Consider the following 43,025-nt stretch of genomic DNA (forward strand, 5'->3'; position numbering starts at 1 on the left):
AGGCACTGCTGGCCCTCGCCCGCCGACGCCTCAACGTTCTGTGGGCGATGATCCGTGACGGCCAGTGCTACCAAGGTTCACCTCCCGTCACGACTGCGGCTTGACATCACGATTGGGAAGTCCCTTGGGGTCGGGCTGGTTTTCCGACTTATTTCGCGGCGTGATTTAACTCGTGAACTGATGAGGCGTCAAGGGATGTGGCCTTCTTCAAGAACTGAAGACCTGAGGGCGTGCCCGGGACGCGGAACTCGGGGAGGACTGGTGGGCGCCTCACCGTGCGGGCGGGCGATGTCGTCGCTGTGGCCCGTCTCGGCCCAGGAGTTGCACGCACTCCTGGAGGCCGCAGGGCGAGGGGTCGGGCTGACCACCGTCTATCGCGCGCTGCGGGCGTTGGCGGCGACCGTTCGTGTCGACGTCGTGCGCGACGACGCGGGCGAGCGGCTCTACCGGCGGCGCGTCGCGGAGGGTCATCGCCATTGATGTGCCGCTGCTGTGGGCGTAGTCAGCCGGTGGCCGCCGAGGTGGTGGAGGAGTGGGCCGAACAGGTCGGGAAGCACGCGGGGTTCGCCGCGGTCCAGTACACGGTCGAGCTCACCGGGATCTGCGCCCTCTGCGTGCCCAACGCCGACGAAGGAGAACCACCTGGGACAACCGTCCGGGCGGGAAAGCCGAATCGTGCCGAGAGTGCGTCGGCATATCCAGAAGCAGTCGCGCAGCCGCAGGTCCGGGATAAGTAAATGTGGGCGGCAAGGGAATGTTGGACCAACAGCCTGGTGGCCGTTTGATGGCCGGTTGTGGTCGCCGTCCTCCGCTGAAATCGTTAACACCACTGTCACGAAGAATCAACATGCGCGGGATGGGGAACCGCGCGTGTCATGGCTGTGTGCGCGGGGTGGCGCCCATGCGTAATCGTGTGGAATCCGCCCGACTCTGGCCTTGTGCCGCCCTGTCCGCTCAGTATCATCCGCCGCTCGTTCGGGCGTACTTGATTCCCGCTCGCGGGCTAGGGTCTCCGGCTTCTGGTGTGGGTTGCGTAGGTTGACTCCTCGCATTGATGTCGCTACCTTCGGCACTTGCCTCAATTCGAACGCCCATCCGGGGTCTGGATCCCGTATGGCCATTCGCGCATGTCCTAGTTGCTTCCTTTGCGCCGCTAATCCCCCCAATGCGTCATCAAATCCCCCTCCGGAGAGCACATGACGTCCGCTGCGCGCTTAGCCGACATTGTCATAGGCATCAGTCCCTTTGGTGAACCGGACGCCAGACTCACCTCGGCGGTCAGCCGCGCCGGTGGACTCGGAGTGCTCGATCTCGGTACGGGACGCCGCCGGGCGCGTGAGGCGCTCGCTGACACCAAGCGCTGGGCGGCCGGTGCCCGGTTCGGTGTCCGGGTGGCCACCGCCTGCCAACTCGCGCCCGAAGACCTGAGCGCTGACGAGGGGGCAGGACCGGACACCGTGGTGCTCGGGGTGGACGCGCCCTGGCAGACAAGTGAAGTCGCGGACCGCTACCGGGTGTTGGCTGAGGTGACCGACCTTGACCAGGCCCTGGACGCTGTCCGCTCCGGGGCACACGGCCTGATCGCCCGGGGCAGCGAGAGCGGTGGCCGGGTCGGCGAGCTCAGCACGTTCGTGCTGCTTCAACTCCTGCTCGCCGAACCGGCGGTGGCCATCCCCGTGTGGGCCTGCGGCGGGATCGGGCCGCGCACCGCGGCCGGGGCGGTACTCGGTGGGGCGGCCGGGGTCGTGCTGGACACCCAACTGGCGCTGCTCGCCGAATCCGGCCTGCCGCAGGAGGCGACGGCCGCGATCCGCTCCATGGACGGTTCGGAGACCGTTGTCATCGACGGTCACCGGGTGCTGCGCCACCGCCCCGGCACCGTGGGCGGTACCGGGGCGGCCACCCGCGTCGCCTCGCGGCTCGGCGTACACGACCTGCGTACCCAACTGCTCCCCGTGGGACAGGACGGCTTCCTCGCGAGCCGGTTCGCCGAGCGTTGGCACGACACCGCCACGGCCGTTCGAGCCGTGACGGAGGCCATCCGGGAGGCCGTGCGGGATGGGACGGCAGCGGCGGTGCTGCGCCTCGGGGCACCGATGAGCGGCACACTCGGTACCCGACTGCCGTTGGCGCAGGGACCGATGACCAGGGTCAGCGACCAGGCGGGATTCGCCCGCGCCGTCGCCGACAAGGGCGCTCTGCCCTTCATCGCGCTCGCCCTCGCGGGGCGGGACCGGGCGCGCGAGGTGCTGGCAGAGGCCAAGTCCGCACTGGCGGGACGGCCATGGGGCGTCGGCCTCCTCGGGTTCGCGCCGCCCGAGCTCCGGCGTGAACAGCTGGAAGCCGTACGCGAACAGCGCCCGAGCCATGTGATCATCGCGGGTGGGCGGCCTGCCCAGGCCGAGGCGTTGGAGCGGGCCGGGATCACCGCCTTTCTGCACGTCCCCTCCCCGGGGCTGCTCCGCCAGTTCCTTGCGGCCGGTGCCCGCCGGTTCGTCCTCGAAGGGTCCGAATGCGGCGGCCATGTCGGGCCACTTGGCAGCTTTCCGCTCTGGGAGGCCCAACTGGCGGTCATCGAGGACTACTTGGACGGCGCCGACGGGACGGCGGACCGGGTCGAGGTTCTCTTCGCTGGTGGAATCCACGACGAACGTTCGGCCGCCATGGTGGCGGGGCTCAGCGCCCCGCTCGTCCGACGCGGCGGGGCCGTCGGCCTGCTGATGGGTACCGCGTACCTCTTCACCGAGGAGGCAGTGGGGCGAGGCGCCGTCCAGCCGCTCTTCCAACGCCAGGTGGTGGCCGCGCGGCGCACCGTGCTGCTGGAGACCGCTCCGGGCCACGCCACCCGATGCGTGGCCAGCCCGTTCGCCGATGGCTACCGTGCCATCAAGGATCGGCTGAGGGCGCGGGGTGTCCCCGACCGGCAGATGTGGGAGGAGTTGGAGCGGCTCAACGTCGGCCGACTGCGGATCGCCAGCAAGGGGCTCGAACGGGACACGGGCGGTGAACTGCTGCCGGTCACCGAGGAACGCCAGCTCCGTGAGGGCATGTTCATGGCCGGGCAGGTCGCGGTCCTGCGCTCGGCCACCACCACGATCGGCGCGCTGCACCACTCGGTCTCCCACGGCGCCGCCGAGTTTCTGACCGAACGTACGGCCTTGCTCCAACAGCGCCTTGGCGTCGGGCAGGGTGAGCGGTGCGCCGAACCGGAGGCGCCCGCGCCGTTGGACGTGGCGGTGATCGGCATGGCCTGCATGTTCCCGCAGGCGCCCGATCTGACCACGTTCTGGGCGAACGTGGTGGGCGGCGTCGACGCCGTCACCGAGGTGCCGGGCGAGCGGTGGGACCCCTCGATCCACTACGCGCCGACCGAGGGCGGCGACATCGGGGGCAGCGGCGTCACCGCCTCCAAGTGGGGCGGATTCCTGCCGGAGATCCCGTTCGACCCCCTGCGATACGGCATTCCGCCGACCTCGCTCGGCAGTATCGAACCGGTACAGATGCTCGCCCTTGAGGCCGCCCGCCGTGCCCTGGACGACGCCGGATACGGCGAGCGGGGCCGGGCGTTCGACCGGTCCCGTACCGCCGTCGTCTTCGGCGCCGAGGCCGGCAGCGATCTGTCCAACGCCCACACGCTGCGCGCCGTACTGCCGTCCTACCTCGGCGCGGTACCGGAAGGACTGGCGGAGCAACTGCCCGAACTCACCGAGGACTCCTTCCCCGGCATGCTCGCCAACGTGATCTCGGGGCGGATCGCCAACCGGCTCGACCTCGGCGGCGCCAACTACACGGTGGACGCGGCCTGTGCGTCGTCGCTGGCCGCCGTGGACGTCGCCTGCAAGGAACTGGTCGGCGGCACCAGCGACATCGTGCTGTGCGGGGGCGCCGACCTGCACAACGGCATCAACGACTATGTGCTGTTCTCCTCGGTGCACGCGCTCTCGCCAACCGGGCGCTCGCGCGCCTTCGACAGCTCGGCCGACGGCATAGCGCTCGGCGAGGGCGTTGCCTGCGTCGTGCTGAAGCGGCTGGCCGACGCCCAGCGGGACGGCGACCGGGTCTACGGCGTGATCAAGGGGGTGGGCAGCTCCAGCGACGGGCGGTCGCTCGGGCTGACCGCACCGCGCCCCGAAGGCCAACGGGCCGCGCTGGAACGCGCCTACCGCAACGCCCGGATCTCGCCCGCCGATGTCGGTCTGATCGAGGCGCACGGAACCGGAACGGTCGTCGGCGACCGCACCGAACTGGCCATCCTCAGCGAGGTGTTCCTCAGCGCCGGTGCCACCCCGGGACGCTGTGCGCTCGGCTCCGTCAAGTCGCAGATCGGGCACACCAAATGCGCCGCCGGACTGGCCGGGCTCATCAAGACCGTCCTGGCGCTGCACACCGGGGTCAAGCCGCCGACCCTGCACATCACGCGGCCGAACGACGCATGGCAGCCGGAGCGCAGCCCCTTCGCCTTCCACACCCAGGCACGGCCCTGGGCGGCGCCGGCCGCCGAACGGCTCGCGGGACTCAGCGCGTTCGGGTTCGGCGGCACCAACTTCCATGTGGTGCTGGCGGCTCACGGCAACGGGGCACCACCGGCTCACGGGCTCGACGCCTGGCCCGCCGAACTGTTCGTCTTTCGGGGTGCGGACCGCGCCGCCGCGCTGCGCGAGGTCGAGGAGGCGCTGGCACTGGCCGCGAGCAATGACAGCTTCGGACGGCCATGGCGGCTGCGCGATCTCGCGCTGGCGGTCGCGCGGCGCTCCGACACCAGCCACGAACCGGTTCGGGTGGCCGTGGTGGCCGAGGACCTGGACAATCTGGCCGAACAGCTGCGACGAGTGCTCGCGGGCGAACGCGACCCCGCGTCCCGGATCCACGTCGCTGGCAAAGCGTCAGAAATCGCGGCGTTCTCTCCGACACCGAACCCAGGAAAGGTCGCCTTTCTCTTCCCGGGCCAGGGCAGCCAACGGCCCGGCATGTTCGCGGACATATTCGTCGCCTTTCCGGAACTGCACCGCTATCTCGAACTCGGCCGGGCCCACACGGACGTTCTCCACCCGCCGACCGCCTTCGACGAGGCCCAGCGGGCGCAACAGCGGCGGCGGATCGCGGACACCCGGGTGGCACAGCCGGTTCTCGGCATAGCGGGCCTGTCGGCGCACTCCCTGCTGACGGTCGCCGGCATCCGACCGGACATGCTCGCCGGGCACAGCTACGGGGAACTCGTCGCCCTCTGCGCGGCGGGCGCCCTTGATCCGCGCACCCTGCTGGAGTTGAGCGCCGAGCGCGCGACCGCGATCCTCGACGCGGCCGGCGACCAGCCGGGCGCCATGGCCGCGGTAGCGGTGGGTCCCGACGAAGCCGAGCGGATCCTGAGCCAAGGGGGGCTGGCCGGAAAGGCCGTCGTCGCCAACCACAACGCACCGCGCCAGACGGTGCTCTCCGGACGCGCGGACGTGGTGGACGAGGTGATGCGGCTGTTCCGGGAGGCCGGGCACGGAGTCCGGCGGCTTCCGGTGGCCTGCGCCTTTCACAGTCCGCTGCTCGCCGGTGCGGGGGAGCGGTTCGCCCGGGCGCTGGCGAGGCGCCGGGTGCGGGCACCCGAGCTGCCCGTCTGGTCCAACCGCACCGCCGCCGTACATGCCGCGGACCCGGAGGCGGTGCGGTCGGAACTGGCTGCCCAGATCGAAGCGCCGGTCCGGTTCGCGGCGCAGATCGACGCCATGTACGAAGCGGGCGCCAGGGTGTTCGTCGAGGCGGGTCCCGGCTCGGTGCTCACCCGGCTGGTCGGCTCCATCCTGGGGGACCGACCGCACCACGCGATCGCCTTCGAGGGCAGCGGCGCCGGTGGCACCAACGGCCTGCGCGCCTTCCTCGACACGCTCGCCCAACTCGCCGTAGTCGGGCTGCCGGTGCGCACCGGCTGGATGTTCCGGGGCCGCGACGCCATGGCGGCCGACCGCAACGCGCCACCGAAACGGCCCGGATGGACGGTGGACGGCCACCTGGTGCGTACGGCGGACGGTGAACTGCTGCCCGGTGCGCTGGCGCCCGCCAGACGGACCCGGGAGGTGGTGATCAGCGGCACCGGCAGGTCGGAGGGCGAGCGGGCGGAACGCGACGCGCTGGTCCGTGAGTTCCTGCGCGGCAGCCGGGAGATGGTGGCGGCCCAGCGCGATGTGCTGCTGGCCCATCTCGGCACCGAACCCGGCGTACGTCGGACTGCCCCGGCCGCCCCCGCCGTCGTCGAGCCGCCGCCGACCGCGTCGGCGGTCGCCCCCGCCGATGCACCACACCCCGAAGCAGCACCGACTCCCGCCGCGCTCACCGCCGCCGACGTCTCGCGGGTGGTGTCGCAGATCATCAGCGAGCGCACCGGCTACCCCCTCGACATGATCGAGCCCGACCTCGACCTGGAAGCAGACCTGAGCATCGACTCGATCAAGCGCGCCGAGATCGCGGGCGAACTCGCCAGGCGTTTGGGGATGCGCGGTGATGGCGCGGCGGCGCTCGGCGACGAGGAACTGGAAGAACTCGCCAAGGCCCGCACCACCGCGGCCGTCACCGCCTGGCTTTCCGGGCGGCTGACACCCGACGATGGCAACGCCACCCCGACTTCCCCCGAATACCAACTGCCGCCCACGGCAGAGTGGTTGGACGACGAGGTGCTGCGGCGGACCGCGTCCGTGGTCGGCGAAGCGCCCAAGCGGCTTGTGCTGCGCGCCGTGCCGCTCGGCGAGCCGGACAACGCCACCGACCCCACCGTCCTGCTGACCGGCAAACGCTTCGTGCTGCTGGGCGACGGTCGTGGCGCCGCCGAGAGCGTCTCGGCCCGGCTCATGACACACGGCGCCGAAGCCATCACCGTTGACGCCGACCACCTGCTCACCGCTCAGGACGGTGAGGTGGACGGGGTGATCCTGCTGCAGCCCCTCGCCGACTCCGCCAGGCCAGTGCTGCCGGGGGCGTTCCCGGTGCTCCAGGCCGCCCTGCGGCGCTCACCGCGCTGGATGCTCGCGGTGCGCAGCGGCGATCCGCTCGACCTGCGCGCTGCCGGGCTGCAGGGCTTCTTCCGCACGGTGGCGAAGGAGTACCCGGGGATCGTGGCACGCGTCATCGCCGTGCCCGGCGCGTCAGCTCCCGGAACCGGTGGGGACGCGCCGGTGTCCGTAGCCGACGCTTTGCTCGGCGAGTTGCTCGCCCCGGACCTGGCGCCGGTGGTGCTACGGACCGCCGCTGGCAGGCACGCGCTGGAGCTGGTGGAGACCCCGCTCGGCAGCCTGGCCACCTCGGGCGCGGGGCCCGCCGGTGCCGGGGCGGCGGAGGCCGCCGCCATCGGCCTCGACCGCGACAGCGTGGTCGTACTGGTCGGTGGGGCGCGGGGCATCACCGCACGGTTCGCCGCCACGCTCGCGTCCGCCGCGCGGTGCCGGATCGAACTGCTCGGCCGGACGCCCGAGCCCGGCGGGCCCGAGGCCCCGGCCACCGCCGATGCCCGCGACCCGGTGTCCCTGCGCGCGGCGCTCGCCGCCGAGGGCCACCGGACACCGGCCGAGATCCAGCGGGAAACCTCCCGGATCCTGGCCCAACGCGAAGTCGCCAGCACCCTGGCCGAGTTGAGGAGCCTCGGCAGCCAGGTGCGGTACCGTTCCGTGGACTTCCGGGAGACCGACGCCGTACTCCAGGCCGTCAAGGAGATCCACGCCGAGCACGGTCGACTGGACGCTGCCGTGTACGGCGCCGGCGTCATCGAGGACCGGCTGATCGAGCAGAAGACCGACGATTCCTTCAAACGGGTCTTCGGTACGAAGGTCGACGGGGCGAGCGCCCTGCTGGACGCGCTGGAGGAACTCCCGGCCGGCCCCGCCCTCGTGGTGCTGTTCGGCAGCATCTCCGCGGTACTCGGCAATCCCGGGCAGGCGGACTACGCCGCGGCCAACGACGCGCTGGAGACGCTCGGCCTGCGCTGGGCGGCTCGCACGGGCCGCCGGGCGCTGACCGTGCACTGGGGGCCCTGGGCGCCGACCGGGACACACACGGGCATGGTGAGCCTCGAACTCGCGCGCGACTACGCGCGGCGCGGCGTCTCACTCATCGACCCGGAGGAAGGCACGCTCGCGTTGCTGCGCGAACTCGCCTGGCAGGGCGAGCCGACCGGTTCCGTCGTCGTCACCGCCTCGGAATGGTGACCGTGGTCCACGACGACGGCGCCCACCGCGCGCAGGTCGGCGGGACGCACCCGGTCGCGATCGTGGGGATGGCCGTGTTGCTGCCGGGCGCGCCGGACCTGGACACCTACTGGCGCAATCTGGTGCACGGCGCCGACGCGATCACCGACGTGCCACCTGGCCGCTGGGACACCGACTTCTACCACCCGGACGGCGCGGGCGGCCCGACCGCGCCGGACCGTGTGTACTGCCGACGGGGCGGATTCGTCGACGAGTTCGCCGAGGTGGAGGTCACCCGGTTCGGGATCATGCCCGCGTCGGTGCCGGGCGCCGAGCCCGACCAACTGCTGGCCCTGAAGGTGGCGGCCGCGGCCATCGCGGACGCGGGCGGCGAGGACCGGCTGCCGGACCGGCAGCGGGTGGGCGTGGTGCTGGGCCGTGGCGGGTACCTCACCCCCGGTCTCGTCCGGCTCGACCAGCGGGTACGCACCGCCCGCCAACTCGTCCGCACCCTCGGCGAGTTGTTGCCCGGCCTCGGCATGGACCAGTTGGAGCGGGTCCACGCGGCCTTCATCGAGCGCCTCGGGCCCGACCGCCCCGAGGCCGCCATCGGACTGGTGCCCAACCTCGCCGCCTCACGCGTGGCGCACCGACTCGACCTGCGCGGGCCCGCCTACACCGTTGACGCGGCGTGTGCGTCATCGCTGGTGGCGGTCGACCAGGCAGTCGGGGAACTGGCCTCGGGCCGCTGCGACGTGATGCTCGCCGGTGGTGTGCACCACTGCCACGACATCACGTTGTGGAGCGTCTTCTCCCAACTCGGTGCGCTCTCCCCGAGTCAGCGCATCCGGCCCTTCCACCGAGCGGCCGACGGCATTCTGATCGGGGAGGGCACCGGAGTCGTGGTACTCAAACGCGTGGCCGACGCGCAGCGGGCGGGGGACCGTGTCTACGCGGTCATCCGGGGCACCGGGGTCGCCAGCGACGGACGCGCCGCGGGCCCGGTCAACCCGGACCCGGCGGGCCAGGCGCGCGCCGTACGGCAGGCGTGGCGAACGGCTGGCCTGGACCCCAGGGAACCGCACGCGATCGGGCTGTTGGAGGCACACGGCACCGCCACACCCGCCGGAGACGCGGCCGAACTCGCCACGCTGGCCGACGTGTTCGGCCCCCACGGTCCTGGCGGAGCCGACACCCGCGCCGTCATCGGTTCGGTGAAGTCGATGATCGGCCATACCATGCCCACCGCCGGCGTGGCCGCCCTGATCAAGGCGGCCCTCGCGGTCCACCACGGTGTGTTGCTGCCCACGCTGCACTGCGAGGACCCGCACCCCGCTCTCGCGACCACCCGGTTCCGTACCCTGGACACGCCGCGGCCCTGGGAAACCGCCGCGGATCAGCCACTACGCCGTGCGGCGGTGAACGCGTTCGGCTTCGGCGGCATCAACGCCCACGTGGTGCTGGAACAGGCCCCAACGCCCGTCTCACCGGTGGCGGTGCCCGCTTCACGGGCCGTCGTGGCCGAGCCGGAGCGTGTCCTGGCGCTGGCCGCGGCCACCCCGGAGCGACTCGCCGAACTCCTCGCGACAGACGACCGCGCCGTACTCGCCGCGGGATCGGAACGACCCGCGGGGCCGGGCCGCAGCAGGCTCGGCATCGTCGACCCGACCGCCAGGCGGCTGGCGTTGGCCAGGCGCATCGTCGCCAAAGGCCGCTCCTGGCGCGGTCGCCACGACATCTGGTTCGCCGCCAACCCCCTGCTCGGCAGCGGCGCCGACGGGGTGCCGGGGAAGCTGGCGTTCGTCTTCCCCGGTCTTGAGGGCGAGTTCGAGCCGCGGCTGGCCGGTGTGGCCGAGCACTTCGGGCTGGCAGCCGTACACGGCAGTGGACCGGCACCGGCCGGTGACGTCGGCCGACGTGGGGCGGACGTCTTCGGCGTGGGCCGCCTGCTGGACGCGGCGTTGCGGCACATGGGGATCGTGCCGGACGCGGTGGCCGGACACAGCGTCGGCGAATGGACCGCGATGGCGGCGGGAGGCATGTACGCGGCCAACGCGGTGGACGCCTTCCTGGACTCCTTCGACCCGGACGCGCTCCGCGTGCCCGCGATGGCCTTCGCCGTCCTCGGGGCCTGCGCGGAGCGGGTCGTGGCCGCGTTGGAGGAGTGGTCGGACGACAGGATCGTGCTCTCCCACGACAACGCGGCGCACCAGTCGATCGTGTGCGGTCCTCCGGCCCCCGTCGCGGAGTTCGTCCGATCGCTGCGAGCCGAGGGGGTGATAGCGCAGGTCCTGCCGTTCCAGTCCGGCTTCCACACTCCGATGCTCGCCCCCTACCTGGGGCCGATCGCAGCAGCCGCGCACCGCTTCGAGCTGTTTCCGCCGACCGTCCCCGTCTGGTCGGCCACGACCGCCGCGCCCTATCCGCGGGACGAAACCGCCGTGCGCGAGCTGTTCGTACGGCATCTGCTGGAGCCCGTACGCTTCCGGCCGCTGATCGAAGCGTTGTACGCGGCGGGCCACCGCGCTTTCGTACAGGTCGGTACAGGCCAGCTGGCCTCGCTCGTCAGCGACACCCTGCACGACAGGGAACACCTCGTGGTCGCCGCCAACTCGCCGCACCGCGACGGCCTCGCCCAACTCAGGCGCGTAGCAGCCGCGTTGTGGGCCGACGGCGCCGAGGCGGACCCCGACCTTCCGCGCGGGGTGGCCGCGCACGGGGGGACGGGGCACGACCCGGCACCGGTTCCGCGACAGCCGGTTCGGCTCGACCTGGGCGGCCCCCTGGTCCGACTGGACGCGGACGTACTAGCGGAGCTGCGCCGTGAGTTGGCACCCGCTGCCGACTCCGCCAGCCAACCGGCCAGCGCCACGGCCGCACTTGACGTCGCGGCCACCCGCTTCCCGCTCGCCGCCGAACTCGGCGCGCTGCTGCGGGAGACGGCCGAGACCGCCGCCGAACTCATCGCGGCGGGAGACCGGACGGCACCAGCACGTCAGTCGCCCGCGACCATCGCGACCGCAACGCGCGCCCTGGAGACGAGCACCGTGCTACGGGTCTCCACCGACGCGATGCCGTATCTGCGCGACCACTGCTTCTTCCCCCAGCGGCCCGGCTGGCCCGACGAGGCGGACCGGTGGCCGGTGGTACCGGCCACCACGATCGTGCGGCACCTCATGGACGCGGCGGAACGGGCCGCGCCCGGACAGCGCGCCATCGCGGTGCACGGCGCCCGATTCGACCAGTGGGTGACCGCCGCACCCCCGGCCGACGTGCCCATCACGACGGCGCCGTCACCCGACGACCCCAGCGGGATCCGCGTCGCCTTCGGCCGCAGCGCGCACGCCACCGTGGAAGTCGCCCCGCACTACCCGGCGGACCGCCCCGAACCGTGGCGTACCGACCCCGCCGCCGAGCGCACCCCCCGCCACACGGCCGCCCAACTCTACGCAGAACGCTGGATGTTCCACGGCCCGATGTTCCAGGGCCTCACCGAGATCACCGCCATCGGCGAGGCACACGTACGCGGCACGATCACCACGCCTGCCGCGCCCGGCGGCCTGCTGGACAACATCGGCCAGCTGCTGGGCTACTGGATCATGGCCACCCGTACCGAGCGGACCGTCGTCTTCCCGGTCGGCATTCGGCATCTGTGCTTCTTCGGGCCGCATCCGCGCTCAGGAACCGAGGTGGAGTGCCTGGTCAGGATCGCCTCGCTGACCGACGCCGCACTCGAAGCCGACGTACAACTCGTCGCGGACGGCCAGGTGTGGGCGGAAGTGACCGGCTGGCAGGACCGCAGGTTCGACAACCACCCGCAGACCAAGGCGGTCGAGCGCTTCCCGCAGCGCAACACGCTCTCCAGGGCGCAGCCCGGCGGCTGGGTCCTCCTCCACCAACGGTGGCCGGACCTCGCCTCCCAGGACCTGATCATGCGCAACCACCTGGGCGGCGCCGAGCGCGCCGAGTACGAGCGCCGCCCACCGCACGGGCGAAGACAGTGGCTGCTCGGCCGGATCGCGGCCAAGGACGCCGTACGGCGGTGGCTTTGGGACCACGGCGAAGGCCCTGTCTTCCCCGCGGAGATACGGATCCGCAACGACGAACGCGGTCGCCCGTACGCCACCGGGGTGCACGGCCGTACCCTCCCGGATCTGGACCTCTCCGTGGCGCACCGCGCCGAGACCGGGGTGGCGCTCGTGGTACCGCGACGGCCGCGGCGCCGCGTCGACGGCCCAGGGCCCGGCATCGACATCGAGGAACTGGCCGACCTGGCCGAGCAGACCCTCGCGGTCGCCTTCGGCACGTCGGAGCGCGAGCTGATCGCCGCGTTGCGCTCCGAGACCGGCGAGGCCGAGGCGCGGTGGACCACGACGCTCTGGGCGGCGAAGGAGGCCGTCGCCAAGGCGGAGGGCACCGGGTTCCGCGGCAGGCCCCGGGACTTCGCCGTGGTCGAGGCGGACGTCACGGCCGCGCCGGTACGACTCGTGGTCCAGGCGGCCACGTCAACCGGTGTGCCGCGCCGCTACCGGGTGCACAGCACGGGGGTGGCCAATCCGCCGGGGTTGCCGTGCAGGGACTACATCGTGGCCTGGACGAACGGGCCGGCGGACGACAACGAGGAGATCGATCAGTGACCATCAGTGGGCAGACCCCCGCGGTCTCCGTGGTCGACGCGCGCACCGTCCTCGCGGACATCGCCCGGATGCTGCGGGCCGTACTCGACGAGTACGGTCTCGACGACATCGAGATCACCATGGAGACCCGCTTCACCGAGGACCTGGAGCTGGAGAGCATCGACCTGGTCACCCTGGCGGGCAGCCTGGAGGCACACTACGGGCGTCAGGTCAACTTCGCCGCGTTCGTGGCCGACTTGGAGCTTGACGAGATCATCGGCCTCACCGTCGGACGTCTAGTCGAACACGTCGTGCGGTGCCTCAACGCCGAGAGGAACTGATCCATGGCGATGATCCGGACAACCGACGGACCGGACGGCATCAGGCTCCACGTACAGCGGCTCGCCCCACCGGACGGGCGCCCGCCCACCACCACCGCCGTGCTGCTGCACGGCCTGCTCACCGACAGCCTGGCCAGCTACTACTTCACGGTGGCCCCCGCGCTCGCTGCTGCCGGGACCGACGTGGTGATGTACGACCACCGCGGCCACGGTCGCAGTGAACGCCCCTACGGTAGCTACGCGTTGGCCGACTTCGTCACCGACCTGGAGCGGCTGCTCGACCGCCTGGAGATCACCAGTCCCGTCCACCTGGTAGGCAACTGCTTTGGTGGAACAGTGGCCTTCGAGTACGCCGTCCGCCACCCGGAGCGGGTCGCGGGAGTCTGCCTGATCGAGTCGAATCCCGCCACGGAGTCCTGGGCCAAGGACATAGCCGATATCTTTCGGCGCCTCGTCAGGGAACTGGTCGAGCACGAGGCCGAGGCGCTGGCCTGGGTGAGCGCCCACGAGGGCGACCACACCGCCAGGTTGGCGAGGTCAGCGGCCCGGCTGGTGCGCACCACCAGCATCGCGCGGGACATCCCGGCGAGCCGGGTGCTCAGCGAGGAGCAGGTCCGCTCGGTGCGTTGCCCGGTGCTGGCCGTCTACGGTAGTGAATCCGAACTCGCCGGTCAGGCATGGCGGTTGGCGTCGCTGCTGCCGGGTACGCGGTCGGTCTTCCTGCCCGGACAGGGGCACTCCGTGCTGGCGGAGGCACCCGGGCTCGTCCTCGGACTGCTGCTGTCCTCGATCGGCGAGCCTGGCGGCACGCCGCCGGTGCCCGTCGCGGCGGAGGGCGACGCGCGATGAGCCGCTTCCTGTTCGTCGTCCCGCCGCTGGTCGGCCACATCAACCCCACAGTGGGAGTCGGGGCCGAGCTGGCCGCCCGCGGACACCAGGTGGCCTGGGCCGGGATGCCCGACGCAGTCCGGCCGCTCGTCGGTGACGGCGGCACCGTCTTCGCCTGCGGCGGACCAAGGCTCGGCGAGGGCGGTGCCCTCCGCCCACCGGACGTACGCGGCCCGGGCGCGCTGAAGTTCCTCTGGGAGCGGTTCCTGGGGCCGCTCGCCGAGGAGATGACTTCCGGCGTGCGGGCGGCCGTGGCGGAATTCCGTCCCGATGTGCTCGTCGCCGACCAGCAGACGGTCGCCGGAGGCCTGACAGCCGAGCTGCTCGGCGTGCGGTGGGCCACTTCGGCGACCACCTCGGCCGAGTTCGCCGGCGCCCTCGACGGCATGCCCAAGGTCGACGCCTGGCTCGAAGGGCTGCTGGACGACCTGCGCCACCGTATGGGCGACCCGGCCGGGACGGCCGATCCCCGGTTCTCCCCACACCTGGTGCTTGCCTTCACCACCGAGGAACTCGCCGGACGCCCGGTCCGGGCGCACGACCGGATCCGCTTCGTCGGCCCGTCGATCGCCCACCGCCCGGCCACATGCGACTTCCCCTGGGACTGGCTGGACCCCGCGCGACCCTCGGTCCTGGTTACCTTGGGCACCGCCAACGCCGAAGCGGGCACACGCTTCCTCGCCGAATGCCGCGCGGCCGTTCGCGGCCGAACCGACCGCCTCCAGGCGGTGATCACCGATCCCGCGGGCTCGCTCGGTCCGCCCACTGCCGATGACAAGGACGTGCTGGTGCTGCCATACGTTCCGCAACTCCCGCTTCTGGAAAGGGCCGACGCCGTCGTCTGCCACGCCGGGCACAACACCGTCTGTGAATCCCTGTGGCACGGCGTCCCGCTGGTCGTGGCACCGATCCGCGACGACCAGCCCGTGGTGGCCGCCCAGGTGGTGGACGCCGGAGCGGCCGTCCGCGTCCGGTTCGGCCGGGTCACGGCGTCCAAGCTCGGCGACGCACTCGACGCGGTGCTCTGGGAACCCGGCTACCGTGCCGCGGCCGAGCGGGTCGGGGCGTCCTTCCGCGCGGCGGGCGGAGCCGCCGCGGCCGCCATCCATCTGGAACGGCTGGCGGCGGGCGCGGACGAGGCCCCGCCCACCCCCGAGGTGACGAAATGAGCGGCGAACAGCACACACCCGGGACGTCGGCGAAGCGCAGCCGCACCGCGACCGTGGCTGAGCTTCGTCCGCGCTACCAGGCCGATCTGGCCCAGGGCACCGAGCGGTTCTTCGACAGACGCCGCACCGACTGCCCGTGGTGCGGCTCGACCCGACTGCGGGAACGACTGCGCACGCCCGACCTCTTCCAGCACAAGCCCGGCCGCTTCTTCCTCGACGAGTGCCAGCAGTGCGGCCATGTCTTCCAGAACCCCAGGCTGAACGGTGCGGGTCTGGAGTTCTACTACCGGGACTTCTACGACGGACTGGGGGAGAAGGACCTCGACGGCGTCTTCACCGGACCCGGCCGGGAGAAGATGTACCGACGCCGGGCCGAATCCCTGAAACCCTTCGACCGCACGCCGAAGAACTGGCTCGACGTCGGCACGGGCCACGGGCATTTCTGCGCCACCGCCCGAACCGTCTTCCCCGGAACCGCGTTCGACGGGCTGGACTTCAGCGCGGGCATCGAACTGGCCGAGCGGGCGGGCCGGATCGACCGCGGCTTTCGGGGCGGCTTCACCGAGTTGGCGCGCCAGGAACTCCTCGGCCGGTACGACGCGGTCAGCATGTACCACTACCTGGAACACAGCACCGACCCGCGCGGCGAACTACGGGCGGCCTGGCAGGCGATCCACCCGGGTGGGCATCTACTGATCGAGGTACCCGATCCGCAGAGCCGCCTCGCCAGGGTGCTCGGCCGCTGGTGGCTTCCCTGGCTGCAGCCACAGCATCTGAACTTCCTGCCCGTGGCCAACCTCCGCCAAGAGCTGACCGCCCTCGGCTTCACCGTGGTCGCCGAGGAACACGCCGAGCCGCATGACACGGTAGACCTGCTCGGCGCGGTATGGCTGTCGCTGAACGCCGTCGCACCACCCGAGGACGCTCCCTGGCTCACCACACCGACGGACCGCATCCACCGCCTGCTGCGCGCCGCGCTCCTGCTGGCCGGTGTACCGGCTCTGCTCCTCGCCACCACGCTTGACCGGCTGCTGGTCAAGCCGATCGCTCACCGGCTGGGCCTGAGCAACGCCTACCGGGTCATCGCCAGGCGGCCTGAGACACCGCCGGGGTAACGGCGGCGCTCTCTTCGGGGAAGCGGCCACGCACGACGTACGGAGTGCCGGTGCGGCGGGGTGCCCGTTCACGACGGACAGTCGCAGCACTTCGCCCCGCCGACCAAGCGATCGGCGGGGCGAAGTAGTCAGGCCCCGAATTGACGGCCAGCGCCAAGAGGTTCCGGGGCCCGTTGTCGCGTCAGAGACCGGCTATGCCCGAAACGCTGGCCTGGCCCGAGACGGGGCCGACGACCTGGATGCCGGCGCCGCCGCTGATCACGCCGCTGGGCAGCCCGGGCAGAACGGGGAGCGCGGAGGTGGCTTCCTGGACCAGGCCGCCGACAAGGCCGCCGGAAACGGCGTCCAGGTCGGCGTCGGAAATCTCCTGGGTCTCGACGGGGGTGAAGTCGTTGCGCATGACTGGCCTTTCCACTCGTGGCTTGGGGGCGAGAGCAAACCATGCCGACCGGCCGCACTGCGACCCCGGCCCATCGGTTATTTCTGCCAGGGTTCCCAATATCCCCACATGCCGCCCCGTGGAATCGTCCACGGAATGTCGGCAACTCCTTCACATGCTTTTCGGAATCCGGCGCCCGTGGCCGGTTTGCGACGCCGTCACCCTCGGAAACCCATGGGACATGTCGGCATTCGAGACCGCGCGGCCCCCGGCGGACCCGGGTGGTACGAGGGGGCTGTGACCTTCCTGTACGCATCGCGGAGGTCCGGAAAAACGACCGCATCCGGCTCCGAATTCATGGACGGTGGCGTTGGAGACGACGATGCCCAGCCTGGTCGGCTCGCCCTGTACGCGCCGTGTCCTCACAACGGAGCCTCAGCCCTGGACGAGCAAGTCCCAACTGGTCAGTGGTCGAACGCGATCAGAGGTTGGCGTGCTGCGCATTGACTTGTTGATCCGAAAGCAGTCCGGCGCCGGTTCGGATGGTGTCCGGCAGGCGTTCCCGTCGGCCGTGATGCCGATTGAGGCATCCCCGGTTCTTGAGGGGGCGATGCCGGATGCGATCGGGACGCGTTGTGATGGCCGAATGGGTGTGTTCCCCAGACGGCGGGGCAGGCGTCGTACTACCCGGATGTGCGCGCCGGCCCGTGGCCGCACCCTGTGCCCACCGGCCGGTGCCCCGGGCGCTTTCCAAGCGCCTGGCGCTCAAACGCCAGCTGACTCCACATCGCCGGCGTGCCTGAGCGCCGGGCGGGTTTGGGTACGCCCGGGCCGCCGAGCGTCGCCCTTCGAGTGAAACTTGCGCGCAGCTCTATCGCGAAGGCCCGGGCTGCGCTGTCCTCATATTGCCCGGCTCGGGGCGTTTCGCGTAGAGGGGTGGAACCTTGAACACGTCGTTCACAGGAACAGAGTTCTACCAGGCGCTCGTCGCCGACTCCGTACCCACACCCGTGGTTCTGACCGGCATGGTCAAGACCGCCGAGAAGACGGACGCCATCCAGTTCGCCCCTGGCACCACGTGCCAGAACTGGACCACGCTTCCCGTCTCCCTCATCGAGCGGGTCGAGCCGCTGGGCCAGATGCCCTGTGACGATCACACGCACCCTGTGGTGCGCATCCAACTGACGCAGCCCGGCACGGCCGAAGCGGCCGCGCTGGCCATGCTGTTGCACGCGGTGCAGCAGCAGCGTCCCGGCTGTGGCGGATCGCCCGGCAAGCAGCCAGGGCAGCCGCCGAACCGTGCCGCGGCCCGTCCCCCGGCACCGTCGAGGCCCGGCGCTCTCCACTTCACCATTCCCCCCGGAAGCGCTGCCGCGCCACAGGCCCAGTGCGTCGACGGCGACTCCTGGTGCGACCAGGTGAACAACTGGTGTTACGGGTGCTGCAATGGGACGTGGGTGCCGTTCAGCTTCGGCGGCTGCCAGTACGGGATGTCGTACTCCTGCAACGGCAACCTCTACAACGCGTACAACTGCTGGCCCATCGCCTGACGCCACACCAGTGCGACGTCCGGTGGCGACGCGGTGTGGTGGACGTTGCAGTTGGTGTCGCCTCCGGCGGCATCAGCGGACCACCGCCCGGGAGCGCCTGGCTGTCCCGCCGCGCAGCCCGGACCGCGCCGCCCGCAGTCGGCGCTCGGCCGCCCCTGCCGATGAGTTCGGGCCTTGCCGCGGAAATCCGTTCGCCACCGGGTGCGTCTCATGGCACGGTAGGCGTGGATTCGGAGGGGGCCGAATGGGGCGGATCGTCGTTTGCGGTGGCGGTGTCGTGGGGTTGTCCGCGGCGCTGATGCTGGCACGTGACGGGCATACGGTCACGGTGCTGGAAGCCGATCCCGTCGGACCGCCGCCCGAACCGGCGCAGGCCTGGGACAGGTGGCGGCGCACCGGCGTGCCGCACTTCCGCCAGCCGCACAATCTGCTGCCGCGGTTCCGGCAGGTGCTCGCCGAAGAACTGCCAGACATGACGGGCCGTCTGCTGGCCGCCGGATGTGTGTTGATGGACACGCTCACGCCCATGCCGCCAGGGATCGAGGACCAGTCGCCGCGCCCCGACGACGACCGCTTCCGCTTCGTCAGCGGGCGGCGCCCCGTTGTGGAGTCGGTCTTCGCCGCCGCCGCCGAGGAGCAGCCCGACGTCACCGTGCGGCGCGGTGTACGGGTCGCGGACCTGCTCGGCGGGCCTCCGCGGTGCAAGGGCATACCCCACGTTGCCGGGGTTCGCCTGAGCGACGGGGAGGAGATCCGCGCCGACCTGGTCGTGGATGCCACGGGGCGGCGCACAGCCGCGCCGCGCTGGCTGGCTCACCTCGGTGCCGAGCAGCCCGCTACCGAGAAGGAGCAAGGCGGATTCGCCTACTACACCCGCTACTTCACCGGCCCGCAGCAGCCGCTGCGCAGGGGAGCGCCACTGACCCCGCTGGGCACCGTGTCCCTGCTGACCATCCCCGGTGACAACGACACCTGGTCGATCACGGTCGTCGGCTCCGCCAAGGACGCGCCCCTGAGGGCGATACGCGACCCCGAGTGCTTCACGCGGCTGGTGCGCGCCTGCCCCGCCCAGGCCCACTGGCTGGCCGGCGCGCCGATCAGCGACGTGCTCGTGACTGCGGGGATCCTCAACCGACGACGCCGGTTCGTCGTCGATGGGCGCCCGGTCGCCACGGGGTTCGCCGCGGTCAGCGACGCGTGGGCGTGCACCAACCCAACGGCCGCTCGTGGGCTCAGCGTCGGAGTGCTCCACGTCCAGCGACTGCGCCGTACCGTGCGTGAGCACGTTGCCGACCCGGAGGTGTTCGCCTCGGCGTGGGACAAGGCAACCGAGCAGTACGTCGCCCCCTACTACCAGGATCAGATCGCTGCGGACCGTGTGCGGATCGCCGAGATGGACGCGCTGCGAGAAGGGGGCGAACCTCCCCTCCCGGACCCGGTGGCCTCCCGGTTTGCCGCGGCGGCCCTCCGGGACGCCGAGGTCTTCCGAGCGCTGCTGGAGGCCGCGGTGTGCCTCACACCGCGTGCCGAAGTGCTCGCCCGGCCGGACCTGATGGCCAGGATCGACAAGCGGCCTCCGCAGCCGCTGGCTTCCCGCGGGGAGGCCGGGCGGCCCGTTCTCGACCGCGCGCACCTGTTGCGCCTGCTGGGGGAGTAGCGGCCATCGGGACGTGCGGCCGGGTGTGGGTGCGGATAAGTCATCCGCCCAGGTCATGGTGCTGATCGGCCGTCCCCGAAGGCGCACACCGGCGCTCTGCGGCTTCAGCCGGGCAGCGGTGGAACGGACCGTCTCGCCCCGCAGCCTTCGCCGCCGGGGTGTCCCGGCCGGGTGTACTCCCAAATTCGTCACGGCCTGATCAACCAACGGTTTGTTCGGGCCAGCTGGTCGTGGATCCGTGAAGTGCGATCGCCGCGTACGTGCGGGTGACACTTGGCATGTTGTCCCGGCTCCCTGGAACTTCCGATGTCAGGAAGGTGATACGGGAACTGTCTTGTGAGCGTTCATACGCAAGGGGATCAGACTGGCGACAGCCAGAACGTGCTGGAGATGCTGGATCAGCGCCCACCGACTTCGTTCTACTGGTCGTTGACGCTTCTTGCCACCATCGGCGGCTTCCTGTTCGGCTACGACACGGCGAACATCGGGTCGGCCCTGAGTTTCGTTCCGTACCACCTCACCGGCTTCGCTCTCGGCTACCTGGTGGCGGGAGCGTCGGTCGGAGCAGCGGTTGGGGCGCTGTTGGCCGGGCCTCTGACCGACCTGTTCGGCCGCAAGTCGCTGCTTATCGCCGATGCCGGCATCTACACCGTGGGGGCGCTGCTGTCGGCGGTGACCTGGCATGCTTGGGTGCTCATCGCCGCCCGTACGCTGATCGGCCTGGCCATCGGCGCGGACTCGGCGATCGCCACCGCCTATATCGCTGAATACGCCCCGGCGGATCGGCGCGGAGCGCTCAGCATGCTCCAGCAGTGGATGATCACGGTTGGCATTCTCGTCTCGTACGTCGTGGCTCTGGTGCTCCTGCGATCCCTGCCGGGCCGTGCCTATGGGATCGACTGGCGGCTCATCTTCGGCCTGGGAGCCGTGCCCGCGCTCATCGGGCTGGTACTGCGTACGAGGATGCCCGAGTCACCGCGGTGGTTGCTGGAGAAGGGGCGCTACGCCGGTGTCAAGAAGGCCATAGGGCAGCTTGGTGTCGAGGTGACGGTCGAACAGGTGGAACGTACGGCGGCGCAACTGCGCGCATACGAGCAGGCCCGCAAGGGCGAGGCGCAGGTCAGCAGTTGGACGCCGGGAGTGCGCCGGGCGCTCGTGGTGGTCTGCGTGTTCTTCACCTTCCAGCAGATCACCGGTATCAACGTGCCGCTCTACTACGGGCCGCACTTGCTGGCGCCGCTGTTCCAGTCGGGTGGACACGGCACGACCGTGGACGCGGCGATCGCGGGGGTGGAAGTCACCGCGATCATGACGGCGCTCAACGTCGGCGCGACGTACTTCGGGTTCCGGTACATCGACCGGGTCGGTCGGCGTGTGATGTCCATGGGCGGTTACGGCGGCATGGCGGTCTCGGCACTGATCGCCGCCTTCGGGCTGGGCTTTCTGCGCGGCACAGCGCAGATCATCGTGGTGATGATCGGATTCAGTCTGTTCATTGCCTCTTTCGCGGTAGGCGTCGGGGGCACAGGGTGGCTCATCCAGGGCGAGACTTTTCCGACGGCGGTACGCGGCCGCGCGGCCGCCATCGGGGCGACTGTGGACTGGCTGGCGAACTTCGCCCTCATCGAGGTGTTCCCCACCTGGCAGAGCGGGATCGGCCTGGCCTGGGTGCTGGTCTGCTTCGCGGGCCTGGCTGTCGCGGCCGTCGCCTTCGTCTACACGTTCCTGCCGGAGACGAAGGGCCTCTCGGTCGACGAGATCATCCACCTGTACGAGGCGCAGGCGCGCCCCACCCACGCGACCGGACAGCCTTCTCGGTGATGCCACCCGCCAGCTCGCACTGGCGCTGCTTCTACCTCGCCCCGGCGCGGTCGGCCCCGCTCAGGCGGCGAAACACCGCAGCTCAGGTAGCCGACTCTGAGGTGCTCGCCCGGGAGAGGGGCTGGCCGTTCACACTTAACTGACGTACTGTCAGGTTTGGTTCCGCTCGGTGTTCTGTGAGGAGGCCGCCGTGCCGCAGCGTCCCGTGCCGCTCGACGAGTACCCGGTGCACCAGGTACCGCTGTCCATGCGCCATGTGGCCACCAGCGACCGCAACGCCTATGACCGCTGCATCTTCCACGTCTTCGACCATGCTGGCCGGGCGTTGCTGATCGCGGGGCTCGGGGTCTATCCCAACACGGGCGTCATCGACGCGTACGTCACCTTGCGGGTCGGCGACGTGCTGCACGCGGTACGCGCCTCCGACGCGCTCGGCGAGGACCGGATGCGACTGTGTGTCGGTCCGCTGCGGTTCGAGGTCCAGCAGCCACTGCGGTCGATCAGGCTGGTCTGCGAGCCGGATCCGGCCTGCGCCGACAGCCTGTCCTGCGATCTCGTCTGGCATGGAGACTTCCCAACGGTCTGGGAACCCCACCACACCGGCCGCACCGGCGACCGGCTGACGCTGGAGGGCCGCCGGTTCGTCCAAGCGGGCGGCGCGACCGGGCGGATCACTGCCCCCGGCGGCACTCACTACACCGTCACCGGCGGGGAGTGGACGGCAACCCGGGACCGCAGCTGGGGCGTTCGGCCCATCCCCGGTGAGCAGCCGGGACGCGCCGCAGAAGAGCACCGGCCGGAGGGCTTCCACTGGATTTGGTGCCCTATACGCTTCCCCGACTGCTTCGTCATGGTCATCGTGCAGGAGGACGCAGACGGCTACCGGACGCTCAACGAGGCGATACGGGTCCACCCGGAGCGCGCGGAACGTCCCGACGAGCAACTGGGCTGGCCGTACGTGGACATCGACTACGCCCCGGGCACCCGTACGCCGCGCACCGCCGTCCTGCACCTCATGGACGGTGCGCGCAAGTCAGTCGAACTGCGCGCAACGGTCCTCACGTCGAGCCCGCTCGCCGTCGGAGCCGGATACCCGCCCGCGCCGGACTGGCAGCACGGCACCTGGCGCGGTCGCGGGTGGACCGAACGCATCACCTACGACCTGGCTGACCCAGCAGTCACGGGCCCGGCCCGGTTCGGAGTGACCGACCACGCGACCCGGTTCGTCCGGGACGACGGGGTGACGGGGCACGGCATCCTCGAACACGGCAGCTTCGGCCGCCACGACCCCAGCGGCTTCACCTCGGCGACCCCATGAACGAGACCCGTAGGGATGAGACCCGCGGCGCACCCGCGCTGCGCCGGACCACCCGAGATCCCGAGGAACTCGCCCGGCGGCTGACCGCCTGGGTCACCACCTGGCAACCCGGCGCCGTGGTCACCCGATACGAGATACCGCCCACCAACGGCATGTCGAGCGAGACGGTCCTCTTCGACCTCCAGCGACCCGGGGCAACGCCGCGGCCCTGTGTGCTGCGACTGGCCGCCGACCCACTCGCCTACACCGTCTTCCCGCGCTACGACATGGCTCGCCAGTACCGCACCATCGCGCTGGTCGCCGAGCGGACGAAAGTACCCGTACCTCGGCTTCTGCGCCTGGAGACGGATCCGGGGCCGCTGGGCGCGCCCGGCTTCGTGATGGAGCGAGCCTTCGGCCGGGTCCCGCCCGATGTGCTTCCCTACACCTACCCCGGCAACTGGCTGTACGAGGCGAGCGCGCACCAGCGCGACCAGTTGGAACGGTCGACGGTCGAGGCGCTCGCCGAGCTGCACACCGTCCCGGCGGCGGAGGCGCCGTTCCTGACTCCGGATGCGGACGGGGACACAGCGCTGCGGCGGCACGTGAACGAGCAACGCGCCTACTACGCCTGGGTGATCGCGGACCACTCGCCCTCGCCGTTGATCGAGCGGACCTTCGACCGGCTTGAGGAGCTGTGGCCCGAGGACCCGGGTGAGCCCGTACTGAGCTGGGGCGATGCCCGGATCGGCAACATCGTCTACGCCGCTGACTTCACTCCGTGCGCGGTTCTCGACTGGGAGATGGCGTCAGTCGGCCCGCGTGAACTGGACCTGGGCTGGCTGGTCTTCCTGCACCGCTTCTTCCAGGACCTGACGGAGGGCTCAGGCCACCTCGGCCTTCCTGGCTTCCTCGACCTCGGCCGAGTCGCCGCCCGCTACGCGCAGCTGACCGGGCACACCCCGCGGGACATGGAGTTCTACTCCCTCTACGCGGCACTGCGGCACGCCCTGGTCATGCTTCGCGTCGGCTATCGCCGGGTGCACTTCGGCGAGATCCCTCTGCCGACCGACACCGACGGCCTGATCCTGCACAGACCCGCGATCGAGAACATGCTGGAAGGCCGGTACTGGTGACCGCGGGCATCGAGGCGATCGCATCGAAGCGAGGAGGCCGCGAGCCGCGTGACACTCCCGGTTCGCCGGCGTCCGACAACAGGCGCGGCCCCGCGACGGGGGAGACGCGGGGCCACTGGGCCAGTGTCGCACGGGCGGGTGGGCTACTCCGCCAGTTCGGCGGCCTCGTCCCGGGGAGCAGCGGGTTCGTCTTGATCGTGGCCGGGATCTGCGGGCCTGGTGCTACCGTCCGGCCGTCGGCGGGCGTGCGCCGCTCGTCTGTGTAGTTCGTCCATGATCCAGCTGCGCGTGATCCAGCCCAGCTCGGTCGGCTGGCTGCTGGTCGCGGCGAGGCGTTGACTGAGCTGGGCGACGGTGTATTCGGCGAGAAGGGCGCGGCCGACGGCCTCGTACTGGGCGGCGCGCTTCCGTGCGAACCTGCGTGGCGTGGCGGCACCTCCACAGTGAATAGTTGTAAATGACACTTATCTGGGGAACGTCGGCCGTGGGGCCGTTCATTCCCGCCCGACGGGGTGCCCTCTGCTGTCGGCGTCGGGCCTACTTCGGGCGGCGCGGGGGCGCGGTGCGGTGCCGCTTTCGCGGCCCTGCGGTTCCGTGGCGGGGGCGGTCCAAGGTCTTCCTCGCGGGCCGTGCCGGGGCGGCTGCTCAGACAGGCCTGGCGTGGGCGCCGTAGCGGAGTCCGTCGATGAGCAGGGCGATCATGCGCTGCGTGTGACCGTTGTCGTCCTCCTGGGCCGGCAGGGTGAGGTTGCCTACGGCGCGCAGCAGGTCTTGGGGGTCGATGTCGGAGCGGATCTGACCGGCTTTCGCCGCGGCGTCGAGAAGGGTGCCCAGGACGGGCACGAAGCGCTGCTGGAAGTAGGAGGGCAGGCTGTCGTAGGCCGGGTCTCCCGAGTGCAGGGCGGCGCTGAGTCCGCGCTTCGTGGCGATGAAGCCCGCGAAGCGCCGCAGCCACTGGGCGAGCGCGTCGACCGGTTCGCACTGGGCCACGAGAGAGGGGGCGGCGTCGGCGCAGGCGTCCACTTCGTGGCGGAAGACGGCGGCGATGAGGTCCGAGCGCTGCGGGAAGTGCCGGTAGAGGGTGCCCGCTCCCACGCCCGCCTTGGCGGTGATCTGCCGTACGGGGGCGTCCACGCCGGAGACGGTGAACACTTCTGCGGCCGCGGTGAGCAGGGTGTCGATGCTGCGCTGCGCGTCGGCGCGCACGCGCTGGCGGGGACGCTCCCTGTCCGTCGGCGCATCGTTCACGGTGTACTCCTCTTGCTAACCGGAACGCTGTTCCGTATCGTCTTACTGGAACACTGTTCCGCTTGCGTAGCGTAGCGCGGCATTGGGCATCAGCCAACGCACGAGGAGAACCATGAAGTACCGCACGCTGGGCCGAACCGGCATCAAGGTCAGTCCCTACTGCCTGGGCGCGATGATGTTCGGAGCCATTGGCAACCCCGACCACGACGACTGTGCGCGCATCATCCACAAGGCGCTGGACGCGGGTATCAACTTCGTAGACACCGCAGACGCCTACTCACGCGGCGAGTCCGAGGAGATCGTCGGCAAGGCCCTCAAGGGGCGTCGGGACAACGTCGTGCTCGCCACCAAGGCGCACCAGCCCATGGGCGACGACCCCAACCAGCAGGGCAACTCGCGGCGATGGCTGGTCCGTGCGCTGGAGGGCTCCCTGCGCCGCCTGGGAACCGACCATGTCGACCTGTTCCAGATCCACCGGCCCGCGCCGGACACCGACGTGGAAGAAACCCTCTCAGCCCTCACCGACCTGGTACGCGCGGGCAAGGTCCGGGCCATCGGCGCCTCCTCCGTCCCCGCCTCGGACATCGTCGAGGCGCAGTGGGTCGCCGAGCGACGCGGCCTGCAGCGGTTCCGTACCGAGCAGCCGCCGTACTCGATCCTCAACCGCGGCATCGAGCGCGAGGTACTGCCCGTCTGCGAGCGCTACGGCATGGGCGTCATGGTCTACAGCCCGCTGGGCGGGGGCCTGCTCACCGGCCGCTACCGCAGGGGCCAGCAGATCGACACTCACCGAGCCGGCTTCGGCTTCAAGCACCTGAGCGACGAGCGCCGCCTTGATGCTGTCGAGCAGCTCATCCCGATCGCCGAGGAGGCCGGAATGTCGCTGACGCACCTGGCGACGGCCTTCGCGATCGCCCACCCCGGCGTCACCTCCGCGATCATCGGACCGCGCACCATGGGCCACCTCGACGACCTGCTCGCGGGCGCCGAGATCACGCTGACCGACGAGATCCTCGACCGGATCGACGCCATCGTGCCCCCTGGCACCGACGTCGGGACGCTCGACATGGCCTACAACCCACCCGCCATCCAGCGGACCGCGCTGCGCCGCCGCCTGCCCGACGAGCGCTCCGCCGCCTGACGTGTCCTCGGGCACGGCCAGTCCTCGGGAGGTATGGAACCTCCGCTGAGAACCGCGTCGTCCACTCGACGGCCTGCCCCCTCACGGACGGCAGGTGTCCCATGCGGTGCGGGTTGCCGCGACGGTCGGCCGTTTGCGCAGGTGTGGACGCGCTCGCCCTCAAGCCCCGAGGACCGGCTCCCCCGGGGCGGCGTTGTCGAAGTTCTCCTCGACCCAGGTGCGTAGGAGGTTGAGGGGGACGGCGGCGCTCCTGCCGACAGAAGTGAGGGCGTATTCGACGTGGAGGGGGACAGCCGGGTAGACGGTGCGGTCGACGAGACCGAAGTCTTCGAGGCGGCGCAGGGTCTGGGTCAGGACTTTCGGACTGACGCCCTGGAGCCGGCGCTGGAGTGCTCCGAACCGCTGCGGTCCCTCCTCCAGTGCGCCGATGGCCAGTGCGGACCACTTGTTGGCGAGTAGGTCGAGCAGGGCGCGGCACGGACATTGGGCGGCGTAGACGTCGTGGTGCGCGTGCTGGCCGGACGAGCAGCTGGTCGTCATCCGAACTCTCCTTACCAGGGTACTTTCCAAAGGGAAGTAGTAGCCCTTGATGGTAACTACGCCCCCGGGGATAGCTTCGTCGCCGTCAACGGAAAGGCCGCCGACGGCCTTTCGCACGGTGCGATCCCAGGAGATGACGTATGTCCGCAGCCATGATGCGCGCGGTGGTTCAGGACCGGTTCGGGGGCCCGGAGGTGCTGCGGGTCCAGGAGGTGCCCCGGCCCGAGCCGTTGCCGACGGAGGTGCTGGTCCGCGTGCACGCAGCCGGTGTCAATCCGGTGGACTGGAAGACCCGCAGCGGCGGCGGCATGGCGGGAGTGTTGGGCGAGCCGCCCTTCATGCTGGGCTGGGACGTCTCCGGCGTGGTGGAGTCAGTGGGCTTCGGCGTGACCACGTTGCGCGTGGGCGACGAGGTGTACGGGATGCCGTGGTTCCCGCGCGCGGCCGGTGGCTACGCCGAGTACGTCACCGCTCCCGCCCGCCAGTTCGCCCGCAAGCCCGCCACCGTGGGCCACGAGCAGGCCGCCGCCGTACCGCTCGCCGCCCTCACCGCCTGGCAGGCATTGGTGGACACCGCCGATGTGCGCGCCGGGCAGCGCGTGCTGGTCCACGCCGCCGCCGGTGGCGTCGGCCACTTCGCGGTCCAACTCACCAAGCACCTGGGTGCGCAGGTCATCGCCACGGCGAGCAGCGCCCGCCACACGTGGCTCAGGGAACTCGGCGCCGACGAAGTCATCGACTACACGGCCGTCCGCTTCGAGGACGCCGCACGGGAGGTCGACGTCGTCATCGACCTGGTCGGCGACGCCCACGACAAGACCAGTCTGCGCTCGCTGGAGGTCCTGCGTCCGAACGGCCTGCTCGTCGCCGTCCCGGCCGGCGTCTCACCCGAACTGGCCGAGGCCGCAAAGGCGCTCGGGGTGCGGGTCAGCCCCCTCCTGGTGGAACCGGACGGCCCAGCACTGAGCCGGATCGCCGGCCTCATCGACGCCAGCAAGGTGGTGGTGGAGGTCGAGGAGACATTCCCGCTGGAGCAGGCCGCCAAGGCCCACGTACGAGGAGAGCACGGCCGCACCCGCGGCAAGCTCGTCCTCCGCACCAACGCCTGACCCCCACCGCGAACCCGCGACGGAATCCGAAAGACCGGAGCAACCCCATGCTCTACGAGATCCGCTACTACCAGAGCCAGCCCGGACGCCGCGAGGAGTGGATTCGCTACATGGAAGACGTGGTGGTCCCGTTCCAGGCCTCGAAGGGCATCACCGTCGTCGCCTCGTTCACCGACGAGCAGGACGAAGACGGCTACGTGTGGATCAGGCGTTTCGAGGACGAGGCCCAGCGCGAGGCGCAGTCCTCTGCGGTCTACGACAGCGGCCGCTGGAAGAACGAGATCGGCCCGGTGGTGCACGAGTTGCTTCTCCCCGAGAAGTCCGTCGTCACCCGCGCCGCCCCCACGCCCGCCTCGCCCTTGCAGTGACTCGACGACGTACCTGGTCGCGGAGTCTCCTTCGCCCGACGCTGGGACCAGCCCGCGCGCCGCTTACCAGCGTGCACCGGGCGCGTCCGCAAAACCCATGGGACGGTCGGGCGCCCCCCCACGGGCGACGCATGGCGTCATGGAGACCCGTCGCGGATCGAGGTGTGCCAGGCCCTCGCTTCTCTTGATGAACGCGAAGTCACGCCGCCGGTGGGCGGTTGGCGGACTGGTACGAGCTGACATCGATGCCGTGCAGCCTGTCGGGATACCTCCAGACATGACGAACGCCCCGGTCGGATGAGTCCGAACGGAGGCGTGAGTGCGTGTACCGAGTCCCCGGGTGTGTTCGACGGGCGGTGCCGCCGTTGTCTGCTGATGGCCGCCCGCGACCGGGTCCAAGGGGAGTTCCCGCCGGGTCACGGGCGGCCCGTGGTGCACGGCTACGGGAGGTATCTCTCCAGTGCGGCGGCGCCCTTCTCCTCGATGTGTCGCTTCGCCAGTTCGAGCCGTTCAGGAGTCACGTCGTGTCCCGACGCCATCACGAGGTCTTCAGGATCGAAGGGGCGTTCCGCCCCGGTGTAGAGGCGCTTCGGCTGGCTCTTCTCTTCTGACGATTCCTTGTCCGGTGATTCCTTCATTGCGATCACCTCATCCGTGATGGGCCTGTGGGTCCAGGCCCCATCACCATCATGCAGGCGGCCCAACCGCAGCATGCGGAGCGAACCCGGCGTTAGGCCGTACGGGTGACGCGAACCATCGGCGGGCGCCACCTAGAGACGACCACTTAGGCTAGCCATACCTCACGGGTAACGCTCTGGCGGCAGTGGGGTGACGTTCACCAGTGTCGTGGTCACCCCGCCGAACGAGACCCATTCCCACACGATGTCCCTGGACATCGACGTTCCCGTGTTCGGCCCCTCACCACCACTGTCGACCCGGTCGGTGCGGGCAAATAACCACCTGGGCGACACACCGTGCGTTCCACCGGTCCCGTGGATGCGTCCCAGGCCTCGAAACGTGAGATGCGAGGCGCACTTGACCGACACCGTGCCGAGAGCGGTCAACCCTCCGCGAGTACCGACCCCACTTCGCCCGCGAGTTCCAGTCCCTATCGCAACACGGGGCCTTCCTTTACGTAGCACCAGCAACTCGACGTGGCGCGGCCGGAGAACACCCGTGACGACGATGGCATCAGGCGCCGCTTCGCCGCTGCGCCCCGATGCCACCGCGATGAACGACACAGTCGGCGCGCGCCTTCGACGGCGTTCCCTTTCGGATCATCCGATCGTTGGTCCAGGCGTGTCATCGAGCGATGCCACGCGCTGATCCCTCGCCCCCACTCCCGACCCGGTGCCGAGGGCATACGAACGGAGAGCCCGACGTGCGAATGACCGACATCCAGCGTTGTGAGGTCCGGCCTGGACGTCTCGTGGAGTGGACCCTGCACCCCGCCACCGTCGAGGCAGCGACCGGCTCGCCGGATGATTCCCGCCCACCCGCATACGTACAAGAGGCCCACGTCCGGACGGCACGAGCGGTACGCCAGGCCGGGTTGTCGGTACCGAGCTGGCTCGGCACCGCGTTCGACATCCCCGGAGAGGTCGATCTGGACGTCCTCCAGCAGGCACTGTGCGCCTGGACGCTGCGACACGAGACGCTGCGCAGCGGTTTCCGCTGGGTCGGCGACGACATGCGGCGCTTCACACTGGAGGCTGATGCCGTCACGCTGCACCGGGAGGACATCGGCGACTTCGCCGACGCGGCGATGCTGGCCCAGTACTTGCAGGAGCGGTTCGACGTCGTGGCGGACGCCCTCACCTGGCCGAACTTCATCTACACCGCAGTAGTCCGTGGCGACTGCACAAGTGTCTACATGGCGTTCGACCACAGCAACGTCGACGCGTACTCGATCCAGCGCATCACCGCCGAACTTCATGAACTCTACGCGGCCGGCCTCGAAGGCCGCCCCGTGGAGACGACACCGGTGGCCAGTTACGTCGACTTCTGCGCAGCCGAGCGCACCAAGGCAGACCAACTCGACGACGCGCACGCGGTCGTGGCCCGCTGGCGGGAGTTCATCGCCGCATGCGGCGGGAAACTGCCGAGCTTTCCCGTCGATCTCGGTCTCGACCCCGCAGGGCCGCTGCCCGCCCAGAGGCTCATGCGGGACATGCTCGTGGACGACGCGGAAGCGGCAGCCTTCGAGGCGTACTGCCGTCCGTACGGCGGCAGTGTGATAGGTGTCCTCGCGGCCACCGGCCTCGTCGTTCGCGAGCTCAGCGGACAGGAGGTGTACCGCACCATCGTGCCGTTCCACACCAGGGTGCCATCCCGGTGGTCGGACTCGCTGGGCTGGTACGTGGGTGGCGCGCCGATCGAGATTCCCGTGGCGCAAGCGAGGGACTTCACCGACGCCCTGCGGATGGTCCGCGCTGCGCTCAGGGAGAACCGGGCACTGGCACGGACGCCCATTCCCCGCGTGCTCCATCTGCTGGGCTCCGACTTCCGGCCCACGTCTCCGGACCTGTACTCGATCGTCTCGTTCGTCGACGCGCGCGGTGTTCCAGGCTCGGAGCGGTGGCAGGCCCTGAAGGCGTACGGACTGGTCCGGGTTTCGTACGGCGACCAGGTGTGCGCGTGGATCACCAGGCTGCACGAGGGCCTGCAGTTCGCCGGCCGCTACCCGCACACCGACGTCGCGTACAAGAACATGCGGCTGTATGCCGAGCGGTTGCGGGAAATCATCGTTTCGGTGGCGAGAGGAGACCGGTCGTAGGTGCCTCAGGTGTGTACTCGGAGACGACGGCCCCGGGACGTACCGCATCACCGCCGCTGCGGCCGCCATTCGAAAAGCAGGATGGTGGCGTCGTCCCGCAGTTCGTTGCGCTGGTGATCGAGGATGGCGTGGATGAGCAGTCGCAACACCTCGGCCGGGCGCTGGCCCGCCGCGGTGGAGCGGATGATGAAGTCCGTGAACCGGTCGAGGCCGAACTCCATGCCCCTTCACTGCGCGCCTCTGTGACGCCGTCGGTATACAGCAGAACCCGGTCGCCAGGTTCGAGCGCCGCTTCGTGGACCTGCCGGTTCGCCGGTGCGAGCTGAGCGGGCAGCCCCATCGGCGGCTGTGATTTGCCGACGAGAGCGTGGTCGATGACCCGCTCGTCACGAATCAGCAGCGGCGGCGGATGGCCGCAGTTGATCCAGCGCAACGAGCCGGTGGTGACGTCGAGTTGGCACAGGATACCGGTGCAGAACTGGTCGGGAAGCCACCCGGCGAGGGCCTGATCGACGGTGCCGACCAGTTCGGGCAGGCCGGCGCCACTGCGGCGGGCGTTGCGTGCGCCCGCGAGGGCGACCGAGGTGGTCAGACCCGAAGCGAGGTTGTGACCCATGGCATCGAAGATTGCGGTGTGGAGCATGTTCTTGACCACCGAGTGGTCGAACGCGTCGCCGCCGAGCCCGTAGGCCGGCTCCAGCACCGCGGTCGAGACGCAGTCGCGGTTGCCGATGGTGCGCGGTGGCAGGAAGGCCCGCACAACTCGGCGTGCAGTTGCATCTGCTCGGTGCGGGTCCTGGCGGCGAGCCAGTCGCTGTAGGCGCGTTTGGAGGTGATCACCATCGCGAGCAGGGCCGCCAGCATCCGGCTGCGGCGCAATCGAGAACCGTCGAGCGTCGCGGTCCGAACGGCGAGCACTCCCAGCCGCTCGGCGCCGTCCACCAGAGACACCCACACGATTACGCCGTCCTCGTAGTCGGTGACCCGCAAGGAGACCGTGCGGTACGCCCAGCCTGCCAACGAGCCGTCGACCGGCAGTGTCTGGAACGTCTCGTCGAGTGGGACGAGCAGCCTTTGCTGCAGATCGACGAGGTAGATCACGGCAGAGTCCATGCCGAGGGTTGAGACGCACTGGTTCACCACGCCCGAAAGATCCGTCGGCATGGCGGTGTGCGCCATGGAGATCAGCTCCTCCAGCCGCTCTTCGTCGATGCCGACGCCGGACCGGGCGGCTCGGCCTGCGGGCACGTGCGGTCCGCCGGGCACGAAGATCACCTCCTCCGCGCCCAGTCTCACACCGATCCCGGCGCCCCTCACGTCAGCGGCGTCCGCTCGGCCCCACCACACCTGTGCCGACCGGCGTGGTGGCGGTTCGGGCCGGATGCCGCAGTAGCCGGGCGGGGAGTCACTCGCAGGCATCGGCCATGGGGTTATGCGCTGACCGGGTTCGCCGGTGATGCGTTGGTGAGTGGGCGACGAGCGCGGCGGGGACCCAGACGGGCCACGCCGTACGTGGTGAGCGCGAAGAGTCCTACGGCGGCGCCCAGCACGACGAGCTGCTGCCCGACGGCGGACGGGCCAGCGCAGGCGTAGTCGTCGGCCGTCTGCCGGTGGGCCAGCGGCACGCCGTTCAGCCGTCGGACGTCGCAGGTCCAGGTGCCGCCGTGCTTGCCGTGCACCACGTGAACGGCGCTGACCTCCGCCTCGGCGCTGACACCGTAGCGGCCCAGCACCTGGTACGGGTAGGTCAGGGCATCCATGATCGTCAGAAAGCCCGTCAGCACCAGTACGACTAGCAGTCGCGGGTTTCCTCGGGGAGACGGTACGCGGCGAGGGCGGCGGTATCGTCATCGAGGCGCGCGTCGCTGTAGGCGAGCAGGTCCTGGTGCAAGTGGTCGAGGAGCTCACGAGGAGGAAGGGCGGCCCATGACCGAATGCGCTCGGTGAGTGGGTAGAAGGCTCCGGTGCGGTCCCGTGTCTCGGTAACACCGTCGGTGTACAGCAGCAGTTGGTCGCCGGGATGGAAGGACTCCACGTCGATGTGGTACTCGTCTCCGAGCAGACCACCGAGGTTGATGAGCGGTGCGGGATCGGTTGGATCCAACTCGGTGACACCATCGCGGCCGATGAGCAGGGGCGGCGGGTGGCCGCAGTTGACGATCCGGACCACGGGTTCGCGGTCGGGAATCTCGGCGAACACCGCAGTGACGAAGCGTTCCTCCATATCACTGCCTGGAAGCTGCGCGGCTCTGCGGTTCATGCTCCTCTCGATCCGGCGCGCCACCCCGGCAAGATCGGGCTCCTCGTGGGCGGCCTCCCGGAAGGCCCCGAGCATCGTCGCGGCCGTCTCCACCGCGAACAGGCCCTTGCCGCGGACGTCGCCGATGAGCAGGCGGACCCCGTGCGAGGTGGGAACAGCCTCGAACAGGTCGCCGCCGATGCGTGCTTCCGCGGCGGCTGACAGGTAGAGGGATTCCACGATGACCGGGCCGAGGCGATGGGGCACCGGTCGTAGCAGCACACGCTGCGCGGTCTCGGCCACGGAGCGAACGGTGGCGAGAGTGCGCTCCCGGCGCGTCCGGTGCGCAGCCAGAATCGTGCCGAGGGCGCCGACCAAGGCGGTGGAGACGTACACGGCCACATAGTGGCGTTCCCACAAGTAACCCACGGAGCGGCCTGCGCAGCAGGGAGTGCCGGCCAGGACGCCTTCGAACGTGACGGCGAAGATCGTGATGCCGGCGACGACGGCGGGGGTGTGGGCGAAGGCAGCGACCACGGGGAGGGCGATGAGCAGGAAGCTCACCGGCCACTGCACGGGAGTGACCGGTTCGAGCACCAGGACAGCTGCGACGTAGATGGCCGGTAGCCACCGCATCCACGCCGGCGGAGCAGGCAACTGTGCTGTGCCGCGGTCTTCGGCTCCACGACGGCCGGGCAGTTTCACGGGGCGCTCCGGTGCAGGCGGGGTCGCGGTAGTGGACGCCTTGGAGAAACGGCCCACGGCACGATGATCTGTGCCGAGGCCCGACGAAAGGCTTCGGCGGATCCCATCACGCGGCCTGCACACAAGCACTTCCGGCAGCACTTGGGCAAGGCAACCAGCCTGATGTGGTTCAGCAGCACAACCCGACCATCCAGCGAGGGCATGTCAAGACTTTTATAGCAATCCTACGACTTGAGATTTCCCTCTGTGGGCGATTCTTAGCCTGGCTGCAGGCTTGATCTTTCCCCTGGGCGGCACGGACGCGGGGTGATCGCCTTCTTCGTGCCTTCCTTTCGGGAGCCCGGTGGGCCGATATCGTGCACGTCGTGGCGTGGTGTGCGGCGGGTGTTCCTGCGACGGCGCAGCCGTCTCGGACCTGCTGGGTTCGACCGAAACTGGATCCGCTCGTCGTCGAGGTCGGCGATCGGCTGGCCGGGGGGTTGCGGGTGGAGACGTCGGCGTAGGGAGCGCCGTATGGCTGATCCGTACAGCGGCCGTACGGGTTATGACGAGCGGCGCCTGCGCGGCCGACACGTCGCCTTCGTTGTGGGCGGTGCGGCCCGCGCGTGAAGCGGGCAGGCCAGTCTCCATCGAATCGCCCCGCAAGCAAGCACAGGGCATCGTAATCTGACGTGCATTCGCTGAGACCCCACCCGTACGTGGGTCCGTGTGGTGCCCCGCGGTCCTGGGCATTGCTACGTTCTGTGCCCCTTGGCGATCGCGATATGGGGGAACACACGTGGTCGATGATCCCGGTCGGGAGACCTCTCACCAGGCAGAGGTCGCAGTCATCGGCGCCGGTCTGTCCGGCCTCGGCGCAGCCGTCATGCTGCGCAGGGCGGGATTCGAGGACATCGTCGTGCTGGAGAAGTCCGACCAACTGGGCGGGACTTGGCGCGACAACACCTACCCCGGTTGCGGCTGCGACGTGCCGTCCCTGCTGTACGAGTACTCCTTCGCGCCCGGTCCGTGGCGGCGCACCTTCGCCAGTCAGCCGGAGATCCTGGCCTACCTCCGTTCCACCGTCGCCGAGCACCGCATCGAGCAAATGATCCGCTATGGAGTCGAGGTCCGCGGCGGACGCTGGGACGCCCGGAGCGGCCACTGGCATCTCGACACCAGCGCAGGCACGTACTCCGCCCGTGCGGTTATCGTGGCCACCGGCCCTTGGCACCGGCCCCGCTACCCCGACCTGCCGGGCATGGCAGACTTCCCCGGTGCCGTCTTCCACTCAGCCCGCTGGGACCACCAGGCTGATCTGACCGGCCGCCGCGTCGCCGTGGTCGGCAATGCGGCCTCCACTGTGCAGTTCCTGCCCTCCATCCAGCGTCATGCGGCGCGCGTCGACATCTTCCAAAGCACCGCCCCGTGGGTGTTGCCCAAACCCGACCACGCACTCCCTGAGCGCCTGCGCAACCTTCTGTATCAGCGCCCCGCCCTCCGACGGCTTGCGCGGGGGCTGCAGGCCGGGACACAGGAAGCCATTGGCCTGACCCTGCGGCACCCGTGGATGCTGCCTCCCCTGGAGGCCGCAGCCCGCCTGCACCTGCGCCGGTCGGTCCGCGACCCCGAGCTGCGTCAGCACCTCACCCCACCTCATCGACTCGGCGCCCGCCGCCTGCTGACGTCCGACACTTACTACCGGGCCATCAGCCAGCCCCATGTGCGTCTACACCCCACCCGGGCCACGCGGGTGGAAGGGAACGACATCGTGGGTGGCGATGGACGACGAATCGGTGCGGACACCGTCATCCTGGCCACCGGCTTCCACATCGGCCATCTGCCCATCGCCGCCCATCTGCACGGACTGGGCGGTCAACGCCTGGCGGACACGTGGCGCGACGGACGCCACGCCTACCTGGGCACCAGCGTCAGCGGCTACCCCAACCTCTTCCTACTGCCCGGGCCGGACATCCTCCACGGCACCACTGCCGTGCCCACCGTCGTCGAAGCCCAGTTACGCCACATCACCGCCGCCCTCGCCCACTTGTGTCGCGGCGACCACGCCGCACTGGACGTGCGGCGTGAGGTCCAACACGCACACAACGCCGCCCTCCACACGGCGCTGACCACGACCGTGTACACAACCGACCATGCCAGCTACTACTTCGACGGCGCGGGCCTGAACACCTTCTGCTGGCCCTGGTCCACCCGCCGCCTGCGCCGCAGCCTTGCCGCCTTCGATCCCGCCGCCTACACGTGGTACCCGCGCGCCGCCCTCCCAGCCCAGCGCGATGCCCCGGCAACCGCCCAGACGGAACCCCAACTCCGACGCCCACCTTCCCACCTGCCCGAATGACCACCGGCAGGCTGACAGGGTAAGTCGGCTGCCTTGGGGGCCTCGGTCGAGAAGGCGGCACCCAACTGCCGTTCGAGACGGCGGATCTGCCGGCTCAGGGACGGCTGGGTGGTGTGGAGGGCTTCGGCAGCGCGGCCGAAGTGCTGGTGCTCGGCGACGATGGTGAAACACCGCACCAACCGCAGGTCGAAGTTCGCCTGAGGGAGTGGCGAGTCGGGCATGTGTCGAGCGTAACCCTCGCCTGGACGTTGACCAATGCCCAAGGGAACGCCCGAACTGCGGTGATGCGCAGAGAGTATGACGTCTTGTCAAACCATCATTGGATGCCGAGCGCTCGTTGATCGCACCGTGGAGTCACCGGCCGGGCACCGTGTGGGTGCCGAATGGGGCGGGTTGCCCCTCGCTGTGTGGAAGGAGCGCGCCATGCGTGTGTGTTCGTCACCGGCGCGACCGGATGCGTCGGTGGTGCCGCCGCCCGTGAACTCCTCGGCGCCGGGCATCAGGTACTCGGGCCCGTCTGCAGCGGCTCTAGTCGGCCTCCTCGCAGTCACGCTCGCCTCGGCCGCCCGTTCAGAGCGTCACGTGCAGCGCGAGACAGCGAGCCGGAAGCGCACACGCGGCGGCGCAACCGCAAATGGCAAGTCCGCCCACGTCAACGGCTGAACAGCCGTCTGATCTTTCGACCTGGAGGAAGCAATGACACGTTTGCAAGGACGCTCCGCCCTCGTCACGGGCGCCACCGGAGGGATCGGACGAGCGATAGCCGAGGCTCTGGCGAGGGAAGGAGCGCTCGTCGTCGTGACCGGTCGAGATGCCGGTCGCGGTACCGAGGTTGCCGGCCGCATCGGCGATCAGGGCGGACGAGCCGAGTTCGTCAAGGTAGACCTCGCCACCGACGACGGGGTACGACTCCTCGCCCGGGACGCGCTGGCCGCGGCGGGCGGACACATCGACATCCTGGTCAACAACGCGGCATACATCCTGCCTGCGCAGTCCATGCTGGAGGCCACCGAGGAGCAGATCGACCAAATGCTGGGGCTGAACATCAAGGTGCCGTTCCTCCTCACCGCGGCGCTGGTACCTGGCATGGTCGAACGTGGTGCAGGCTCGGTGATCAACATCGGCCCGATCGTCGGCTCCATCGGCCAGGCCGCCTTCGCTCTCTACGGTGCGAGCAAAGCCGGGTTGCACTCCCTGACCAAGTCCTGGGCCGCCGAACCAGGCCCCCGAGGCGTGTGGGTGAACGCCGTCCTCCTCGGTCCCACCGCCACCGAGCTGAACACACACATGCGGGAACGGGCGGAGCAGCTCACCGCCAACTACCCCGCCAGGCGCCCCGGGACCGCCAAGGAGGTCGCCGAAGCCGTGGTCTTCCTGGCCAGCGACAAGGCCTCCTACATCCACGGCGTGCTCCTTCCCGTCGACGGTGGAGCACTGACCCGGTAAGGCGTAACCGCGCCTCCCGGGCGGAGACGCAGCCCACTGACAAGGGCGGCGCCGATGCCTTGCGGGCGTCGGTGATGATCGCGACCTTCCGCACGGTGTTCGCGATCCGGTCAACGCTTGCTTTCGTCTTGTCGGCATGCGGGACTCGGGTTGCCACGCGGGACAGGAAGGGACGGCTCACCGCCCGCCGCTGTGGGCGTATCGGTAGTCGCTGGGGCTGAGGCCGTGGGCGGCCTTGAAGATGCGACTGAAGTGAGCAGGGTCCATGAAGCCCCAGCGGGCTGCTATCGATGCCACCGTGCGGTCGGCCGCGTACGGACCGGCCAGATCGCGTCGGCAACCCTCCAAACGGCGCTGCCTGATCCAGGCCGTGATCGTGGTCTGCTCCTCGGAGAAAAGCTTTTGCAGGTACCGCAGTGAGACGTGGTGTGCGTTAGCGATCCGCTCTGGGGATAGATCGGGGTCCGCCAGGTTCTGGTCGATGTAGGCGCGGACGCGCAGGAGCGTGGTACGACGAGCGGCTTGCAGATCACTGCTTGGACGTGGCCGCCGCTCGGCGAGCATCGTGGCGAGCAGGTCACCGGTGGTCCGGGAGAGACTTTCGGCGCTGTCGACGTAGTCATTGGAGTGCCTGGCCAGGCGGGTGAGGAACGGAGAGACCAGGGCTGCCACTCCTTCGGTGGCGGGGAAACGGGTCGCAGTCACCCCCACGGTCTCGCCACTGTCGAGATGCGCCAGTCGATGCGGAAGCATGAACTCCAGCATGGAGAGGTCCTCGCGGCACAAGAGCGTGTAGGGGCGGGTGGTGTCGTAGCACGCGATGTCCCCGGGGCGCAGAACCGCTTCGCGCCCATCCTGACTGATCACCGCGCGGCCACGCTCCAGTACGCCCACGAGCAGGTACTCAGCATCCGAGCGAGCGATCAGCCGTGGCGTCCGGTCGACCCGGTTGGCATCGGCCGACACTTCGGACACCCGGACGGCACCGAGACGGTCGGCCCTGATGACTCCGCGGAACGGCTCATCCTGAAGCGGTTTGACGTGAACGGGCACGAAACCGTCACAGACAACGTCCTGCCAGAACGCGCGCCGTTCCGCCACCGGGTGGTCTTGCGTCCGTAGGACGACGGTCATGGTCTCGCTCTCTCCTTCGCGTCCCCGCGTATGCCCGTTGGCGATCGCCTCAGCTTCGCCTGGCTGGGGAACGCCCCGCGCAGTCAGCGGATTCCCGTGCGCGTACCGACAATCAGCCGTGCGCGCGAGGACAAACCCCGCCAAGGGCGCGCCCGGCATATTGGAGGCGTTCGACGGGCCGCCCTTCGGAGGCGGGACGCCGAGCGAACCAGCTACCCCGCTAGGAGATAACCGATGCCTTTCGCGTCAGTCAACGGTCAGCAGTTGTGCTTCGAGGACACCGGAGGCGACGGCCCCGTCGTCGTCTTCAGTCACGGCAACCTAATGAACCGCCAGATGTGGGTACCGCAAGTCGAGGCGCTGCGCGGCGAGTTCCGATGTGTGGTCTGGGACGAGCGCCTGCACGGCCGTACCAAGGACGATGGCGCTCTCTACACCTACTGGGACTCCGCCGACGACCTTCTGGGCCTGCTCGACCACCTCGGCGTCGAGCGGGCGACCCTGGTCGGGCACTCCCAGGGCGGCTTCCTCTCGCTCCGCGCGGCTCTGCGCGCGCCCGACCGGATCAAGGCCCTGGTCCTGATCGACACCGCGGCGGTGGCCTGGCCGCAGGAGGCACTGACCCAGATGAGCGGCGTCAGCGAGGGCTTCCGTACCGGCGGACCGGATGCGGTGGCCCCCGCCCTGCTCGGCATGCTGCTCGGCGAGCCCGAGATCCACCACGACTGGCTGCGCACTTGGCACGAGCAGCCGCAGGAGCGGCTGGCCGACGCGGTGGCCGTGCTCATGGGCGTCGACGACATCTCTGCCCGCCTCGGCGAGATCACCCAGCCGGCGCTGATCGTGCACGGCCAGGTTGACCAGCCGGTCCCGCTGCCTCTGGGACAGATGCTCCGTGATCGTCTGCCGGGAGCGTCGGAACTGATCGTGGTACCAGGCGCCGGACACACCCCGAGTCTGACCCACCCCGATCAGGTCAACGGCCCGTTGAGCGCCTTCCTGCGGCACAGCGCATGAGCGGCACCGGCGGAACGTAGTCCGCACAGGGGACGCGCGCCGTCCCGGGCCGGGCACACGGCCCGGCGACAGGCGGGTCTCCGGCAGCGGTCGCCGCAGAGGCACGTGTCGATGTCCAGCGCTTGCAGGAGGGTTCGCACCATGGCCGCCGCCAGCCCTCCCGTCAACGTCACGCGCGACATCATCGTGGGCGACGGACCGCCTGGTGACTTGCTGACTGGATCGTGCGGCTGACGGCAACCCGAATGCCGAGACAGGCTACTCGCGTTCACAGTCGCCTGTTGGCGTGTGCGGTACCCCCGGCAGAGAGTTCGGGCAAGCATCAGCAGTGCGAGATGAACTGCTCGGTGAGGAGGTTGAACTCCGCGGCATGCTCCAACTGCGCCCATTTGTGGACCGGTTGAACAGGTGCGGTCGTGAGTGTGGGATCAACGAGGCCAGGTGCAGGGCGTGTTCGTGGCTGACGACCCGGTCGTCGCGGCCATGGATCAGGAGGGTCGGGGCGGTGAGGACAGCGGCCCGATGTTGGGGGCGAAGCCGGTCCAACTGGTGGTGCCAGGAGCCACGCCATGCAGCAGGACTACCGGTGGCCCCATCGGGCCTCGTTGTAGTGCAGTCTCCAGCGGTGGGTGGCTGCGGTCCGGCTGGTCGACTCGCCGCTGGGCTCTGTGGCCATGGGCGGTGCTTTCCTCTCGTGGGTGCCTGCCGGGTCGTCCCCAGTCGGCGGGACAGCGATGCTCAGGTCAGGCCGGGCGGAGCACGTCCTCACACCACTGGCGGAAGCCGGTCGCGGTGCGCCCAGAAGTAGGCGAACTACCGTCGTAGATACCGTCGTTCTGTGCCACCGCCATGTCGACCAGGCCCTGCGCGGATCCTTCGGCGGCTCCGTGCGCCAGCGCCATCGCCTTGTAGTCCGCGGCGCTGATCTGGTGGAAGCGGATCGGCCTGGCCAGCACGTCGGACATGACCTGCGCCATGTCGTTGGGGGAAAGGTCGTCGGGGCCGATCACCGGCACACTGTTCTGCCCGCTCCAGGACGCGTCGAGCAGCAGCATGGCAGCCGCCACGGCGATGTCGTGGGTTGCGACCGTCCGCAACGGCCGATCAGCGGAGTTCGCCAGCGAGAACACCCCTCGGTCCCTGATCTGCTCGGCTTGGCCGAGCAGATTCTCCAGGAAGAACGGCGGACGCAGGGCCCGGTAGCCGACCCCGGTGGCTTCGATCAGACCGTCCATCGCGAACGCGGCTGTCAGCAGCCCGGCATGGTGGCCGTACTCGTGCCCCAGGCTCGACACACCGACCACGCGCCGAACGCCGTGGCGGGTGATCGCCTCGCAGGCCGGCCGGGTGAACGCAAGGTAGTAGTCCACCGGGCGCTCGGCGCGAGGGTTCGGGGGCACCAGCCAGAACACGCAGTCGGCGTCGGTGAACGCCGCATCGACGACAGCGCTGTCGTGGTGCGACCCCGGCACGACCTCGACACTCTCGCGTACGTGCGGGGGGAGCCGCGCGGGGTCGCGTGTGATCACCCGGATGTCTTCCGGGCCGCCCACGAGGAGGTCGAGGATCTGTCGGCCGATCCGGCCGGTCGGAGTAGTGACGACGATCATGAAAATCCCGTTCCATTCGGCATCTGCCCAGTGCTGGGCGCGATGTCGACAATGCGCCCCGGCAGATGGGAACGGAAGGACCGTTCCGGTCCGGGGCGTTACTCTGACGGTAATACCGGTCGGAGGCGGTTGTCGTGGAGTCACGAGCACTGCGCTACTTCGTCGCCGTCGCCGAAGAACTCAACTTCGCACGCGCGGCCGAGCGACTGGGCATGTCCCCGCCCCCGCTCTCCCGAGCGATCCGCAGGCTGGAGACAGAGCTGGGTGTCGTCCTGTTCGAGCGGACCACGCACAGCGTCGCGCTGACCCCGGCCGGGACCGTGCTGCTCGACCAGGGCCGGATCGCGCTGGACGCCCTTGACGCCGCCACGCGACGAGCGCAACGCGCGGCAGTCCCGGAATCGAAACTCGTCCTCGCGGTCAAGGCCGACGCTGACGCCGGGTTGTTGGAAACGATCCTGGAGCGCTACGCGGCCGAGCCCGGCTCCAAGCCGATCACGATCCGGCTGTGCGGGTGGGGGGAGCAACCCGGCCTGCTGCGCCAGGGCGAAGCCGACGTGGCCCTGGTCTACGAACCGTTCGACCACACCGGTCTGGACACCGAGACAGTGGCCGTCGAGCGACTCGTGGTCGCCCTCGCCGCCACACACCCCATTGCCGCGCGGGACCGCGTCAGCCTGGCCGACCTCGGTCTCCCGGTCACCGAGCCAGGGCAACGGGCCACATACCACCGGTACCTCGGCACCGGCCGGCACTCGGCAACTGACCTGCTCCAACTGCTCAAGCTCGTCGAACTCGGCGAACTGATCACACTCCTGCCGGAATCCGTCGTCAACCGTTACCCGCGTGCGGGTGTCGTCTACCGCGATGTCGTGGACGCGCCGCCAGCGACATTGGTGATCGCGTGGCCGCAAACGTCCCGGTCGAGCGCCACCTCCGCGCTCGTCCGTGCCGCCAGTGCCGAGTGACTCGCAACCGTCCAGCAGCCAGCCAGCCGGGGGAAACGCGGCGGGCGAGCAGGCCATGCGACGCCTCGCGGGCTATGCAAGCGACTCGGCCGTGGGCGTTCCCGCTGGCAGACCGCGTACGCCGCCACAGCACTAGAGCGTGTTCGTAGTTGCGATCACGAGTTGGTGGATTCGGCCGCGCCGTGTCCCGTGGCCTGGTAGGCCAGGGGCATGGCGCGTGGCGATCTGACGGATGATGAGTGGGCCCTGGTCGAACCG

The 43,025-nt window shown here is 69.9% G+C and carries 28 protein-coding genes and 2 pseudogenes; 20 read left to right on the top strand and 10 right to left on the bottom strand.

What is annotated here, in order from left to right; genetic code table 11:
- The first annotated feature begins 261 nt into the window (after positions 1–261).
- From P3G67_RS35920 to P3G67_RS34500, 7 genes are all read left to right on the top strand, one after another.
- Positions 262–480 (top strand): transcriptional repressor, encoded by a 219-nt coding sequence (locus tag P3G67_RS35920; protein WP_313881880.1) that lies wholly within the window; start codon positions 262–264, stop codon positions 478–480.
- Between the two features lie 716 nt (positions 481–1,196).
- Entirely contained in the window at positions 1,197–8,180 is a 6,984-nt protein-coding gene (locus P3G67_RS34475; protein ID WP_276097025.1) for a type I polyketide synthase, read from the top strand.
- On the top strand, positions 8,174–12,796 hold the full coding sequence (locus tag P3G67_RS34480; RefSeq protein WP_276097026.1) for a type I polyketide synthase: 4,623 nt from the start codon (positions 8,174–8,176) through the stop codon (positions 12,794–12,796). The genes P3G67_RS34475 and P3G67_RS34480 overlap by 7 nt, the downstream gene beginning before the upstream one ends.
- Positions 12,797–12,864: 68 nt before the next feature.
- On the top strand, positions 12,865–13,116 hold the full coding sequence (locus tag P3G67_RS34485; protein ID WP_269857652.1) for an acyl carrier protein: 252 nt from the start codon (positions 12,865–12,867) through the stop codon (positions 13,114–13,116).
- Positions 13,117–13,119: 3 nt separating this feature from the next.
- Positions 13,120–13,965: an alpha/beta fold hydrolase gene (locus P3G67_RS34490; RefSeq protein ID WP_276097027.1), complete on the top strand. Its 846-nt coding sequence runs from the start codon at positions 13,120–13,122 to the stop codon at positions 13,963–13,965.
- The gene (locus P3G67_RS34495; protein ID WP_276097028.1) at positions 13,962–15,173 is read left to right on the top strand and encodes a glycosyltransferase; all 1,212 of its coding nucleotides are present in this window, start codon (positions 13,962–13,964) and stop codon (positions 15,171–15,173) included. Before P3G67_RS34490 ends, P3G67_RS34495 begins: the two co-directional genes overlap by 4 nt.
- Entirely contained in the window at positions 15,170–16,288 is a 1,119-nt protein-coding gene (locus P3G67_RS34500) for a class I SAM-dependent methyltransferase (protein ID WP_276097029.1), read from the top strand. The genes P3G67_RS34495 and P3G67_RS34500 overlap by 4 nt, the downstream gene beginning before the upstream one ends.
- Before the next feature lie 181 nt (positions 16,289–16,469).
- On the opposite strand, the gene P3G67_RS34505 is transcribed toward P3G67_RS34500, so the two are convergent.
- Positions 16,470–16,688: a type A2 lantipeptide gene (locus P3G67_RS34505; protein WP_276097030.1), complete on the bottom strand. Its 219-nt coding sequence runs from the start codon at positions 16,686–16,688 to the stop codon at positions 16,470–16,472.
- Positions 16,689–17,611: 923 nt separating this feature from the next.
- On the opposite strand from P3G67_RS34505, the gene P3G67_RS34510 reads away from it, so the two are divergent.
- From P3G67_RS34510 to P3G67_RS34530, 5 genes are all read left to right on the top strand, one after another.
- Positions 17,612–18,217 carry a hypothetical protein gene (locus P3G67_RS34510; protein ID WP_276097031.1) on the top strand — a complete coding sequence of 202 codons (606 nt, stop codon included), beginning with the start codon at positions 17,612–17,614 and terminating at the stop codon, positions 18,215–18,217.
- Positions 18,218–18,461: 244 nt separating this feature from the next.
- Positions 18,462–19,874 (top strand): NAD(P)/FAD-dependent oxidoreductase, encoded by a 1,413-nt coding sequence (locus P3G67_RS34515; protein WP_276097032.1) that lies wholly within the window; start codon positions 18,462–18,464, stop codon positions 19,872–19,874.
- A 336-nt stretch (positions 19,875–20,210) separates the two neighbouring features.
- A complete protein-coding gene (locus tag P3G67_RS34520) occupies positions 20,211–21,695 on the top strand; it encodes a sugar porter family MFS transporter (protein WP_276097033.1) in 1,485 nt (494 codons plus the stop codon).
- 190 nt (positions 21,696–21,885) lie between these two features.
- Entirely contained in the window at positions 21,886–23,013 is a 1,128-nt protein-coding gene (locus tag P3G67_RS34525; RefSeq protein ID WP_276097034.1) for a hypothetical protein, read from the top strand.
- The gene (locus P3G67_RS34530; protein WP_276097035.1) at positions 23,010–24,128 is read left to right on the top strand and encodes a phosphotransferase family protein; all 1,119 of its coding nucleotides are present in this window, start codon (positions 23,010–23,012) and stop codon (positions 24,126–24,128) included. Before P3G67_RS34525 ends, P3G67_RS34530 begins: the two co-directional genes overlap by 4 nt.
- A gap of 645 nt (positions 24,129–24,773) precedes the next feature.
- Here the strand turns inward: P3G67_RS34530 and P3G67_RS34535 are convergent.
- The gene (locus tag P3G67_RS34535; RefSeq protein ID WP_276097036.1) at positions 24,774–25,376 is read right to left on the bottom strand and encodes a TetR/AcrR family transcriptional regulator; all 603 of its coding nucleotides are present in this window, start codon (positions 25,374–25,376) and stop codon (positions 24,774–24,776) included.
- A 112-nt stretch (positions 25,377–25,488) separates the two neighbouring features.
- Here P3G67_RS34535 and P3G67_RS34540 point away from each other — a divergent pair, with 112 nt between their 5' ends.
- Positions 25,489–26,517 (top strand): aldo/keto reductase, encoded by a 1,029-nt coding sequence (locus P3G67_RS34540; protein WP_276097037.1) that lies wholly within the window; start codon positions 25,489–25,491, stop codon positions 26,515–26,517.
- 159 nt (positions 26,518–26,676) lie between these two features.
- On the opposite strand, the gene P3G67_RS34545 is transcribed toward P3G67_RS34540, so the two are convergent.
- A complete protein-coding gene (locus P3G67_RS34545) occupies positions 26,677–27,057 on the bottom strand; it encodes a winged helix-turn-helix transcriptional regulator (RefSeq protein WP_269857586.1) in 381 nt (126 codons plus the stop codon).
- A gap of 140 nt (positions 27,058–27,197) precedes the next feature.
- Here P3G67_RS34545 and P3G67_RS34550 point away from each other — a divergent pair, with 140 nt between their 5' ends.
- Both P3G67_RS34550 and P3G67_RS34555 read left to right on the top strand, forming a co-directional pair.
- The gene (locus tag P3G67_RS34550; protein ID WP_276097038.1) at positions 27,198–28,166 is read left to right on the top strand and encodes an NADP-dependent oxidoreductase; all 969 of its coding nucleotides are present in this window, start codon (positions 27,198–27,200) and stop codon (positions 28,164–28,166) included.
- A 47-nt stretch (positions 28,167–28,213) separates the two neighbouring features.
- Positions 28,214–28,534, top strand: coding sequence for an NIPSNAP family protein (locus P3G67_RS34555; protein WP_276097039.1), 321 nt, complete (start codon positions 28,214–28,216; stop codon positions 28,532–28,534).
- 440 nt (positions 28,535–28,974) lie between these two features.
- Here P3G67_RS34555 and P3G67_RS34560 read toward each other — a convergent pair whose 3' ends face one another.
- Positions 28,975–29,172, bottom strand: a complete 198-nt coding sequence (locus P3G67_RS34560; RefSeq protein WP_269857653.1) for a hypothetical protein — start codon at positions 29,170–29,172, stop codon at positions 28,975–28,977.
- Between the two features lie 749 nt (positions 29,173–29,921).
- Between P3G67_RS34560 and P3G67_RS34565 the strand changes: the two genes are divergently transcribed.
- Positions 29,922–31,310: a condensation domain-containing protein gene (locus P3G67_RS34565; protein WP_276097048.1), complete on the top strand. Its 1,389-nt coding sequence runs from the start codon at positions 29,922–29,924 to the stop codon at positions 31,308–31,310.
- A 47-nt stretch (positions 31,311–31,357) separates the two neighbouring features.
- Here P3G67_RS34565 and P3G67_RS34570 read toward each other — a convergent pair.
- The 3 genes and pseudogenes from P3G67_RS34570 to P3G67_RS34580 form a co-directional block, all read right to left on the bottom strand.
- A pseudogene (locus P3G67_RS34570) lies at positions 31,358–32,489 on the bottom strand (PP2C family protein-serine/threonine phosphatase).
- 251 nt (positions 32,490–32,740) lie between these two features.
- Entirely contained in the window at positions 32,741–33,070 is a 330-nt protein-coding gene (locus P3G67_RS34575; protein WP_276097040.1) for a hypothetical protein, read from the bottom strand.
- Between the two features lie 32 nt (positions 33,071–33,102).
- Positions 33,103–34,185, bottom strand: coding sequence for a PP2C family protein-serine/threonine phosphatase (locus tag P3G67_RS34580; RefSeq protein ID WP_276097041.1), 1,083 nt, complete (start codon positions 34,183–34,185; stop codon positions 33,103–33,105).
- Between the two features lie 847 nt (positions 34,186–35,032).
- On the opposite strand from P3G67_RS34580, the gene P3G67_RS34585 reads away from it, so the two are divergent.
- Complete coding sequence (locus P3G67_RS34585) at positions 35,033–36,592, top strand: flavin-containing monooxygenase (RefSeq protein WP_276097042.1); 1,560 nt, start codon at positions 35,033–35,035, stop codon at positions 36,590–36,592.
- Positions 36,593–36,610: 18 nt separating this feature from the next.
- On the opposite strand, the pseudogene P3G67_RS34590 reads toward P3G67_RS34585, so the two are convergent.
- Positions 36,611–36,813: pseudogene (locus tag P3G67_RS34590) on the bottom strand (helix-turn-helix domain-containing protein); the annotation flags it as partial.
- A 475-nt stretch (positions 36,814–37,288) separates the two neighbouring features.
- Here P3G67_RS34590 and P3G67_RS34595 point away from each other — a divergent pair.
- A complete protein-coding gene (locus P3G67_RS34595; RefSeq protein ID WP_276097043.1) occupies positions 37,289–38,038 on the top strand; it encodes an SDR family NAD(P)-dependent oxidoreductase in 750 nt (249 codons plus the stop codon).
- Positions 38,039–38,215: 177 nt separating this feature from the next.
- Here P3G67_RS34595 and P3G67_RS34600 read toward each other — a convergent pair whose 3' ends face one another.
- Positions 38,216–39,139: an AraC-like ligand-binding domain-containing protein gene (locus P3G67_RS34600; protein WP_276097044.1), complete on the bottom strand. Its 924-nt coding sequence runs from the start codon at positions 39,137–39,139 to the stop codon at positions 38,216–38,218.
- A 267-nt stretch (positions 39,140–39,406) separates the two neighbouring features.
- Between P3G67_RS34600 and P3G67_RS34605 the strand changes: the two genes are divergently transcribed.
- On the top strand, positions 39,407–40,189 hold the full coding sequence (locus tag P3G67_RS34605) for an alpha/beta fold hydrolase (protein WP_276097045.1): 783 nt from the start codon (positions 39,407–39,409) through the stop codon (positions 40,187–40,189).
- 743 nt (positions 40,190–40,932) lie between these two features.
- On the opposite strand, the gene P3G67_RS34610 is transcribed toward P3G67_RS34605, so the two are convergent.
- The gene (locus P3G67_RS34610) at positions 40,933–41,799 is read right to left on the bottom strand and encodes an NAD(P)H-binding protein (RefSeq protein ID WP_276097046.1); all 867 of its coding nucleotides are present in this window, start codon (positions 41,797–41,799) and stop codon (positions 40,933–40,935) included.
- A 134-nt stretch (positions 41,800–41,933) separates the two neighbouring features.
- Here P3G67_RS34610 and P3G67_RS34615 point away from each other — a divergent pair, with 134 nt between their 5' ends.
- The gene (locus P3G67_RS34615) at positions 41,934–42,767 is read left to right on the top strand and encodes a LysR family transcriptional regulator (protein WP_276097047.1); all 834 of its coding nucleotides are present in this window, start codon (positions 41,934–41,936) and stop codon (positions 42,765–42,767) included.
- The last annotated feature ends 258 nt before the right edge of the window (positions 42,768–43,025 follow it).

This window comes from Streptomyces silvisoli (assembly GCF_029269905.1).
In the GTDB taxonomy this organism is placed as follows: domain Bacteria; phylum Actinomycetota; class Actinomycetes; order Streptomycetales; family Streptomycetaceae; genus Streptantibioticus_A; species Streptantibioticus_A silvisoli_A.

Excerpts from the sequence above, each read along its gene's own strand:
- P3G67_RS34475 (WP_276097025.1), top strand. The coding sequence starts at position 1,197 with ATGACGTCCGCTGCGCGCTTAGCCGACATTGTCATAGGCATCAGTCCC.
- P3G67_RS34480 (WP_276097026.1), top strand. The coding sequence starts at position 8,174 with ATGGTGACCGTGGTCCACGACGACGGCGCCCACCGCGCGCAGGTCGGC.
- P3G67_RS34485 (WP_269857652.1), top strand. The coding sequence starts at position 12,865 with ATGCTGCGGGCCGTACTCGACGAGTACGGTCTCGACGACATCGAGATC.
- P3G67_RS34490 (WP_276097027.1), top strand. The coding sequence starts at position 13,120 with ATGGCGATGATCCGGACAACCGACGGACCGGACGGCATCAGGCTCCAC.
- P3G67_RS34495 (WP_276097028.1), top strand. The coding sequence starts at position 13,962 with ATGAGCCGCTTCCTGTTCGTCGTCCCGCCGCTGGTCGGCCACATCAAC.
- P3G67_RS34500 (WP_276097029.1), top strand. The coding sequence starts at position 15,170 with ATGAGCGGCGAACAGCACACACCCGGGACGTCGGCGAAGCGCAGCCGC.
- P3G67_RS34505 (WP_276097030.1), bottom strand. The coding sequence starts at position 16,688 with ATGCGCAACGACTTCACCCCCGTCGAGACCCAGGAGATTTCCGACGCC.
- P3G67_RS34515 (WP_276097032.1), top strand. The coding sequence starts at position 18,462 with ATGGGGCGGATCGTCGTTTGCGGTGGCGGTGTCGTGGGGTTGTCCGCG.
- P3G67_RS34530 (WP_276097035.1), top strand. The coding sequence starts at position 23,010 with ATGAACGAGACCCGTAGGGATGAGACCCGCGGCGCACCCGCGCTGCGC.
- P3G67_RS34540 (WP_276097037.1), top strand. The coding sequence starts at position 25,489 with ATGAAGTACCGCACGCTGGGCCGAACCGGCATCAAGGTCAGTCCCTAC.
- P3G67_RS34545 (WP_269857586.1), bottom strand. The coding sequence starts at position 27,057 with ATGACGACCAGCTGCTCGTCCGGCCAGCACGCGCACCACGACGTCTAC.
- P3G67_RS34550 (WP_276097038.1), top strand. The coding sequence starts at position 27,198 with ATGTCCGCAGCCATGATGCGCGCGGTGGTTCAGGACCGGTTCGGGGGC.
- P3G67_RS34555 (WP_276097039.1), top strand. The coding sequence starts at position 28,214 with ATGCTCTACGAGATCCGCTACTACCAGAGCCAGCCCGGACGCCGCGAG.
- P3G67_RS34560 (WP_269857653.1), bottom strand. The coding sequence starts at position 29,172 with ATGAAGGAATCACCGGACAAGGAATCGTCAGAAGAGAAGAGCCAGCCG.
- P3G67_RS34565 (WP_276097048.1), top strand. The coding sequence starts at position 29,922 with ATGACCGACATCCAGCGTTGTGAGGTCCGGCCTGGACGTCTCGTGGAG.
- P3G67_RS34575 (WP_276097040.1), bottom strand. The coding sequence starts at position 33,070 with ATGGATGCCCTGACCTACCCGTACCAGGTGCTGGGCCGCTACGGTGTC.
- P3G67_RS34580 (WP_276097041.1), bottom strand. The coding sequence starts at position 34,185 with ATGCGGTGGCTACCGGCCATCTACGTCGCAGCTGTCCTGGTGCTCGAA.
- P3G67_RS34595 (WP_276097043.1), top strand. The coding sequence starts at position 37,289 with ATGACACGTTTGCAAGGACGCTCCGCCCTCGTCACGGGCGCCACCGGA.
- P3G67_RS34605 (WP_276097045.1), top strand. The coding sequence starts at position 39,407 with ATGCCTTTCGCGTCAGTCAACGGTCAGCAGTTGTGCTTCGAGGACACC.
- P3G67_RS34610 (WP_276097046.1), bottom strand. The coding sequence starts at position 41,799 with ATGATCGTCGTCACTACTCCGACCGGCCGGATCGGCCGACAGATCCTC.